Source organism: Enterobacter sp. BNK-13 (assembly GCF_048685015.1).
GTDB classification, from domain to species: Bacteria; Pseudomonadota; Gammaproteobacteria; order Enterobacterales; family Enterobacteriaceae; genus Enterobacter; species Enterobacter quasiroggenkampii.
Genome location: NZ_JBLQTP010000001.1, coordinates 1,985,724 through 2,043,394, shown reverse-complemented (window position 1 = coordinate 2,043,394; position 57,671 = coordinate 1,985,724). Strand labels below are relative to the sequence as shown.

Genomic DNA, 57,671 nt, shown 5'->3' with positions numbered 1-57,671 from the left:
GAACAACCCGGCCCGTCGCCGTGTCAGCTCGGCGCGCACTCGCTGCTTTGCGCCCAGCCGCTGTTCTTCGACGGTGCATTACCGGCCATTATTATCTTCTTCGCGCTGCTGCAGCTGTTGACGCAAGGGCGGGCACTGGCTCCTGCGGAACAGCCCGTTCAGGCACCGCCTCCCCGAATACACCTTAAAAACTGCGTTTTCCGTGAATGAAAAACATCGTCACCACACGATAATTTTTCACTGTTCACGGAGTACAACATGGTTAACCTCTTCAGGGGATTCGTCTTCCTGTGGCTGTCCTGCATCGGCATTGTCCATGCGGCAGACACCGGCTGGCTGGTCTCCCCACAAAACGATCACGCCCGCATCCGCTTTCAGGCGGAGAGGGAACAAACGCATGTTAAAGGCCTGCTCACCGTTGAGCTAAAGCCCGGCTGGAAAACCTACTGGCGATCGCCGGGCGAGGGCGGCGTGGCGCCGAAAATCAGCTGGCCGGAAGGCGTAACGGACAGCTGGTCCTGGCCGGTGCCGTCGCGCTTCGATATCTCCGGCATGACCACGCAGGGCTATCACGATAAGGTGACGATCCCGATTACGCTCGACGGAGCGAAGGGCGACACGCTCGACGGGACGCTGACGCTCTCTACGTGCAGCAACGTCTGCCTGCTGACGGACTACCCGCTGCACCTCGATTTTACCCAGCCGGTGGATGAGGGCTTCCGCAGCGCCTTCGGGCAAGCGATGCGCGCCGTGCCGGGTTCATCAGGCGTGTCGTCTGATCTTTCCGCCTGGCTCTCTTGCGACAAGCTGGTGATTACCGGCACGACGGACGGGAAGTGGGACAATCCGGGGATCTACTTTGACCCGCTGGAGGGTGACATTCTGCCCGGCGAGCCGGTCATTAAACATGACGGCACTGCGCTTCGGGTGACGGTACCCGTGACCGACGAATGGGGTGATAAACCCGCCTCATTGGCAGGCAAAAGACTGTCGTTTGTGCTGACCAACGGCGATCGGGCGCAGCAAACCACCATGACCGTTGGGGCAACGCCCGAAGAGACCTCCGTGCCGGACGGGACGGGAAAAATGGTGCTCTTTGCGCTGCTGGGCGGGCTGATCCTGAACCTGATGCCCTGCGTGCTGCCGGTGATGGGCATGAAGCTTAACAGCATCTTGCTGGCGGGATCGAACAGCCGCGCCATCAGGCTGCGCTTTCTGGCCACCAGCGCCGGGATCCTCACCTCCTTTATGCTGCTGGCCGGGATGGTCACCGCGCTGAAGCTGGCCGGAGCGTCGCTGGGGTGGGGCATTCAGTTCCAGAACCCGTGGTTTATCGGCCTGATGGTCGCCGTGACCTTCCTGTTTGCGCTGAACCTGTTTGGGACGTTTGAAATGCTGCTGCCTTCTTCTGCCGCAGGACGGCTGGCGACGGCAGGGGGATCGGGGATCGGAGGCAGCTTCTGCGAAGGGATGTTCGCCACGCTGCTGGCGACGCCGTGCTCCGCACCGTTCCTCGGTACCGCGGTCGCCTTTGCCCTTGGCGCGCCGCTGCACGCCCTGTGGCTGATCTTCCTGATGCTCGGCGTGGGCATGAGTCTGCCGTGGCTGTTCGTTGCCCTGGTACCGAAAACGGCCATGCTGCTGCCGAAACCCGGCCGCTGGATGAACACGCTCAAGGTCATCCTCGGCATGATGATGCTGGCCTCCAGCCTCTGGCTGGCGACGCTGTTGAGCGTGCATCTGGGCGAGGCGGTCAGCCAGATCGTGATGCTGGCGCTGACTGCCTCTGCGCTGGTGCTGTTCGCGCTGAAGGGGCAAAAATCTTCGCCGCTGTTCTGGCTGGTGGTCATCCCGCTGTCGGCGTTCGGCGGGTATCAAGTGCGCAGTCTGCTTAACGCGCCGCCTGACGCGCCGGCACAAAGCGTTGCGCAAACCGTCCCGTGGCAGCCGCTCAGTGAAGAGGCCATTGAGCAGGCGCTGGCGCAGGGGAAGCGAGTGTTTGTGGATATCTCGGCGGACTGGTGCGTGACCTGCAAAGTTAACGAGCACCGCGTACTCAGTCAGCCGGACGTGATTGCCGCGCTGCGCCAGCCGGACGTGGTGGCCCTGCGCGGAGACTGGAGCCAGCCGTCCGCGTTTATCGCGGATTTTCTGGCGAAGCGAAACCGCTACGCCATTCCGTTTAACGCAGTGTATGGCCCCGGCCTGCCTGATGGCGAGATCCTCTCGCCGCTGCTGGACAAGCGCACCCTGGTCACCACCCTGAACAACGCAAAAGGCTAACGGTATGATGAAAAAATTCCTTATTACGCTGCTGCTCCTGCTGGCCCCGGTTCAGGTGTTTGCTGCCCAGCCGCTGACGCCGGACCAGGAGCAGCGCGCGCAGAAGATGATCGCTGATTTCCTGTTTAACGATCCAAACTCCCCGCGCATCGGCGCGAAAAACCCAAAGCTCACCCTGGTGGTGTTTACCGACTACAACTGCCCGTACTGTAAAAAATTCGATCCGTACCTGGAGAAGATTGTCGAAAAACATCCGGACGTGGCGGTGGTCTTTAAGTTTTTACCTTTCCGCTCGGAAAGTTCGCTGACCGCCGCACGAGACGCGTTAACCGTCTGGCGTGCGCATCCTGAGCAGTTTATGAAGCTGAACCACACCCTGATGGCGAAAAAGGGGTACCACGATGACGCCAGCATTCAGGAGGCGCAAAAGCGGGCGGGCGTGAGCGTGACGACGCCGGACGAGGAGAGTTTTCTGACGATCAGGCGCAGCCTCATTGTGGCGGAAAAAATGGGGATCTAGGGCACGCCCGCCACGCTTATCGGCGAGGGGCTGCTTCCCGGCTGGGTGCCGTTCGAACAATTCGACGAAATGGTCAGTGACGCACTGAAAAGCCGCTAACCTGAAGGGGGCGAAATGCCCCCGACAAACCGGAGAGGGAAATGAAAAAATTACTGTTACTTTCGGCGCTGGCGACGTCAGGGCTGGCACAGGCGGCTGAAGCCATACCGGATGTGGTGAAGCACTTCAGCGAGCAGCAGAACATCAAAATCATCAAGAAGCTGGATGCGCCGGGCGGCGCGCCAGCCTGGCTGGGGCAGTATCAGGATATGGGCGTGACGCTCTTTCTTACGCCGGACGGCAAGCACGTGATCTCAGGTTATCTTTATGATGAAAAAGGGAAGAACCTCAGCGAGGGCTATTTCCAGGAAGAGATCTACGCCCCAATGGGACGTGAAATGTGGAAGAACCTCAATGCGGCGCATCCCCTGAAAGAAGGGGCGGATAACGCCCCGCGTAAGGTCTTTGTCTTTGCCGATCCGTTCTGTCCGTACTGCAAGCAGTTCTGGGCCGAAGCGCAGCCGTGGGTCAAGGCCGGTAAGGTTCAGCTCAATACGCTGCTGGTGGCGTTCCTCAACCCCAACAGCGGACGTAACGCCGCCGCCATTCTGAATGCGAAAGATCCGGTTGCGGCCTGGCGCGAATACGAGCTCTCCGGCGGCAAAAAACTGCCCAAGCCTGAAGGCGAGGCTTCCCGCGAAACGGTTGAGATCCTACAGAAACATCAGGCGCTGATGGACAGCCTCGGCGCTAACGCCACGCCGGCTATTTATTATCTGAATGCGGAAAACGAGCTGCAGCAGGTGGTGGGGATGCCGGATGCGCAGCAGCTCGAGGCGATGTTCGGGCCGAAGCCGTAAAAAAACAGGCAGAAACGGGCGTTTCTGCCTGATCGTTACTTAGCTACCCCAGCGTCCACGGAGGTAGTTTACCGCCTGCTGGGTCTGCGGCTGGTTCAGGTAATCTTCCCGGAACAGGATGGTGCCGTTGACGTTGGGCAGCGAATCGTTGAGATCGAGCTGCTTTTTCAGCTCCGGCACGCCGCCCTGAACCGTCCAGTCCGGCTCGTTTCTCGACGGCTCGCCTACCTTGTAGAACGCAATGCCGATATACAGGCGCGTGTGGGTCGGCTTCACGACGTCGGCCCACCATCTGGTCAGCACGTCGTAGCGCGCGGCATCACGCGCGAAGGGCCAGTAAATCTGCGGCGCGATGTAGTCCAGCAGGCCCTGCTGCACCCACTGACGCGTATCGGCGAAGGATTCATCATAGGCCGCGGCGCCCCGTGTGTCGGAGCCTGCCGGGTCAAAGGAGCGGTTACGCCATACCCCCGCCGGGCTGACGCCAAACTCAACGTCGGGCTTTGTCTGCTTGATCGCGCGGGAGACCTGGACGATCAGCTGCTGCGTGTTGTGCCTTCGCCAGTCGGCTTTTGAGGCAAATCCCTGGCCGTACTGCCGCCAGGTCTGTGAATCATTCAGCGCGGAGCCCGGCGATTCGGCATAGAAGTAATCATCAAACTGCACGCCGTCTACCGGGTAGTTCGCCACCACTTCGGTCACCACTTTGGTTATCCAGTCCCGCACCTCGGGAATGCCCGGGTCGAGCACAAAGCGGTCGCCTGAGATGCGCACCCACTCCGGATGCTGGACATAGACGCTGGACGGGGTCTGATAGGCGGTCCGGTTCAGGGCGGCGATGGTGGACGGTTTGGTGTTGGTCGATACGCGATAGGGGTTAAACCAGGCATGGACCTTCATGCCGCGCTTGTGCGCTTCATCAAGCATAAACTGCAGCGGATCGTACCCCGGATATTCCCCGATGTTGCCGGTCAGCATATCTGACCACGGGAGAATCTTTGATGACCAGAGCGCCGTGCTGTCCGGCTTCACCTGGAAAAAGACCGTGTTGATGCCGAGTTGCTTAAGGTTGTCGAGCTTTGCGATCAGCGCCTGCTTTTGCATCGCGATGCGCTGGTCCGCGCTGCGGCCATTCACCGAGGCCACCGGGGGCCAGTCGAGACGCGAGACGGTCGCCAGCCAGATGCCGCGCATCGGCTGGTTTGCCTGCGGCGTCGGTTTGCTGACGGTGGGGAGAGGGGTAACCAGCGATTTCGGTGGTTTTGAGGAGCAACTCACAAGTAAAAGCGCGCAGGCAGCCAGCGCACCGATCCGTTTTACGTGTCGCGTCATTTGCGTATTAGCTCTTGATAATCCGACTGTTGGCCCAGGGATTAAAGGCGGGCGCCGCCTGCTCTGTATTTCCCTCATCGTTGAGAGAGTCCAGATACAGGGCTTCCACTTCCGCGCGCGCCCATGGGGTACGGCGCAGAAATTTCAGGCTCGATTTAACGCTGGGGTCTTTTCTGAAACAGTTAATTTTGATGCGGTCGCCCAACTCGCTCCAGCCATATTTCGCCACCAGGGCGTTGACCATCATCTCCAGCGTTACGCCATGCAAAGGATCTTTGGAAATATGTGCAGTCATAGGCGTCCGGATGTCTCGAATTTTAGGGGATTGGGGTAAACGCTGAAAGGGTACAAGAAAGCAGGGGAAGCGGCAATTTTCCTTTTCCCCTCGCTCACTTTATGACGGACTCCGTGCGCTGATTTTCGCCGACAATTTTTCCCGCACTGTTTTTTATCGTAAACCGAATCGACACGTCAGCCTGGCCCGCGGGCGTGGCCGTCAGCGTTTTAATCATCGTTTCCGAGTCTGCTGCGATCGTCGTCGTCGTCGTGCCTTTTGCCAGCACCTTATCGCGCTGGGTGATGCGCCAGCTCAGACGGCATTCGCGGCACGGTTTCCAGGTGTCGTTGATGACCCACAGACGCACGGTCGCCGCCGCCCCGGATTGCCACTGCGCGGTGACCGGCTCAATGGACGGCAGAACAGGCTGGTACGCACGTTGTAACGCGTAAAACCCGGCCTTAGGTTTACGCAGGTAGTCCACCACGCCCCAGTTGATGGAGGGCCAGGTTTCCACGAACATGAAGTGGAACAGGGCCGTCACCGGCTGGTAGCGCTGTCGGCGATAGCTTTCTGCCGCCGTGGCCACCAGCTGAGACTGGTACGCCTGAGTATTGCGAATCATCTCCTGAATGTTCTTCCCGCGCGGAATACCGGCAAACTTAAAGGTCTGGAAGGGCTGAAAATTATGGTATTTCCAGACGGTCCAGCCGGGATCGTCAGCGGCGGTCGTTTTTGGCCAGAGCGACGCCGCCGGGATGATGGTTTTTAGCGTCGATAAGCGGGGAAGCGCCTGCGCGCCGAACTCGGTAATGATCCCCGTTTTAGCCGGTGCAAGCAGGTCGCGCACGGTGCCGAAGTACCAGCCCGCCCAGTAATGCTCTTCAACGGCGGAAAAGCGATGCACGATGCGGGAGGTATCTTCGGCAAGCGTATCCGCTACCTGCTGCGTGAGCGCGCGATTCAGATCTTTATTCCAGTCCGGGAAGCGTTTTTCCATCCACGGCGAATTCCACGGCGGTTCGTTATGCCCGCCCCAGACGATGATGGCGGGCGAATTGCCAAACTGTTCGACCATCTCCCGCGTCTGGCGAACCGCGTTTTTCGTAAAGGCGTCTCGGCTGTCGTAACCCCACTGCAGCGGAACATCCTGCCAGATCATCATGCCCATCTCATCGGCCACGTCATACAACGCACGTCCGGCAACGTGTCCGTGCACGCGTATGGCGTTGGCGTTCATGGCCTCCACCAGACGAAGATCGCGACGGTATTTTTCTCGCGTCATGGTGCTGAGCCAGGGGGAACCGATGTAATTACTGCCCTTAATGAAAAGGCGTTTGTCGTTAATGAGCCAGCCCTTATTGTCGGGCTGTTCGACGATCTTACGCAGCCCGGTACGGGTGACCGCCGTATCCATCAGGCCGTTTTCATCCCGCAATGCCACGCGAATGGTATACAGGTGCGGTTTCCCCGTGCCGACGGGCCACCACAGTTTTGCCTTCGGCATGGGCAGCGTCACCTGCACGGAATGGGCGCCGCTTTCGAGGGTAACCGGAAAATCAGCCTGATAGCGCTTGCCGCTGAAATTGGCGGGCGTGGCGGTGAGCCGCAGGGTCGCCGGGCCCGGATCGAGCGCGCGATAGCGAATCTCCGCCTTTAACGCCGGGCGAGTCAGCCCCTGCGTCCAGTCGGGCCGCAGGATGGTCTCATCAAGGGTAGCGCCCCGGCTAAGATGCAGCCTGACCGGTGCCCAGATGCCGCCTGAGTTAGCGTCCTGTCCTTGCGGCGACCAGGCCCCACCGGGACGCGTGTCATGCTGGTTAAGGATCCCCTTCATGAGCGTTTTATGCAGCGGCCAGACTTTAGTGGGATCTTCGTAAGGGCTGTCGACCCTGACCACGAGCTGGTTGTGACGTTGTAACGCCGAACGGGCATCCAGCGAAAAGCGCTGAAAATAGCCTTCATGCTTGCCCAGCGGCTGGCCGTTCAGCGTCACCTCTGCAAGATAATCGACGCCATCAAACACCAGAGTACTCATTACGTCGGGGGGCTGCACGGGCAGGGAAAACGCGTGCTTATACCACAGCGCGCCCTGGTGATCGTACCCGGCGCTGTACCAGTTGGCAGGAACCTGAAGCGGGCGCCAGCCTGATGCAGCAGGATGTGCGCTGTCATTGGCATCCTGAACCTGCCATTCTCCTGCCAGTGACCAGCTGACCGGCACGGAGTTCGCCACCGTGTGAATGCTCAACAGGGCAAAGAGCAGCGCGCAGTTGCGAGTCATCATGCGTTTACCCCGCGTGCGGTGAGCCACGCCATCAGGCGCAGCGATTCCTGGCGAAGGTTGTCATTCAGGGCCGCAAGCTGTTGCCCATCCAGCGCATGCGCGTCGCTTTCCAGCACCTGAAGCTGCTGTGCGAGCGTGCTGAAGTCCAGGGTGACGGCCTCTCCGCGCAGTTTGTGGGCCGCGCGGCGCAGCGCCTCGCGGTCGTTGCTGTCGATCGCCTGGGTAATGGTTTTGATTGCTTCATTTAGCCCTTCGCCAAACAGGGCCAGCAGCTCCTGCACCAGGGCGGGATCGTCAGCGCACTGCTTCAGCAGGCGTGCTTCATCCGGAAAGTCGGAGAAATCTTCATGGCGCTGGAGTACGCGAGCAATCTCCTCAGCGAGACGCTCCTGGCTGATGGGTTTGGCAATGTAGCCGTCGAAACCCATGTTAAGACAGCGCTCTTTGTCCCCTTGCATGGCGTGTGCGGTCATGGCGACGGTGGGCTGAGCCGGGCCGGGGCGGGACCGTTCTTCTTCACGCAGCAGACGAATGGCGGTTTCACCGTCCATCTCTGGCATCTGAAGGTCAATCAGCAAAACGTCCCACGTATCCTCGCGCCAGCGTTCCAGCAGCGCGACGCCATTATCGACGATCTGACAGGTGTGGCCGAGCCGCTCGAGCAGGCGCGCGGCGACCTTCTGGTTGACCAGATTATCTTCAGCCAGCAGGATCCGCAGTCCCGTAGCTCCTGGCGAGGCGACAGGCACGGGGGGGCTTTCACCCACGGGCACCGGCGAACGTTCAAACGCGGCGGCAATCGCCTGATGTAATTCATCCTGGGCGATAGGCTTATGCAGATAGGTCTTGATCCCGATCCGCTTCAGCATATTGATATCAAAATGTCGGCTCATGGAGCTCAGCATAATGATATGGCTCTCAGCAACCTGCGGCAGAACTGAAAGCTCAAGGGCCAGCGACACACCGTCCATATCCGGCATCTGCGCGTCCAGCAGGATCAGCGGCCAAGCCGTTCCCGTTTTAACCCGGTTGATGGTCTCGCTGGCGTTGTTAACGCAGGTGGGTTTCAGCCCCATCTGGCTGAGCATCGCTGCGAGCAGCCGCAGGTTGGTCGCGTTATCATCAACCACCAGCACGGGTTCCCCGTTAAAGCGCTGGCTATGTGGGCGCTCTCCGGGCGCAAGGGTCTGCGCCGCCAGCGGCAGCGAGAACGAAAATTCGCTGCCTTTTCCCGGCTCGCTGGAGACCGTTAATTCGCCCCCCATCGCCGCAACCAGTCTCGCAGAGATGGTTAGCCCGAGCCCCGTACCGCCATAGCGGCGTGTGGTTGAGTTGTCCGCCTGGCTGAAGGCTTCAAAAATAGCCTTCTGCTTATCTGCCGGTATGCCAATGCCGCTGTCGCGCACGCGAAAACGCCATCTGTCCGCGCTATCGTCGGGCTCAACAATCAGGATCACTTCTCCCTGATGGGTAAACTTCAGCGCGTTACCCAGCAGATTGGTCAGGATCTGGCGCAGACGCGCGCCGTCGACCAGCAGCACGTCGGGGACGCCGGGCGCAATATCAACCAGCAGCTCAATGCCTTTTTCGCTCGCCCCCGGCATGTGTGGGCGAATAAGCGACTGAATAAAGGTGCGCACAGGCACGGGGTCCACCTCCAGCTCCACTTTGCCGGCTTCAATTCGGGAAAAATCGAGAATGTCGTTGATGATATGCAGCAGAGACTGGGCAGAGCTCATCACCAGGGTCAGATAATCGCGCTGATCGGCACTGAGAGACGTATCCAGGCACAGCTGGGTCATGCCAATAATGCCGTTCATAGGGGTGCGAATTTCATGGCTCATATTCGCCAGGAACGCGCTTTTCGCCTCATTGGCTTTTTGTGCCTCAATGGCCGAGGCGAACGCCTGAATTTCAGCCTCTTTGCGCCGCGTAATATCCTGCAGCGTGCCAATCACGCGCTCGGCGTTTCCCTCAATGGAGAGGGTGACCACCTGGCCGGAGAGCAGCATCCAGCGCAGTCCTTCGGTAGGGTGATGCACGCGAATTTCACATTCAAAGACCGGACGGTGATCCTACTTCGAAGCGTGCAGCGCCTTGCGTAGCGCTGCGCGATCGTCCTCGTGGACCTGATTGAGGAGAAAACGTACCGGATATCGCCACTGTGTGCGCGACTGGCCCAGCATGGCAAGCAGGGTGTCATTCACCTGGAGCGTGTCGCCAGAAACCTGCCAGTCCCAGATCCCGATATGGATGGATTCCGCCGTCAGCAGAAAGTCGTCATGCAGCTGATGGCGCGCGCGCTGCGCTTCATCCAGCTCCGTGATATCGCTGTGCAGGCTGACAATGCCGCCGTCCGCAAGCCGCTGGTGCTGGACGAAGATCCGCCGCTGGCCCGCCTGCCGCACTTCGCAATGTTTATCCTGCCGACAGTTGCGCACGATCGACTCGCGCAGCGTCTGGCGCAGGCCGGGGTCGACGTTGTAAACGGCATCGATAAAGCGTTCCGCCAGCGCCTCAAGTGTTGTCCCCACCTTCAGCCACGGGGTTATGACCGGATAAAACAGAGCCACGTTGTGATTCCAGGCCTGAAGGCGTTCCTCGCGGTCATAAATCATGACGGCGGCCGGCAGTGCGTTAAGATCGTACGTGAACGAACTCATCGTGATCCTCCCTACGCGCGGTAGTGCAGTTCTGCCTGTCGGCGCAGATATTCCAGCCCGGGCGCGATCGCCATGGCCCAGGCCGTCAGGATCTCATCGTCGCACTGCGGATCGCGCTCACTCACCGCGTTCAACATCGCTTCGCGCCACAGGGCAAAGAATCGCGGGGGGAGGTGGAGGCCGTCGTCGCTTTGCTCCCGCGCCAGGCGCTCGAGAAAATCAGGCACGATTAACGCGCCGTCTACCGCAAGCATGGCGAAGAAACTCTTAAACAGGGTCTGCTGACCCTCCCGATCCGGCAGACGAGAAAAATGCGCTTCCGTTTCGGGTGACATGTGGACGAAGGCGTCATAGAACGTCTGAAAAAACGCGGTTTTTTCATTATTCGGAAAGACGCGGTTCAGGCTGGATTCAAACAGATCGCGATAAAACTTCACGGCGTCCTCCTTATGGTGCTTTCGCCTGGCAGACAGTGCCCGACAGGCGTGTACTCCTCTGCCAGACGGCGTGAAAAATAGCTCTCTTTCTTCGACCGACGAACGTCAAACAGTGGCCCGGCGTTGTGTTTAAAGAAAAGGGCTTCCAGAACCGTGGCATTGGTTGAGAGGGTTAAGGCAGCGTTGGTATCGCCCGTGGCTTCCTGACGGCCTTCGTACCAGCCTTTCTGCGGATCGTTAAGGTGTTTTGTGACCGTCATCAGCACGTCGGTGTACGGAGTGTCCCACAGGGCCCACAGGGCAAAAACCGCCTTGGTCGATACCTGCGCGAAACGGGTGTAGTCCCGGCCATCGTCTCCGACCGAGTTCCAGGCATAGCCATTTCCCCAGACCGTATCCTGGATATGCCAGGGCGCCTGAGAGAGCGAGAAATCTGCTCTGGCCGTCAGGATCTTATCGGTCTCCCAGCGGCTCTTCTGGCTCAGCCAGACGTTTTCGGCCTGCTTGCGCAGGTGCTTTTGCCGATCGGCCGCAACGCCTTCGGGCTCCCAGCCAAACTCCAGACCCGGCAGCATATAGGGAAGGGTGGTAATCAGGGAGGGCTGCCACGTGGTGCGCGGATCCCGGGCATCAACGGCCAGACGCCGCTGGGCGATGATGACGTGGTGCGCCGGGGGCGTAAACGCTTTCTCCGGGGAAAACCCCCATAGCTGAAACGCCGTTGCGGCATATTCGCTCTCGCCCAGGCGCAGCTCCTCGCGCACCACCGGCTGGCCGTTTTGCAGGGAAGATGACCACAGTTCGCCTTCGCCGTCGATGACCGGGCAGAAATTCCAGCGCAGGATGATTTTATCGAGGTATTCGCTGTACTGCGGTTCCCGCTCTGCGGTAAGGCGCAGGGCGAGCATCAGACGCGCCATATCGCGCGCAGACCAGCCATTTTTGCTGGGCTTGCCGCTAAAGTCGACGGGCGTCGCCGTCTGGCTGGAATAGAGTCGGCCCGGCGTCCGGGCATCGGTCAGCATCAGACGGTTAAGGGTGCCCATGATACGGGTTAAGCGAGCGTCATACTCGGCATCATCAATTAGCCCCAGCTCTTTTGCCGCCAGCAGGGCAATAAGCGTATCGCCCATTTGCCAGAGCGTGACGCGAGGCTGTTTGTCGCTCCCGTTGACCAGGCCCGTTTGCGGCTGGGTATTATTGACGAAATAGCGCCAGGCGATCGCCGCCCACGTCTGCTCCTCCGGCGTCAGGGCGGCAATACGCGCGCTGGAGTGCCAGCCACCGTGGATGAGCCAGCGCCAGCCTGCGCCCTGATGGCCAAACAGGGTAAAGATGATCGCGCCTGCGAGGAGTAATCCCGCGAGCCCTCTGGCTAAGGTTTTAAGCATTGCGCAGTCACCGGAGGCAGTTTAACGGGCTCGTCCGCGCTGCATGACGCGCACTGACAGGCCTGACAGGCGGGTTTGGTACGCTGCGTGACGCCGGTCCGGTCGCACCAGCTTTTTACGGCCGGTGTGCTGGTCAGGAACGGGCGACTGCGCAGCGCGTTGTTCTCTTCAAACTGATCGAGCAGCTTTTGATCCCACAGCGACGGCGCAAAATCCTTGCTCTTCGGGTTGTCGGTGTTGAAGGCCAGCAGTTTTCCCTCTTTTTTGAACAACAGGGCCTCCAGCATGATGCCGTTATTGTTCGCGGTGAACTCTTTGATCGGGCCGTCACCGTTTTCATACAGCCCTTCGTAGTAGCCTTTTCCCTCTTCGTTGGCATTCTCAATGGTGTTGAGCAGGCGGTCGGTATAAGGGGAGTTCCACAGCACCCACATGCCCAGCGCCGCCTTCAGCGATATCGCGGCAGCGTTAGGGACGAACTGGCCCTTATCGGTAATGGTGTTCCAGTTGTATCCGTCGCTGAAGACGGTGTCATAGACGAAGTAAGGCGCCTTATCGAGCTGGTGCTCGGAGCGCGCGGTCAGGACGCCGGTAATGGTATAGCGGTTCTCCTGAGCCTGATAAACGCGGTCAGCAAAGTTTTTCATCCACGTCAGGGAGTAGTCGCGCGGGGCGTTATCCCGGTCGGTCGGTTTATCAAAGCCGAACTCCAGCCCGTAGAGCAGGTAGGATTCCGTCACCACGTAGTTATGCTGCGACGTGTTGCGCGGGTCGCGCGTATCGTACGGGACCAGCACGCAGTAGATTTCGGCCAGCTCGTAAGGCTGCGGACGGCTGGCTTTACAGGTATTAAACCCCCACAGCTGGAACCCGGCCGCGCCGTACTCTTCATAGCCCAGCCGACCTTCCTGAACATATTTCGGCTGGCCGTTCTCCAGATAGGCCCCATACAGCGTGCCGCAGGGGTCGATCGCGTGGCTGAAATCCCAGCCGAGTACCACGTTATCAATGCTGTTGCCGTATTCCGGATAACGCTCTTTGATGATTTTCAGCCAGACCAGCATTCGCCCGATATCCAGCGCCGAGAAGCCAATTTCGCCGGGCTTGTTGGTGTAGTCCACCTTCTGACCGCTGATGGTGTTATAGGCTTTGTTGGGCAGCTCGTTGCGGAACAGTACCAGGGTGTTTAACGTGGCGAGGAATTTCAGCATCCGGCGGTCAAATTCCGCTTTATCAATGATCCCCAGCTCGCGCGCCGCCGTCAGGGCGGCCAGATAGGAGGCGCTGTCCCACATGGTGGTGGAGGGATATTTGTTGACCGCATTCACCAGGCCCGTCGTGGGCTGATAGTTGGAGACGAAATACTGCCAGGCGTTTTTCGCGATGGTCATCTCCCGGGCGGTCAGCTCGCCGCTGCGCGGGGAGTAACCTGATGCAGGGAGCTCGGTATCCGCACGCACGGTCGATAAGGCCAGCCAGCAGATCGTTATTCCCGTGAGCAGGTGGAAAAGGATCGGGGATCGTGGCTTCATGGCGTTGCTCCTGCTGAGGGGGAAGTGTAGAGGCAGGCCAGACAGAGCATCTGACCATGCGCGATGTAAGACAGACTTTCCAGCACAATGGCATTGGTATCGGCGTCCACGACGGCATTGACGCTGTTGTTGAGATTTAACCCGCGCTGCCAGCCTTTACCCGGCACCTGAAGGGCCAGAACCTGCTGGCGCAGCGCTTCGCTCCAGCTGTTGCGGAACAGGGCGTACCAGGCAAACGCGGTGCGGGTGGAGGTAATCGCCACTTTCTCTGGCACCTCGTCGCGCAGGTTGCGCGCCTGAACCGGCTGCCTGTCCGGCAGATCGTTGACGTAATCCGGCGCCGGTTCGGCATAATCCGTGCTGACCGGCGGTTTTGGGCTGCGCAGGCTATGGCGCCGCTGCTGGATCTGCATAATCCGCCACGCGATTTCAGCGCTCTGCGCATCAAAGCCCAGCTCAAGACCGGTTAACAGATAGGGGAGACTGATCAGGGAGGTTTGCTTGCCCCATGGCGTGCGTAGCCCTTCATCCGGCACCATCACGCCATCGAGATCGATCATCTTTTGCCCTTCAGGCGGGTTGGTCACCGCGAGGCCTGCCGCGCTGTCAATCAGGCGCAGCGTATTGCTGGCATAGAGACGGTAGCCAAAGCTGTTCCGCTGTTCGTCATCAGTCAGCGTCCAGTGATGGAGCGGAACGGCCGCCTGACTTTGAACGTTATTTTCAATCAGTGCTCCGGTGTTCCAGAGGCTAAACAGATCGTGGATAGCCGCCGCGTGCTGAGGATAGCGCCACAGGAGGGTCTGAAGCGCCGTCAGCAGGCGGCTCAGCCCAATTGCCGAGGCGTCGGGTTTGCCGAGGATCTTCAGGGTGTCCGCATGGTAATACGCGGCAGGGAGGCCTTGCCTGTTGAGCGGTAACTGCCCCAGCGTGAACAGGGCCGTGCCGACCCTCTCGTCGAATTCATCGGCGGAAATAATATTGAGCTGCTCTGCGGCAGCGGTCGCAAACAGGTAGCTCCCTACGCTCCAGAGGCTCAGCCACGGCTCACCGTCGCTGGCGTTCGCCAGCCCGTTTGGCTGGGTATTATTCACGTAGTATTGCCAGGCGACCCGCGCCCAGATGGCTTCGTCATAGGTCAGCGCGCGTTTCGCAGGCAGCGGCGGGAAGTCTTTACTGAGCGCGATGCCGCCGCTGCTTTCCACGCGCGTGGGCATCTGTTTCTCCACCCAGACCACAATGGCAAAGCCGAGCAGGAAGCCGAGCAAAATGGTGAGGTAGCTGCGCGCGGGCAGCAGGGCATCACGTATCCTCATTGGGTGACCTCATCATCTTCAGCGGGCGTCCACATGGCCGCGAAAATCAGCGGCAGCATGGCGGCGATGTTCACCCCTCCCCAGAAAATATTGATGACGTAGCCGGAGGGGTCGTCCACCTGTCCACGCGCCACCTGGATACCGCCCCAGATAAGCCCTGCGAGGGTCAGCACTACGATGGCAATCTGCGGCTTCACCAGGTAGAGAAAACGGCCCGTCTCAGGTAGAGAAAACGGCCCGTCTGCCGCTCTTTTGGCGTGACGTGAAATTTAATCTGCTCGCCGCGCAGCACCGTATTGAGCGCGCGCAGGTTCATGGAAAAGAAGGAGAGGTAAGAGGCCCTGCCGTCCCAGGCCGAGATCCCCCACGTACCGAACATAAAGGCCAGTTCGGAGAAAATAAAAAACGGAAGAAAATGCAGATAGAACGGCGTCGACCAGGCGGACACCGGCGGAATGCCGGTAAACAGATAGATAATGGGCGAAATCAAAAACACCGTGTTCCACACGCAGGCCATGTACGACCAGAAGGTGGTGGCATACATCAGCGTCTGGGGGAGGGAAAGCCTGAAGCGGCGACGGCTGAAGATGTTGTCATGAAACAAAATATCCAGCGAACCGGCGGCGTACTTAAAACGCTGGATCATCCAGGTCAGCATATCCTGCGGAGAGAGCATCTTCGACTCCACCCGCGGATGCATAACCGAGCGCCAGCGTCGTGCGGCGTCACCGTGCAGCAGCACCGAGGTGTAAATATCTTCCGAGACGTGGAATTTGTAGGGGGTAAGCTCGGTGTCAAACGCCACGTGCGGACGCATTGCATTCTGCAGCGCGTCCCGCGTTTCGTCATCGCGGATGTCGCGGGTATGTCGATGGATCTCCTCTTCGACGGACCAGACATAGCTTCTCAGCGCGGCCTGCATGACCGCCTCGCGACGGTGAATGGACGCCGCGCCGCAGCAGAAAGCCGCGTTCGCCCAGTTGCGCCGCCGCAGGATCACGTCATAGAACATGCGCGGATCGTTAAAAAACGGGTCGCGGCCTATCGTGACCGGGCCAACACACTTTTGAATCAGCCAGCCCAGACCGTAGCCCACTTTTCCGGCTTTTCGCTGGCCCCAGCGAGACAGGTTTTCTCCTTCCGGAAGATCGAAGAACCACTGCGGCGTCTGTACCCAGGCCACGTCCGGATCGCGAAAATAACCCAGCGTATGGCTGAGCAGGGTGGGAAATACGCGGGTATCGGCATCGCAGATAACAATAAAATCGCCGTCGGTTTGCTCAAGGCCGTTGCGCAGGTTGCCGGCCTTAAAGCCGATGTTGGTCTGGCGAGTAATATAGTTAACGCCTTCCTCTTCACAGACAGCTTTCATCTCCGGGCGGCGGCCGTCATCAAGCACGTGGATGCGGTAGTCAATCGGGAACGGGTACGCCATCTTCAGGGCATCGCGAATGGATAGCCTGACCAGCTCGGTATCTTCCGAGTAGGTGGCAATGAACAAATCCACTTTTACAGGACGAGGTTCTACGGCCTCCTCAGGGGACAGACATTCGTTAATTTCGCCGGGCGGCGGACTCTGAGGAGGATCCTGTTCTTTCCACAAATTGATGGTAAACAGCACGGTGCCAATCCACGCCAGGGTTTCGGCGAGGACCAGCGGAATGGCATACCATAGTGCGTCAGTATTCAGGGAGGCGGTCCAGCGCCAGTAAATATAATTGGCACCCAGAATAAGCGCCGCGACCGCTAACACCTGCCAGGTCATCATTACCCAACGCGGTGTTGTTAACGGCTCCGGAGGACGACGATGTTCAAAACGGGAAAAATAAAAATCCATAGTTCCGGCGTTCCTGATTCCGTGAAAATGCAGACCCATTCTGCTGCGCAGACAGTTGCCCAAAAGCGAAAGAAAATAGCGATTAAACAAGATTTAAGATAAGTGTAGAACGCCGAATAAAAGTGTCCAGCCACGTTTTTATTAATATTTAGCGGTGGTTAATTCAGCTTAAATTCTGCTTAATGATGTTTCATCGGCCGTCGATATATTGCGGTTACTATTCCTTTAGACTATCTACTTTATTTAGACCTTAATTTTCGTTTTCAGGCAAAGGACACCCTATGAGCCATGTTGCGCCGTCGGTAGCGCAAGAAGATGATGCTAAATCAACAGCATGGCGTTATGCCGTAGCAGGTGCACGGGACCTGAGAATTGACTTTATGCGCGGCATAGCCCTCGTCATGATGGTCGTGGCGCATACGGAGGTCATGTCGGTATTTAATATATTCTCCTGGGAGCGTTTTGGGCTAACAACCGGTGCAGAAGGCTTTGTCATTCTCTCGGGGTTTATGCTTGGCATGCTGAATCGCGCGCGTCTGCAAAAAGTGGTTTTACTCACGGTTTCCTGGGGGCTTTATCTCAGGGCGTGGAAAATATATCGCGTAAATATCATTATCATAGTGTCATTTATTCTCCTGGCCTATATCCCACATATTAATGTGTTCGAGGTCACCCATTTTACCGACCGTTTTTCGGGTCAAAGCTGGTCGCTTTATCCTGTTACGCCGCAAATTAAAGAGACCTGGTTCAACATTATTCTCTATTTGCAGATCGGCCCCCATCAGACGCAGATTCTTGGGCTGTATATCTTTTTGCTGCTCTTTAGCCCCCTTTTTTTAGGGATGTTGCAGAAAGGGAAAGTCTGGTGGCTGCTGGGGCTGTCGCTGCTGGTGTACAACCTGTGGCAGCGGTGGCCGCTTCGACTGACGCCATCGGAGTTCGAATTTGCCTTCCCGCTGCTGGCCTGGCAGTTCATCTTTGTGCTGGGCATGGCCAGCGGCTGGTATAAAGCCGAACTGCTCTCTTTCGCCCGGACGCCTCCGGGGAAAGGGGTGGTAGTGGCGCTGGTCATGGTGTCGCTGGTGCTGGGGTTTGTTGCCCAGAACCATACCAACCCGTTTATGCCGCCCGCGCTACTTATGCACGTCATCCCGCCTGACAGCTTCAATACGTTTTATCACACCTGGGCGGCGAAGAACGGGCTGGGCCCGGTGAGGGTGCTAAACGATATCGCCCTGATGGTTACCGTCTACCTGGTGCTGACGTTTTGCTGGACGCCGCTCAACCGCCTGCTGGGATGGTTCCTGATCCCGCTAGGCCAGCACTCGCTCTATACCTTTATTTTGCATGTGTACGTGGTGCTGCTGGTGAGCCAGTTCATTACCTTCGATTTATGGCGTCACGCCTGGATAGAGAACACGTTAGTGCATGCGGCGGCACTGGGTATTTTGTGGCTGATGGCAAAATACGACGTCGGCGCACGCTGGATACCTAACTAAGGATGGCGGTTATGCGCGAAAAATGGCTTCTGGCGGGCGTGCTGCTCGCCACGATCCCCGCCGCAGAGGCGGCACAAAGTAGTGATAAAGAAACCCTGCGCGATAAGAACGGTGAACCCGTTCAGGCAGGCGTTTTTACCAGCCGGTGGGGGCGTTTGTTCTCGGGAAATGACAAGAAGTTTTCTGGGGCTCTGAGCTTCAGTTCGGGGCTGAAAGAGCAGCTGGTGAGCGTGCCTAATAGCTCTGACAGCGCCGCGCAGGAGAAAAAAATTAACCAGACGCTCAACCTTAGTCTGCAGTATTCCCCGTACAGCTTCTGGTTTGCCAACATTACCTCCCGATTGCCGGTCAGAGATACCACCCGCTATACCGCCGATTTTCGCTACAGCTTCGGCTATGACGACTGGCATGCCAATACGTTCAGCCTGGTATACGGCAACTACGGCGATAACCACTTCTGGACGTCTGGCAGCCGGAGACATACCTATTTCGAACAGGGCGCCTTTACGCTTGCCTATAAGTTTTCACTACCGAAACCGGTTGAAAACACGCTCCTGATTAATAAAGGGGATTCCATCATTTGCCAGGTCGGGTACAGCTGGGTGCCGCGCTACTACGACCTCAGCAGCGATGACATCCGTAAAAATAAAAACGTCATGCTTGGCGGCTGCGGCTACACCTTTAAACAACATTTCTTCGTTCGTGCGACAGCATTCTGGTTCCCGGACAGCAGCCAGCAGCAGCCCTGGAACGGCGATTACAGCTACAGCTTTGGCTACGCGGGCTATACGCCGGGATCGTTCTCTGTTCAGTATGCTAACTATGCGGGGACGCGCTATCCGGGGCACGGCAACGGTAACGCAAAATTCAGGGAAGGGACCGTGAGCCTCATCTGGTTCTTACCGCTATAGGAGGGATACATGTCGGCGCTGCACGTGTTAATCGTTGAAGATTCGCTGATTTATCGTCGGTTACTCTCCCGGATGCTCACCCAGTGGGGGTATGTCGTGAGCGAGGCGGAAAATGGTGTTGCCGCGCTGGAAATCTTGTCCAGTCAGCCGATCAGCATGGTGATAAGCGACTGGGAAATGCCGGAAATGGACGGGCTGACGCTGTGTCAGACCATCCGAAACCGTCAGTTTGGCCGCTACGTGTATATCATCCTGTTGACGGCCCGCGAGAATGCCGGGGACGTGACGCAGGGTTTTGATGCCGGGGCGGATGATTTTTTGAGTAAGCCCGTTGAACAGGCTGAACTCCGGGCGCGGCTTCACGCCGGGGTTCGTATTTTGACGCTGGAAGCGACCCTCGCGGCGCACAACAAACGCCTGAGTGAAGCCTTGCATCAGATTGAAAAAGATCTTGAACTGGCGGCACGCGTTCAGCACTCGGTGCTGCCTTCACACCGCTTACGCTACGGCGACTACTTCTCCGACTGGCTTTTCTTGCCGTCAGCCTGGGTCTCGGGCGATGTGTTCAATATCTTTCCGCTGGATTCCCATCTGGGATTCTATTGCGTTGATGTCTCGGGTCACGGCGTGGGGGCCGCGATGATGTCCCTCGCGGTGGCTCGCCAGTTTTTACATGGCCGGGTGGTGGACCGCTTCCTGTTTACCGATGAGGGCGGCATTCAGTCACCCGCGGAGGTCGTCAGGATGTTGAACAGCCGCTTTTGCAGTGAAGAGAGCGACATCACAAGTTATTTCACGCTCATTTACGGCGTGATCGATCCAGTAAGCGGGCAGGGATTGTTGTGCCAGGCAGGGCATCCTACTCCCGTCATTGTGAACGCAGACAGCGCCGTCACGTCCGTGGGCGATGGCGGCCCGCCGGTCGGCCTGATCCCAGACCTGAGCTGGGAGGATGTCGCGTTTACCCTCAATACGGGGGATCGCTTATGCTTATTCAGTGACGGTATTACGGAGTGCGAGAACGTCAGCGGCGAGCAGTTTGGCCCGCAGCGTCTCGAACGCTGGCTTCATGAGCATGCCCGGCTCCCGGTTGACCAGCTCCTGCCGCGGTTTGGTGACCACCTGACTGGCTGGCGCAATGCAAATCGTGATGAACCGATCGCCTTAACCGACGACGTGTCACTGCTCGTGATTGAACGTCAGGGAGAACAGAATGATTATTAACACCGAGCGACTACCGCATGCCAACATTCTCACGCCTGCGGTCCGGCGGCTGGATGCCTCCGTTGCCGCGACGTTTAAAGCGTCCGTGACGGAGGAAATTGGCAGCGATCGTAAAGCCTTAATCGTCGACTTTAGCAAAGTGGATTTTATCGACAGCAGCGGGCTGGGGATGCTGGTGTCGTTGTTCAAGCTGATGAACGGAAAAGGCGAAATGGCGCTGTGCGCCCTGAACCCCGGGATCATGAACATGTTCACCCTGACCCGAATGGATCGCATATTCCGCATCTATCCGGATAAACATAGCGCGCTTGCGCAGCTGGGGCAGTAGATGCAGAGGCCGGAGCAGGCTGAGTTTCCGGCGGTGATCGCGTCCCTGACGCCGCTGTCCGGCTGGCTTGGCGACAGGTTGAGCGCGCTTCCCGTCGATGATGAGTGGCGTTTCGCCTTCGATCTCGCCGCCTGTGAAGTGGCGACGAATATCATCCGCTACGCGCTTCACGAGGATAACTCGCGCGTCTTTCGCGTCCAGTTCGATGTCCGCGGCAATGACGTCTGCGTTGTTTTTAACGACGCGGGTGACGCGTTCCCGCAGGAGCGGCTTGAGGCCGCCAGGCGAGACCGCTTCTGCGAAATGTCGCCGCTGCTGGAGAGCGGCAGGGGGCTGATGCTCATTTTGCTGAGCGTCGATCGTTTCACTGTGGAACGCGTGGCGGGTGAAAATATCGCCACGCTTGAAAAGAAAATCAGCGTATGACCCGCAGGTCATACGCGCGTGATTTTATTTCGTGTTGTCAGCAAACAGCGTCGGCGCCCATGGACGCGGATCCACCTCCATAAACGGCGCGCGCTCGAAGCGGTCCTTCAGCGCCCACGGCACCGTGCAGTCGAAGATCGTCTTGCAGGAGATGCCGTTGCCGCGAATCGAGGTGCTGTAATCCGGCGACTGGGACGGATCCAGCTGGTGGCCGCGGATCCCAGGAATATTGGTGATGCTGACATCACCCTGCATGCGCGTCGTCATCGCCCACAGGATGTCGTCGCTGTCGAAAATATCCACGTCTTCGTCGACCAGAATAATGTTCTTCAGCTCCGAATAGGTGGCCAGGGCGATAAGCGCCGCCTGGCCCTGGCGTCCTTCGTCTGACGGCTGGCGTTTTTTCACCTGCAATATCCCGAGGAACTTACCGCCGCCCGCAGTATGGGCATAGACGTTTTGCAGGAAGCCCGGAATTGCCTCCTCAACGGCATTGCGGATGCTGGCCTCGGTCGGCAGTCCGGCCAGCGTGGTATGTTCTTCCCCCGGTCCCACCAGTGTCTGCAGGATCGCGTGGTTTCGCATGGTCACGGCTTTCACTTTGATCACCGGCAGGGAGGGATTCGCCTCGCCGCAGTAGCCCGGGAACTCTGGCATCGCGTGGCCGGTGTTGGTGTGCTGATCCTCTCTCACGCGCACTCCCGGAAGCAGTTCACCTTCGATGATGATTTCCGCCCGCGCGATGGCTTTCTCTTTGACCGCCACGCCCTGCACCAGCTCAACCGGCTGCTGGCGTAGCGCCCCGGCGACGCCCAGCTCGTTATAGCCAAACGGCGTGGTTGGGGCCTCAAAGCACGCGCCGATATAGATGGCGGGATCGAGACCCATGTTGATCGTCACCGGCAACGGTTTTCCGGCATCTTCCGCCTTTTTGCGGAACACTTCGATATGGCGCCCGGCGGCAAGGAACATTGAAAGCTCGTCGCGCTCCTGCACGCAGAGGCGGTGGATGGTGACATCCGTCAGCGAGCTGTCTTCCGGATCGCTTGCCAGCACCAGCCCCAGACAGAAGAACGGACCCGCATCAATCGGCGTGTTGGTTGGGGCCGGAAGCAGCTTGCGAAGGTCGAAGTCAGGATCGTCAGCGTAGAAGACCTGCTCCTGACAGGGGGCCTGCGAGGCCGGGACGACAACCGGCGCAACCGGTTTTTTGACTGCGTGGCCGACGTGTTTTGCCAGTTCAGAGGGCTCGCAGCCCAGAAGGAGCGCCGCGCGCTCGCGGCTGGCGTGCATGCCCACCAGGATGCGGGAGTGCGGATAGCCCTTAATGCTGTTGAACATCATGGCCGGGCCCGTACGGGTTGGACGTTTGACCGTGCCGCCTGCGCCGATATGGCGATAGACGCCCGCCAGCTCCGCATTGGGATCGACCGGATGATCGGTTTCGATATACTGCCCTTCGTGGCGCTGCAGTAAGGCGATGGCGCTGCGGAGATCGTTAATCTTGTGTTCCATATTTTCCTCCCTCGGTTGAATACCTCCATTTTTATGGCAATGACCAATAGCATCAATTGCATCATTAGTGTTAAATTGATAAGTAAATTCATATCAATTCAGGAAGTCGTCTCGTGCAGTTTCGTCAGATGCGCCACTTCATCGTCGTGGCCGAAGAGCTCCATATGCACCGGGCCGCCGAGCGTCTGAACATGGCGCAACCGGCGCTGAGCCAGCAGATAAAGGCGCTGGAAGAACGTTTAGGCGTCACGCTTTTCAGCCGTGCGAATCGCCGCTTAACCCTGACGCCCGCGGGCGAAGCGTTCCTGGTAAAAGCCAGGCTTGCCATCTCGTTAACCGAGCAGGCGGTGCTGGACGCCAGACAGACGGCAAGGGGCGAGCAGGGCGTGTTAAACCTCGGGTGCGTGTCGAGCGCGATGTTCGACGGCAGGCTACCCGCCGCGCTTCGCCAGATGCATAGCCGCTGGCCGGCCATTACCATGTCGCTGATGACGGGAAACGTGCAGACGCTCTATGCCGCCGTGCAGAGCAACCAGCTGGATGTGGCCATCATCCGCGCGCCGCTGCCGTCACTACCGGACGATCTGCAAAGCCGGCCGTTCGCCTCGGAGAAAACGGTGCTGGCGCTGTATCGTCAGCATCCGCTGGCCGGGTCCGCCGCGCTGACGCTTTCTTCGGTGAAAGACGAAAAATGGATCTCCCTGCGCGACCCGGAGGGTATGGGGCTGGAACAGTATTTCTATGACGCCTGCAGCGGGGCGGGCTTTCAGCCGGACGTGGTGCAAAACGCGACTGACGTGCCCACGGTGATAAGCCTGGTATCGGCAGGGTTTGGTCTGGCGCTGCTGCCCGCGTCGGCAAAGGCGGTGAGCGTCGAGAACGTCGTCTACGTGGACATCCTCGACCGGTTGCGGGAGAGCGAACTCACCCTGGTTTGCCACCGGATTATACGCTCAGAAGTGCTTAAAAAGTTTCTGGTTACCCTCGATCACACCTGACGTCCGGCGGCCCGCAGCAGCTGCTCGCGTAGCCAGGCATTCGCCGGATCCTGGCTGTTTTTCGGGTGCCAGTACATGTTGATGATAATCGGCTGGAGCGGCAGCGGTGGTGGAAAAATATCCAGCGTGCTGGCGAACCGTCGCAGCATCCGTTCCGGCAGGGTACAGACCAGGTCGGTACCGGCAACCAGCGGCGGCGCCATGGCGTAGCTTTGGGTGGACATGGCGACGTGTCGCTGATAGCCCAGCCCGGCAAGAGTTTGGTCGACAAAGCCGGTAAACGGATCTCCCACTGACGACACCACCAGATGGGAAAGCGCGCAGTAGCTTTCCAGATCTAACGGACCTGTTCCGCGCGCATGGCCTTTACGCTGAGCGGTGGCAAACGCGTCGTCGAGGAGTTTGCGCCTCACCCAGCCGTCATGGGCGCCCGCGCTCACGCCGATGTAGATGTCCACATCCCCGTTTTCCAGCTGCTGCGGCAGGTCAGCCATTGCTGGCAGGGCGAAGCGCAGGCGGATGCCGGGGGCGTCGGTTCCCACCTGGTTAAGTAGTTCGGTGCCGAGCATCAGCGCCGGGTTCTCATGCAGCGCGATAACAAAGGTCCGGCTGCTGGTTTGCGCATCAAATGCCGTGGGGGCAAACATCGCGCTGATGCCGCGCAGTACGTTCGCCACCTGCGGCCTGAGCGCTTCCGCTCGCGGCGTGGGTAATACCCCGCGTCCATGCGGGGAGGGAATGAACAGCGGTTCGCCAAACAGCGTGCGCAGACGGGCGAGACGGGCAGACAGCGCGGGCTGGCTGATGCCCAGCCGAGCGGCCGCATGGGTGATGTTCCTGTCCTGAAGCAGGGCGTCCAGCGTCAGGAGCAGGGCTATGTCCATGTCAGATATCCGCGTCATCGCTCTATTTCGCGCCGCTGGCGTCCCGGTTGGTATAGGTGACAGGGACCCAGGCATAACCGCTTTTCTCGCCTTTCGTCACATAGCCGATGCCCGGGAAAGGCAGGTGCGGGGCGGCAACCAGGTCCTTGTTTTTCACAAAGTCAGCGAACGCATGCTCGCGTACGCTTGCCGCTTTGTTCTGATCTTCATCATAGGTGATGGTCACCGCAGGCTGCGGGAACTGAACCGCCGCGGCATGAATGATGTCGCCGACAAAGGTGATCTTCTCGCCTTTACTCGTTAGCGTGTAGAAGGCTGAACCCGGCGTATGGCCGGGATGAACCGTGCCGGTCAGACCCGGGAGAATTTCCGATGTGCCGCTAAACGGCACCACTTTCCCCGCGTCAAGATAGGGCTTCAAGGTCTTCTGCGCGACGTCAAAGTAGTTCTTGCCGTAGCCGGTTTTCTTCTGATTGTCGTCGTTAAAGAAAAAGTCGATATCCGGTTTGCCAACGAAAACGCGCGCGTTGCTGAACACCACCTTGCCATCTTTCACCAGACCACCGGCATGATCGGAGTGAGCGTGAGTCAGCAGGACTTCAGTGATGTCCTCGGGTTTTATCCCCTGCGTTGCGAGGCTTTCAACCAGACGTCCGCCGGTATCAGGACCAAAGAGTTGGCCAGAGCCGGTATCCACCAGGATTTTATGTCCGGGTATCGCAATCAGGAACGCGTTGATGGAGACCTCAGCCGGGTTGGTCTGGAAATTTTTCGCGAGCAGCGCATCAATGTTTTGCGGCGTTGTCCGGCGCAGTAGCTTGTGCAGATCCTGCGCGACGGTCCCGTCGGTAAACGAGGTGACCAGAACGTCCCCAACCTGAACGCTATATCCGCCCGCCGGTTGTTTAACGACGTGCTGGGGCGTCTCTGCCGAGGCCTGGAGCGCAGGGTAGAAAAGCAGTGAACTGGAAATCAGCGTGGAAAGAGCAAGTTTTTTCACGGTAAGCATACGAGTCTCCTTTGAAAGTGCTCATCTTACTGCTCCGTAAAATTATAAGAACCTGCCCAGAAATGATAGGACCTATAAACGGGATGGATAGTCAACCGAAAGGCCGGGAAGGCGTGTAATGCTTTTCCGGCCCGTAAGACCTTATTTTTTCAGCGGTGCGTTCCAGCTCTCGAGCGTGGCTTTGGACCAGGCGCCATAAGCGGCATTAGGCAGCACAATCCAGTCGTTGCCGAAGTGTTCGGCGCTGGCTTCAACCAGCTCACGCTGCTGCTCGCTCGGCTTTTTGTTTTTAAACTGCACGGCGAAGTCCGGCAGGCTGTCGCCGAACAGCATCACGATCTGCTGCTTTTTGAGGATGCTCTGGCGGCGCTCTTCCTTGCTGACCGTATCCAGCAGCACGCTTTCGTCAGACACCTGCGGCAGGCCGAGAGCGTTTAACGTTTTCAGCGTGTCGGCTTTATTTTCCTGCATACGATCCGAGACATAGTAGATCCGGACCTTGCTCTGATTCACGTGGTCAAGAAACGCTTTTGCACCCGGGATTAAGCCGGGTTTTCCCTGCTTCTCCCAGTCGCTCCAGGTGTCCCATTGTGTATAGTCGTGACACTGCTCCGCGTCGCGCACCAGCAGAGGGGTGTTATCCAGCACCGTTTCGTCGAGGTCCATCACCACGGCGTAGTTTTCGGGCGTTTTCAGATCTTTTAACTTCTCGTTGAAACGCTCGGTGGCAAACCGATAGGTTTGCAGCTGAAGGGCCATAATCTCTGCCGATTTCTGCTGATAGCGCAGCGCCATTTCGTACGCTTTCGGTTCACACAGGTCGCGCCCGGCAGCCGTCGCGGTTGCCGCTGCACTCATAACAGGTAATGCCAGCAGTAATGCCTTAGCCATTGAATTCACGCTTTTTTCCTCAACACCCTGGTTAAAATCCCGAAAGCGTAATGAAATTCAGTGACAGAAATATGACCGCGATGTGGCAATGTGTTTCCGCTAGACCAGCATGTAATACCAGAACAGGGCGACCTCGTCTTTTTCCGGCAAGGCGTTGTAGAGATAACGGTCGTACCCGCCCAGAGTAAATCCGTAGTGACGGTAAAACAGGCAGGCGGAGACGTTCACATTTTGTGTTTCAAGCCGTAATCCGGGCGCGTTTACGCTGCGGGCCCAGACGTGGGCGGCGGCCATTAATTTTTGCGCGGCGCCGGTTCTGCGTCTGGTGCGATCAACGGCAATATAATCCACTGAAATAAACTTATTCCAGCCGATTGACGCGGTAATAAATCCGGCTAATTCACCATCATCCGTTTCCGCCACAAGAAATATGGCGTCCGGATTAACGCAATGGTTTTCAAGCGTTTGAATGTCAAGTTCGTAGGTTTTTATCCACGGCTCGGCGACGGCTTCAATATGCAAATCACAATGGATAAAGGGCTCTCGCGCAATGTGGCTAATAGTGAAAGAAAAGTCACAACATTCAAGACGGACGAGGTCCGTATTTAATCCTTTTCGAATCTGCATAGTATTCCCGATAGTGAGTTATTTCATAAAGAATAGACGAAGCGGTTAAATCCGCTGAGCTCACGCACTTTTAATCCTGAACTAAGCTTGTACTTCGTTCCGCGTAAAATGTGGGTCATTCGAGGACAATGAATGGAATTCAGGACATTTCAAAAGCAGTGGGGTGCTGAGTTTATTTCCGATGACGTTGTACGTTTTCGCGTCTGGGCAGAAGGACAGAAAGAACTTACGCTACGTCTTGCCGCCACCGATGTGCCGATGACGGCAACAGGCGGCGGCTGGTTCCAGGCAGACGTCCCTGGCGTCACGCACGGTGCAGAATATCAGTTTGTTCTTCAGGACGGCATGGCGGTGCCTGATCCCGCCTCGCGGGCGCAAAAGGGCGACGTTAACGGCCCCTCGGTAGTGATCGATCCCCGACGTTACCAGCCGGTCAACCGCGACTGGGCAGGGCGGCCGTGGGAAGAGACGATCATTTACGAACTGCACATCGGCACCTTTACCCCGGAGGGCACCTTCCGGGCGGCCATCGACAAGCTGCCGTATCTGGCGGAGCTCGGGATTACCCAGCTTGAAGTGATGCCCGTCTCTCAGTTTGGCGGTTCCCGCGGCTGGGGGTACGACGGCGTGCTGCTGTATGCCCCTCACTCTGCCTACGGTACGCCGGAGGATTTCCACGCGTTTATTGATGCCGCGCACGGGCTGGGGCTTTCCGTGGTGCTGGATATCGTGCTTAACCACTTCGGCCCGGAGGGGAACTATCTGCCTTTGCTGTCGCCCGCGTTTTTCGATGCTCAGCGGATGACGCCGTGGGGTAACGGCATCGCCTACGAGCGCGAGCCGGTGAGACAGTACATGACCGACGCGCCGCTCTTCTGGCTGACGGAATACCGGCTGGACGGCCTGCGGTTTGATGCCATCGACCAGATTAAAGACGGCTCGGATACGCATATTCTCGAGGAGATTGCCGCAAAAATTCGCGAGGCCATTCCGCACCGTCACGTTCACCTGACCACGGAAGACAGCCGCAACGTGATTTTCCTGCATCCGCGCGATGAACAGGGCAACGCGCCGTTGTTTACCGGCGAGTGGAACGATGACTTCCACAACGCCGCCCACGTATTTGCCACCGGTGAGACGCACGCCTACTACCAGGATTTTGCCTTTGAGCCGGAGAAAAAGTTCGCCCGGGCGCTGGCGGAAGGGTTTGTCTACCAGGGCGAGGTGTCTCTGCAAACCGGAGAATCTCGCGGGGTGGAGTGTCGCACGCAGCCGCCGCAGTTCTTCGTCGATTTTATTCAAAACCACGATCAGACCGGCAATCGCGCCCAGGGCGAGCGGCTTATCTCCCTCGCGGGTGCCGACAAGACGCGGGTGCTGCTTGCCGCGCTGCTGCTCTCCCCCCATATCCCGCTGCTGTTTATGGGCGAGGAGTTTGGGGAAACGCATCCGTTCCTGTTCTTCACCGACTTTCACGGCGAACTGGCAAAGGCGGTGCGGGAAGGGCGCGCGAAAGAGTTTACTGGCCATGCCGGGCACGATGAAACCGTCCCGGACCCGAACGACGTGAACACGTTTATCCGCTCAAAGCTCGACTGGCATAAAGTCGCCACCGACGAGGGCAAGACGTGGCTGCGCTATACGCGCCATCTGCTGACGCTGCGCCATCGCTATATCGTTCCGCTTCTGCATCCGGGCGGCGCCGTTGAGGGCCATGTGCTCAAGACCGCGCCCGGCATGGTGGCGGTATGCTGGCGCTTTCCGTCGGGGACGCTCTCACTGGCGCTTAATATCGGCATTAAGCCTGTCGCGCTGCCCGCTCTGGCGGGGGAGACGCGTTTTGCCTCGCCGGAGGTCACTGACGTTTTACCCCCGAACGGTATTGTCGTTCGCTTTGCTGATGGAGAAGCATCGTTATGATCCCTTCCGCCACGTACCGAATTCAGTTCCGTAACGGCATGACCTTCGACCGCGTTGTGGCGCTGGTGCCGTATATGAAGGATCTCGGCATCAGCCACCTTTACGCGTCGCCCGTGTTCACTGCCACGACGGAGTCTACCCACGGCTATGACGTGACCAACCCGAATGAAATCGACCCCGCCATCGGCGGGCGAGACGGGTTTGACCGTATGGCCGCCGCGCTTAAGCAGGCCGGTATGGGGTTGATTCTGGACATTGTCCCGAACCACATGTCGACCTCGCTGGAAAACCTCTGGTGGCGGGACGTGATTGAATATGGCCAGCAGAGCCGCTATTTCCGCTACTTCGATATCGACGGGTCGCGACCACTTACGCTGCCGTTTCTTGGCGACACCTTTGAGGCGGAGCTGGAGAAGGGAGCTATCACGCTAAAACGTGACCCTGTCACGAAAAAGGCCGCGCTGGTCTACTACGACGCGGAGTATCCGCTCAACCCCGGCACGTACAGCGAGGAGAAGAGCATTGCCGAGCTGCACAACGCGCAAAGCTGGCGGCTGATGTCCTGGCGGGAGGCGCCGAAGCAGCTCTCGTGGCGGCGCTTCTTTGAGATCACCGGGCTGGTCGGCGTTCGGGTTGAAGATGATGCGGTCTTCGACGACACGCACCGGCTGATCCTTGAGCTGGTCCACGCGGGCGTGGTGGATGGTCTGCGCATTGACCATGTCGACGGCCTGGCGGATCCGCTGGGCTATCTGCAGCGCCTGCGGCAGGCCACCGGGCCCGACTGCTACATTACGGTCGAAAAGATTCTCGCCAAAGGGGAACAGCTCCCCGCTGACTGGCCGGTATCCGGTACCACCGGCTACGAGTTTATCGCCTCGCTGGCGGAAGTGCTGGTCGACGACGATAGCCTGGGGCGTCTTGAGAAAATCCACGACGAGACGCTGGGCATCACGGTCGATCGCCACGCGGAACTGCGGGATGCCAAAGGCCTGATGACCGATCGTAATTTTGAGGGTGAATTCACCACGCTGCTAAACCTTGCTGCCGATCTGGCACGCCGCAATGAGGTTGCGCTGCCACGCGAGGAAATCCGCCACGCGCTGCGCGAACTGCTTATTGCGTTTCCGGTCTACCGCACCTATGGCACCCGGGAAGGATTAACCCCGCCGGACGTGGTGCTGCTCAACCGCGTGGTTGCCAGCGTGGAGACGTCGGAAGCCGCGCTCAGCCTGATCGTGCGCATTCTTACCGGCGACCTGCCGGAAGATTGCCGCGAGAGCGCCGCGCTGTTCAGGACCCGCTTCCAGCAGCTTACCGGGCCGCTGATGGCGAAATCCGTTGAAGACACGCTTTTCTTTCGCCACAACCTCGAGCTTGCGCTCAATGAAGTCGGTGCCGACCCGACCCCGCGCGCGTTTTCCTTATCCCGCTTTCACCAGGAGATGCGCATTCGTCTGGCACGTCAGCCCGACGCGCTGCTGGGCACCTCCACGCACGATACCAAGCGCGGGGAAGATGCCCGGGCGCGCCTTTACACCCTGACGGAAGCCCCGGAACGCTGGGGGGAAAATCTGGCCCGCTGGCGGCAGATGAACCAGACCCAGGTGCGTTTTCTCAATGACGGTACCGCGCCGAACGCCGCCGATACGTGGATGATCTACCAGGCGCTGGCGGGCGTCTGGCCCGCCACGCTGACACCGGACGACGCTGACGGGCTGGCATCACTGGAAGCACGTTTTCTCGGCTTCCTCGAAAAAGCGCTGCGCGAGGCGAAACAGCGCACCGACTGGATTGACAGTAACGAGAGCTATGAGAGCGTGGTGTTGAGCTACGCGCGGCATCTGCTTTCACCGGACAACAGCCTGTTTCTGCACGATTTCAGCGAGGCGATGCAGCCCTTTATCCGCGCCGGGCTGATGAACAGCCTCAGCCAGACGGTGATCAAGCTGACGGCGCCCGGCGTGCCGGATATCTATCAGGGCAGCGAGGCGCTTAACTTCAGCCTTGTCGACCCGGATAACCGACGCGAGCCGGACTTTCCGGCCCTGGTGCAGAGCCTCAGCGCGGCGGATGCCGGGGTGTTTGACAACCCGGCATGCTGGCGGGACGGCAGGGTGAAGCAGTTTGTTACCGCCACGCTGCTGCGGCTTCGACCGCACTACGACGCGCTTTTCCGCTACGGCGACTGGCTGCCGCTTAAGGTCAGCGGCGATCGCGAGGAGAACCTGATTGTCTATGCGCGTGTTAAGGACGACGAGGCGCTGATTGTCGCCGTGCCGCGTCTGGTTTTTGACGTCACCGATAATCATCAGTTGTGGGTCAATACCACGGTCGCGTTACCCGACGAACTGGCCGGGAAGCGCTATCGGGATCTGTTCAGCGGCGAAAGCCGCATGCTGCAAGAAACGCTGGCGTTAACGCCAGAAAAGGGATGTGTACTGGTTCTGCTTACCTGCGAATAATCGTGGAGAACGAAAATGGCAAAGGATACAACGTTTGAAATTCGGGCCGGTCATGGTCAGCAGTTGGGGGCGAATTATGACGGGAAGGGCGTTAACTTCGCGCTGTTCTCCGCTCACGCTGAACGGGTGGAGCTCTGTCTGTTTGACCCGTCCGGGAAAACGGAAATCGCCCGGCTGGAGCTGCCCGAGTATACCCATGAGGTCTGGCACGGCTATGTGCCTGACCTGAAGCCGGGGACACTGTATGGCTATCGCGTCTACGGCCCCTACGACCCGGAAAACGGTCATCGCTTTAACCCGCATAAGCTGCTTATCGACCCCTACGCCCGCGAACTGGTGGGTGACATCGACTGGAACGATGCCCATTTCGGCTATGAGCTGGGGCATGACGAGCTGGATTTGAGCTTTGACACGCGGGACAGCGCGCCGTTTACGCCGAAAGGCAGGGTCATCGACCCGAACGCCTTTGACTGGCAGGACAACAACCGGCCGAACGTGCCCTGGCCGCATACCGTTGTCTATGAGAGCCACGTGAAAGGCTTTACCCAGATGAACCCGGCCATACCACCCGAGCTACGCGGCACGTTTGAAGGCATGGGGCATAAAGCCTCGGTCGACTATATCAAAAGCCTGGGCATTACCTCGGTGGAGCTGCTGCCGGTTCACTGGTTCCCGGATGACCAGCACCTGCTCGACCGGGGCCTGAAGAACTTCTGGGGCTATAACACGCTGGGCTTTTTTGCTCCGGCGTCGCGCTACTACGGCCCGGCAGGGATCCAGGGCTTTCGCGATATGGTGCGCGCCTATCATGACGCGGGCATCGAGGTCATTCTTGACGTGGTGTACAACCACACGGCGGAAGGGAACGAGCTTGGCCCGACGCTCTCGTTTAAGGGGATTGATAACTACAGCTATTACCGCACGCTCCCGGACCAGCACCGGTACTACATCAACGACACCGGGACGGGAAACACGGTCAACACCTCGCATCCGCGCGTGCTGCAGATGGTGATGGATTCCCTGCGCTACTGGGCGGAATCGATGCACATTGACGGTTTTCGTTTCGACCTCGGGACGATCCTGGGCCGCGAGCCCGAAGGGTTTGACCCGCGCGGCGGTTTTTTTGACGCCATGACTCAGGATCCGGTCTTATCCCGACTGAAGCTGATTGGTGAACCCTGGGATATCGGTCCCGGCGGCTATCAGGTGGGCGGATTCCCGCCAGGCTGGGGGGAGTGGAACGACAAATACCGCGACACCGTTCGCGAGTACTGGAAGGGGGACAACGTCTCCACGGACTTTGCCGCGCGTCTGCTCGGTTCCGGCGATCTGTACGATCTGCGCGGACGCCGGCCGTGGGCCAGCGTCAATTTCATCACCGCCCATGACGGCTTTACGCTGAATGACCTGGTATCGTACAACGAAAAGCACAATGCCGACAACGGTGAGGACAATAACGACGGGCATAACGATAACCGCTCGTACAACTACGGCGAGGAAGGGCCAACCGAGAATCCGGATATTATTGCTACCCGCGAACGGCAGAAACGTAATTTCCTGACCACGCTGCTCTTCTCCCACGGCACGCCGATGCTGCTGGCGGGGGACGAGTTTGGCCGTACGCAGAAGGGGAATAACAACGGGTACTGCCAGGACAGTGAGATCTCGTGGATCGACTGGAAGGGGCTGTCAGAAAATGACGCTGCGCTGCGCGAGTTTACCCGTCGTCTCATTGCCCTTCGCGCGCAACAGCCGCTGCTGCGCCGTGAAAGCTGGCGCGACGGGCTGGAGATCCGCTGGTTCAATGCCGGAGGTGGTCCACAGCAGGCCGAGCAGTGGGATGAAGGCTCAACGCTCGGGGTCTCCATCAGCAGGCCGGATCTTCAGCATGAGGACGGCATCTGGCACGACGTGCTGATGCTGTTCAACCCGTTTGAAGGCACCGTGCCGTTCCAGATCCCGCAATTTGGCGAAGGGGGATGGGTGCTGGAGCTGTCTACGGCGGATGACGCTGCCACCGGGACAGCGATCACCGAAACCATTGAGTACGCACTGGCCGGGCGCAGCATTACGCTGTTCCGGCGTCCTTAGTTACAGTGACGCCGCCGCCCTTGCGGCGGTGTCATACAGGGAGGAGATCGTGCGTAACAGCTGCGCGGTCTCGCCAATCGACTTCCCGGCAATGCCGCTCTCCGCGTGGATCGCAATCAGACACGCTTCCCGCACGTCCCGGTATTTCATGCACAGCGCTTTCCCTTCCTCCGTGGTAGAGAAAAAAAGCTCTTTACCCGCTTTCTCGCTCGTCACGTAGCCTGCTTTGACCAGCTTTTTCAGGGCATAGGTCACCACGTGGGTATCTTCCACGTTGAGGACGAAGCAGATATCGGCCAGCTTTTTCTTGCGGTCGCGGTGGTTCACGTGATGCAGCAGCGAAACGTCAAAGGCGCCCATATCGGGCTCGCCGGCAGCCGTCATGCAGCGCACCATCCATTTGTTGAACGCGTTGCTGGTCATGATCAGCGCATATTCCAGCTCTGATAACTCCGCGCAGCGCTCGGATACCAGGTGGCGGGAAGAGACGATCCGGCCATCGTTGATATCGTCGCGATCGGGTGAAGCACTCTTTTCTGAGGTCATAACGTTCCTTAGCCAGAAATGTAAACTCATCGATAAAATAAGAACATTTTATTGATAATTTGTTTACATGTTTTTGAGGTTCAGATATAGCTTTTTAGCGCAGGTTTTGCGAAGCCTGCCAACAAAACACAACATCGCTCGCCGCAAATTAAAAAAATAGCCGTCGGCGCGCAACGCTCACTTTCGATAGGGTAAACGTTATGGACGGTACTACGCTGTTGCCGCTGATCGGGATACCGATCGTGGTTATTGGTTTTGCACTGCGCTTCAACCCGCTGCTGGTGGTCGTGGTGGCGGGGCTGGCGACGGGTCTGCTGGTCGGTATGGATTTCGGCATGCTGCTGGAGACCTTTGGCGAGAAGTTCGTCAATAGCCGATCGCTGGCCACCTTCATCCTGATCCTGCCGGTGATTGGTCTGCTGGAATATTACGGGCTTAAAGAGCGCGCCCAGGCCTGGGTGGCGAAGATCGCCAGCGCCACCTCAGCGCGTATTCTGATGCTCTATTTTGTCGCGCGGGAAGGCACCGCCGCGCTGGGCCTGATGTCGCTGGGCGGTCACGCGCAGACGGTGCGCCCGCTGCTGGCGCCGATGGCCGAAGGGGCGGCGCTGAACGAATATGGCGAGCTGCCGCAGCACATTCGCGACAAAATCAAAGCCCATGCCGCCGCGTGTGACAACATCGCGGTTTTCTTTGGGGAAGATATCTTTATTGCCTTTGGGGCGGTGCTGCTGATCGACGCGTTCCTGAAAGAGAATGGTATTCAGGGCATTGAACCGCTGCATATCGGCCTGTGGGCCATTCCCACCGCCATTGCGGCATTGATTATTCATATGACGCGCCTGCTGCGCCTCGATGCAAGTATCCGTCGCGACGTGATGGCCTGGCGTGCAGAGCAGGATACGCAGGAGGCCGCGCAATGATGACGCTTATCACCATTAACCGCGTGTACTACCTGATTGGCTTTGTCGTGATGCTGCTGGTTGTGATGACCCTGCGCGATCGCGCCAATCCGAAGCGCTTTACCACCGCGCTGTTCTGGTTCTTGTTTGGCGGGATCTTCCTGTTTGGCGATCTGATGGTTCAGGAACTCGGCAAATCGCTGGCGTACCGGATTATCGGCGGCGGCGTTATCGCCATCGCGCTGCTGGCGGGGTTTGGCCTCGTCGGGAAAGGGCACTATAAAATGTCCACCGAGGAGGAGCGCGTCGCGTCGTCAAACCGGCTTAAAAACTGGCTGTTCCTGCCCGCGCTGATGATCCCGGTGGTGACGGTGCTGGGCACGTTATTCCTGAAGGGCGTTTCGATCGGCGGCGTGTTTCTGCTCGATCAGAAGCAGCTCACCCTGGCGGCGCTGTGCGTGGCCTGCGTCGCGGCGATCCTCACCGGCTGGTGGCTGACCAAAGGCACACCGCTGCATGCCGTTCGTCAGTCCCGTCGTCTTGTTGATACCATCGGCTGGGCGGTGATCCTGCCGCAGATGCTGGCCATGCTCGGCGGCGTGTTCGTGGTGGCCAACACGGGCGACTCGGTACAGAAGGTGGTGAGCCTGTTTGTGAACCCGGACAGCCGCTTTATGCTGGTGGTGATTTACTGCGTGGGTATGGCGCTGTTTACCATGATTATGGGTAATGCCTTTGCGGCCTTCCCGGTGTTAAGTGCCGGTATCGCCTTGCCGTTTCTGATCAACGTGCATCACGGCAACCCTGCGCCGCTGCTGGCGATTGGCATGTATGCAGGCTACTGCGGCACGCTGATGACGCCGATGGCCGCGAACTTCAATATCGTTCCCGCCGCGCTGCTGGAGCTGAAAGACAAATATCAGGTGATCAAGATCCAGATCCCGACCGCGTTAACCCTGCTGGTGGTGAACGTGTTCTTAATGTATTTCCTCGTGTTTCGCTAAGGAGCTGTCATGGAATTAACGCAACATCAGGCCGACGCGTTTGCCCGCATGCCTTTGACCTATTTGCGCCAGGAATACCCGAACCACATCATGCACCTGCTTAATGATGATGGTGACGTTCTGCCGCCTCGTGAACTGCATCCCATTTTCTACGGCTGTTTTGACTGGCACTCGGCGGTGCACGGTTACTGGCTGCTGCTGCGCTGCGTGCGCCTCTATCCAGAATTACCGTGCCGGGACGCGATCGTCGCGCTTTTTGACGAGCACATGACCGAAGAGAACGTGGCGAAGGAGCTGGCCTATTTTACCGCGCCGTTCCGCGCCTCGTTTGAGCGACCGTATGGCTACGGCTGGCTGCTGGCGCTGGCCCAGGAGCTGAAGCAGTCGACGCTGCCGCAGGCCGCGGGCTGGTACCAGACGCTGGCGCCGCTCACCCAGGATATTCGCAACCGGCTGGTGGATTACCTCGGTAAGCTCACCTATCCGATCCGCGTTGGGACGCACTACAACACCGCGTTTGCCCTCGCGCTGGCGCTCGATTACGGTCGCGCAGCCGGAGACAAGGCGCTTGAACAGGCGATTGTGGCAGCGGCGGAGCGGTTTTATCTCGCCGACACGCGCTATCCGGCTCATTATGAGCCCGGCGGAGACGAGTATATTTCCGGCGCGCTGACGGAGGCGCTGCTGATGAGCAAGGTAACTGAAGACTTCCCGGCCTGGTTTGACGCGTTTCTGCCGGAGGTGGGCGCCGTTACGGCACTGATGAACCCGGCGGAAGTGAGCGATCGTACCGACCCGAAAATTGCCCATCTGGACGGATTAAACCTCAGCCGCGCGTGGTGTATGAAGCACATTGCGAAAGCGCTTCCTGCCAGCCACCCGGCGCAACCGGCATTGCGCGAGGCGGTGACGAAACATCTTGCCGCAAGTGTCGGGCATGTGGTCGGCAGCCACTATAGCGGCGGGCACTGGCTGGCGAGCTTTGCGCTACTGGCGCTGGAGTAAACAAACGCGCCGTCTTTCTTGCCGGGTGGCGCTGCGCTTACCCGGCCTACATTGTGCAACGCTTGCCTGTAGGCCTAGCCGGGCGCAGCCTACATTTCTTTGATTTTTAATGCGATTAATACCTTAGTCGGATATTTTCCCGTCATTTCTCTGGAAACAGATATCTTTTTTACCATCGCAAAAGTGTACGATACGCGGCCACATACCCAATACCCACAGTGGATGGATGGTTAATATGGCTGTTATACCTTTGTTGCCTAAAGAAGGAATCGCACTTGTGTTGGCAAACATGAGGATTGCAAGGGCGCATGGTATGAGTAGAAACATGGCTATCCCTACGACCTATCTTTGGTTTTATCAAAAAGTAAGAAATAAGGGGCCGTGGGATTACAAGCAAGGACACCCGGAGTTAGCAAATTTTGGGAACTTCAATTATGGTTCGGCTGGCTATGCTGCCGGGATACCATCAGAAACGCTATTGATGGGTGCTGGATGGGCGCAGGAAAGAGCTAAAACCTCCAAAAAGAAATGGGGGCACTGGTATCAAAAACCGCCTTATGGGGATGATCCTCACGATCAGTTTTGGATAAGGCAAGGTATAGAATATGCAAAGAAATACGGTTATTAAACGGCTTCATTGCTTACTCACAACGATTCTATTGCTCGTTGTTTGTGGGTTTCTGACATATCAATACTATTTTAACGCACCTTCTCACGATAGTTTTGTCAGCAAACAGAAACTCTCTGATTCCGTCACACTGTACATAACTAAGTATGATGATGGAGGCGCTACGGTGTCGGATGTTTACCGCTTCTATTTAGATAAAGACAACAGCGGGAACATTATGAAAGCCCTTGAAGATCGATCACCATTCCTTGAAGCCAATACAAGAAATGTTACTGCTTCAGCTTATGGGAACACGGTAAATGTAAAAATCACCGGCAAGGTTTATTCATTCACTAATTCTGATCTGTTCTATGCAGATGGTGTAGCGATCATGCCTGTAATTAACCTCATAGCCAATGGAATAAGAGATTAAGTAACATAAGGAGTTATAGAAATGGCTGTACCAGTACACCTCTTTTTGAAAGATGATGGCGGAGCAATGATCTGTGGCGGTTCTGATGTTGCAGACCGTGAAGGAAGTATAGAGCTCAGAGATCTGATTCATAACCTGAGCATTCCAACAGATGATGCAACGGGTAAACTCACAGGTACAAGGCAACACTCTGCTTTCAGTCTAACAAAAGCAATTGATTCATCTTCACCCTATCTATACAAAGCTGTGGCTACAGGTCAAACGCTTCATAGTGCTGAATTAAAGTTTTACCACATCAATGATGCTGGTCAGGAAGTGGAATACTTCAATATCCTTATGGAAGGGGTGAAGGTCATTTCAATAACTCCAATAATGCATGATACAAGAGATTGTCCCGGTACTGGTCACATGGAAAATGTATCTTTGCGATATGCAAAAATCACATGGAAAATTCTGGACGGAAATATTCAGTTCACTGATGCGTGGAACGAACGCCCTGCAGCGTAGGCGTAAAAACGAGTAGCGCCGAGAGGCGCTGCAACAATTTACGCGGATGCCCGAACCGCAGGGCGCAGCCTGCTCAGGCTAAATATCACCGAACCCGTCGAGGCGATGACGGCTAGCCACAGTGCAACCTGGATAGCATGTTGATGGTCCCATCCTGCCGCTGCCCCCAGCAGAACCCCCACCACGGCGGCGCCGAGACACTGGCCGAATGTCCTCACAATCGACAACACGCCGGAAGCATAGCTGGCATATTCCCGCGCTACGTTAGCGAGCATTTCCCGGTTATTGGGGCTCTGGAAGCAGCCAAATCCAATACCGCATACCAGACTGCGCAGACAGATATTCCACACGGAAGGATTTTCCGGCAACGTGGCCAGCAGGAGCAACCCACCGACAAAGACGATAAGCCCGAGGGTCGAGATCAGCGGCGCGGAGATCGTATCCGCCCAGCGACCCGCGTGCGGCGCGATCAGCACGATGCCAATCGGCCACGGGGTAAACAGCAGCGCCGACACCACCGGGCTGTAGCCATACACGCTCTGAAACAGGAACGGCAGCGCGACAAACGTGATCCCCTGGCTCACAAACGAGGCCAGCGAGGTCAGCGCGGCGAGGGTGAAGCGCCCGTTTTTGAACATCACCGGCGGCAGTAACGGATGTTGCGCGCGCCGGATACGCCAGGTAAAGGCGAAGGCGCTGACCAGCGCGAGAACGCCCCAGCAGACGGCCTGCCGGTTAATGTGCTCCGTCACGTGCTGAAGGCTGTCGGCCATCATGATCGCCGAACCTAACAGGACGGCGGAGAGCATGGCGCCCGGCGCGTCAAAGGGAGTGCGGTCAACGGCCGATTCCCGCGGCAAGGCCCGCCATGCCAGCAGCAGGGCGATGCTGCCCGGAATAAGGTTAATGGCGAACAGCCATTGCCAGCTCAGAGCGTCCAGTATTGTTCCGCCGAGCACCGGGGCTATCGCCGTGCTGGAGGCGATAAGCAGGGCGTGCAGCCCCAGAATACGGCCCAGCAGTCGGCCCGGAAAAACGGACCGCAGGATCGCCGGGGCGATGCTCAGGGTCGCCGCGCCGCCGATGCCCTGCAGAATTCGCATCCCGGTTAACATTTCCGGCGTTGTTGCCAGCGCGCAGCCCAGCGAAGTGAGCGTAAAGGTGGCAAGCCCGGCCAGAAAGATTGGGCGATAGCCCACGCGGGCCGCCAGCGCCGCGAAGATGGCCAACGTCATCGCCGCTGACAGCAGATAACCGTTGGCGAACCAGACCGCAACGTTCGCGGGGACCTGCATCGCGCTTGCCATGGAGGGGAGCGCGATGTTGATCATGGTACCGTCAAAAACACCCATCAGCGTGGTGGTCATAACGGCGGCCATCACCCTGGCGCGTTCATGTCCGGGTAAACCTTCATCGCCGGGCTGGTTTGAAAAGAGCGTCATCGTCGTTACTCCGAATAAGAATCGTGATGACGAAACTATAATCATGCGGTATACAGGGCGGAAGACGCAGCATTTGCACTTAATCATTGCACGTAACGCCATATCTGAGGAGCCATCGTGTCCGATCCTGATTTTAACCTTCTGGTTGCGCTCGACGTTTTGCTGGCAGAAGCCAGCGTGGCGGGCGCGGCGCGACGTTTGAACCTGAGCACCTCCGCCATGAGCCGCACCCTGAGCCGGCTGCGGGAGGTGACCGGCGATCCGATCCTGGTGCGGGCCGGTCGTCACATGGTGCTGACGCCCTGGGCCGAAGCCACCCGGGACCGCGCCAGAAGCGCCGTGCACGAGGCGAGGGCGGTGCTGCAGCCCTCCACCGACGCGCTGAAGGTGGAAAACCTCGAACGGCTGTTCACCATCCGGGCCAACGACGGTTTTGTGGTGGCGTTTGGGCCTCTGCTTATTGCTGCGGTGGCGAGCGTCGCGCCCGGGGTGTGCATCCGCTTCTCACCGAAACCGGAAAAAACGTCGCGCTACTTGCGAGAGGGGCTTGTCGATCTGGAGATCGGCGTGCAGGGCAACATGGGGCCTGAAATACGGCTGCAAAGGCTTTTCCAGGATCGGTTTGTTGGCACGGTGCGCAAGGGGCATCCGCTGTCAGAGCAGCCGGAGGTCAGCCTGAGTGACTATGTCGCCTGGGGGCATGTGGTGGCCTCGCCGGACGGATCGCTGCACGGGTTTGTCGATGAGGCGCTGGCGGAGCGCGGGATGAAGCGCAAGGTCGCCAGCGTGGTGCCCGGTTTTCCGACGGCGTTATCCGTGGCGCTGGCCTCCGATCTGATTGCCATGGTGCCGGCGTTATACCTGCTCAATCAGGCGATGACCGAGCGCGTGCACGTTTTTGAACTGCCCTTTAAGACCCGCACTATTACGGTATCCCAGATGTGGCATCCGCGCATGGAACGGGACCCGGTGCATCGCTGGCTCAGGGAAAAGGTCCTTGAAGTGTGCCGCGCGGTTTGCTGACGTTCAGAGCACTTTCCCCGGCACGGTGAGGATGAAGCGCGTCGACACCGCATCCGATTCCACGCGGACTTTTCCGTGGTGTGCGGTGACGATGGACTTCACGATGGCAAGCCCAATGCCGCTGCCTTCGCCTTTACGCTGCCTGGACGGATCGACGCGATAAAAACGGTCAAACAGCTTCGGCAGATGCGCCTGCGGGATCGGCGTGCCGGGGTTTTCTGTCACCAGCTCAACGTCGTTATCCTGTTTTCGCAGTGAGACCGTCACCGTTTTGCCCGCTGGCGTATAGCGCAGGGCGTTAGATAACAGATTATTGATGGCCCTTCTGAACATCTGCGGATCGCCTTCTATCAGGCAGGGCATCCCGTTGAATGTCAGCGCGATGTGGCGTTCTTCCGCCCAGGCTTCGAAGAAATCAAACACCTTCATGACCTCGGCGCTTAAATCAAACATCACCCGATCCGGGATGAGCTGATTATTATCGGCCTGTGCCAGAAACAGCATGTCGCTGACCATGCGGGTCATCCGGTTGTACTCTTCAAGGCTGGAGTACAACACATCCTCCAGCTCCTTCGGAGAACGGTTCTGACTCAGCGCGATTTCGGTTTGCGTCACCAGGTTGGTGATAGGGGTTCTGATTTCGTGCGCGATATCGGCGGAAAAGTTAGCCTGACGGGTAAAGACATCTTCGATCTTCTCGATCATCTGGTTGAAGGAGATGACCAGCTGTTCCAGCTCAACGGGGACGCGGGACGGCTCCAGTCGGGCATCCAGGTTTTCGGAGGTGATGTTTTTAATGGCGTTGCTGACGTTACGCAGGGGCAAATGTCCCTGACGAACCGCGATGCGGATGACAAGAATAATCAGCAGACTGATAACCGCGGCAATCGCCAGAAGGTTTTTTTTCAGCGCCTCAAGATAGTGGAGATGAAAATTAATGGAGAGCCCGATCAGCATGACGTAGTCCTGGGTTTTGCCCTGCAGCGTCGCCGTGCCTGAGGAGGCGATAATCCGGTACGTTTCCATTTTCATGTCGGACCCGGCATGCATGGGGTTGGCCGGGTCTTCTACCGTCCAGAGAAACACATCCTGTGCACGACGGTGTTCGCTAAAGTCCGCCGTCTTCATTGCCGGGCGCAATGCCGCCCCTTGCGTCGAGCTGAACAGGGTATTGCCCTGTGGATCCAGAAGCAGGACGGCCACGTTGCGGTAACTGGCGATCGACTCTTTGATCTTACTGATTTTCTTTTGGTCGGGATCTACCGGTGAGTGCAGTATGCGGTGCATCGCGGTGCTGATCTGCTGAAGGTCGCTGATATCCTGCTCGGCAAAGTGCTTCTCAACGGAGTGCAGCATGAACCAGGTAAAGGCGAAGAAGGCCAGTATGGTGGAGAGGCTGATAAAAAAGGTCAGCCGCAGCGCAAGAGAGAACGGGCGTCGGAGGGGCTTAACGCGCATCCGGTACCTCCAGCATATAGCCCACGCCGCGCACCGTCTGGATCAACTTCGGTTCAAAGTCGTTATCGATCTTTGCGCGCAGCCGCTTTACCGCCACGTCAATCGCGTTCGTGTCGCTGTCAAAGTTCATGTCCCATACCTGGGAGGCAATCAGAGAGCGGGGCAGCACTTCCCCCTGATGGCGCATGAAAAACTCCAGCAGGCTGAACTCCTTGCTGGTGAGCACAATCCGACTTCCGGCCCGGCTGACCTTTCTCGACACGAGGTCAACCGTCAGGTCTGCTACCTGAAGCTGGCTTTCTGCGATCACCGTATTTCCGCGTCTTAACAGCGTCCTTACCCGGGCGAGCAGCTCGGCAAAGGCGAACGGCTTGATCAGATAATCATCTGCGCCCAGCTCAAGCCCTTTAACACGGTGTTCAATCGTACCGAGAGCCGTCAGAAGCAGTATGGGCATCCCTTTGCCGGCAGAGCGGAGCATGCGGACAATATCCCAGCCGTTCACATCGGGCAGCATGATGTCGAGAATCAGCAGATCGTATTCAGCGGTCATGGCGAGATGGTAACCGTTCAGGCCATTATCAGCGTGGTCCACGACAAACCCCGCTTCAGTGAGTCCCTTGCTGAGGTACTCACCGGTTTTCATTTCGTCTTCAACGATCAGTATTTTCATCTTGCTCCCCTGACTGGCTGCTGATGACATTCTATGGCGCCCGCCACCGTTCACAATGACTTACGTTAAAAATGACAACATTGTCATTATCCCGTCACCCGTCAAACAGGAAGCATTCAGTAGAGTAGCCCTAAAAATACTCTGGACTTCATTTGAACCGTTATGTTCCTGATAAAACGACTTAGCATCAGTACGGTATTTATCCTGGCAGGCTGCGTCTCGCTGGCTCCCGACTATCAGCGCCCGGCGTCACCGGTCCCCCAGCAGTTTTCGCTTTCACGCAACGGCCTGACGCCCGCGGTGGCGGGGTATCAGGACACCGGCTGGCGCACCTTTTTTGTCGATCCGCAGGTAGCCGGGTTGATTACGGAAGCCCTGAACAATAATCGCGATATAAAAATGGCCGTCCTGAAGGTTGAAGAGGCGCGGGCGCAGTTCAACGTGACGGAGGCGGGGCGTTATCCGCAGCTGAATGGATCCGCGGGTATCACGTACAGTGGAGGACTGAAAAGTGACAAACCGACTTCGCAGCAGTACGACGCGGGTCTTGCGCTCAGTTACGAACTCGACTTTTTCGGCAGGCTGAAGAACATGAGTGAGGCTGATCGACAGAACTATTATGCCCAGGAAGAGGCCCGTCGCGCCGTGCATATCCTGCTCGTCTCTAACGTGTCGCAGAGCTATTTCAACCAGCAGCTGGCGTATAAACAGCTGCGTATCGCGCGGGAAACGCTGGAAAATTACCGGCAGTCTTATGCATTCGTTGAGCAACAGCTGGTGACGGGCAGTACGAACGTACTCGCGCTGGAACAGGCCCGGGGACAGATCGAAAGCACACAGGCAGAGATTGCCAAACGTGAGGGGGAGCTGGCGCAGGCCAATCATGCCCTGCAGCTGCTCCTCGGGACGTACCGTGCGCTGCCGGGCGACAGTGGAATGAACGCCAGCGATATTGCGCCGGTAAAACTCCCGCCTCATCTTTCCTCAGAGATACTGCTGCAGCGCCCGGATATTATGGAGGCGGAGTATCAGCTTAACGCGGCCGATGCGAATATCGGCGCCGCGCGTGCCGCCTTTTTCCCGTCGATTTCCCTGACCAGCGGGCTTTCCACAGGCAGCACGGAATTATCCAGCCTCTTCACCGCGGGCAGTGGGATGTGGAATTTTATCCCTAAAATCGAAATTCCCATTTTCAATGCGGGCAGGAATAAGGCCAACCTGAAACTGGCTGAAATTCGTCAGCAGCAGTCGGTCGTGAATTACGAACAAAAAATACAGGCCGCCTTCAAACAGGTCGCCGATGCGCTCGCGCTGCGGGACAGCATTAACCAGCAAATTGACGCTCAGCGTCGTTATCTTGATTCGCTCCAGATTACGCTCCAGCGTGCCAGAGGATTATATGCCAGTGGTGCGGTCAGTTATATCAACGTGCTGGACGCGGAACGTTCTCTTTTCTCAACCCGCCAGACCCTTCTCGGCCTTATTTATGCCCGACAGGTTAATGAAATAACGCTCTTCACCGCCCTGGGCGGCGGTTGGGTCGAATAACTGTACTTAAAGAGGAAACTAAAATGCGTAATTCACTTAAAGCCGTGGTATTCGGTGCAATCGCCGTGACGTTTTCTGCCGGCCTTCAGGCTGAGGTTCATCAGCACGAGGCGATGAGCGCCGCCCGTGAAGGGGCCGCTGAGCAGGTTATTACGGGGACCGGTATCGTGAAAGACATTGATCTCACAAATAAAAAAGTCACGATTTCTCATGAGGCCATCCCGGCGATTGGCTGGCCCGCGATGACTATGCGTTTCACCTTTATTGAGGCCGATGAGAGCATCAACGCCTTAAAGGTCGGCAGTCACGTTGATTTTTCATTTGTTCAGCAGGGCAATATCTCTTTACTAAAGAGCATTAAATAGCGAGAAACGGCATGGCCTCATTAAAAATAAAATACGCTGCCATGATAGTCAGCAGCCTTATTGCCGGAGGGCTGATATCCGTGACGGCATGGCAGACACTCTATTCATCTGAAAAAACAGCAAATAGCGTTGCGGAAAGAAAGGTCCTTTTCTGGTATGACCCGATGAAGCCTGACGTGAAATTCGACAAGCCCGGTAAATCACCGTTTATGGATATGGATCTGGTCCCGAAATATGCGGACGAAAATGACGATAAAAGCGGTGGCGGTATCCGTATCGATCCGACGCAGGTCCAGAATTTAGGATTAAAAACGCAAAAAGTGACGCGCGGAACGCTGAATTATGCCCAGACGATCCCGGCCAACGTCAGCTATAACGACTATCAGTTTGTCATTGTGCAGGCGCGCGCGGAAGGGTTCGTTGAGAAAGTCTACCCGCTGACGATCGGCGATAAGGTGAAGAAAGGCACGCCGCTGATTGATATTACCATTCCGGACTGGGTCGAAGCGCAGAGCGAGTTCCTGCTGCTCTCCGGCACCGGTGGAACGCCCACGCAGATTAAAGGGGTTCTGGAACGGCTTAGGCTGGCGGGTATGCCGGATGAGGATATTCAGCGGCTGCGTGCGACCCGCACTATCCAGACCCGGTTTACCATCAGGGCGCCCATCGACGGGGTGATTACGGGATTTGACCTGCGCACCGGGATGAATATTTCGAAAGATAAGGTCGTGGCGCAAATTCAGGGGATGGATCCGGTCTGGATCGGCGCGGCGGTCCCAGAATCGATTGCGTATCTGCTGAAAGATACCTCGCAGTTTGCTATTTCGGTACCGGCCTGGCCGGATAAATCCTTCCCGGTTGAAAAGTGGAGTCTTCTGCCGAGTGTGGATCAAACCACCCGTACGCTGCAGGTGCGCCTGCAGGTCTCCAACAAGGATGAGCTGCTGAAACCGGGCATGAATGCCTACCTGAAGCTGAATACCCAAAGTCAGGAAATGCTGCTGATTCCGTCTCAGGCCGTTATCGATACCGGCAAAGAGCAGCGCGTTATTACCGTTGACGCTAACGGGAATTTTGTACCGAAAAGGATCCACGTTCTGCATGAATCTCAGCAGCAGTCCGGCATTGGTAGCGGGCTGGAAGAGGGGGAGTCAGTCGTCGTCAGCGGTCTGTTCCTGATTGACTCGGAGGCCAATATTACCGGTGCGCTGGAGCGCATGCGCCACGCTGAAACCCCTGACGACGCCCATTCTGGCCATTAAGGAGACGATGATGATTGAATGGATTATCCGGCGGTCAGTGGCTAATCGTTTCCTGGTTATGATGGGGGCGCTGTTTCTCAGCGTCTGGGGGACATGGACCATCATCAACACCCCGGTTGATGCCTTGCCCGATCTGTCTGACGTTCAGGTGATTATCAAAACCAGCTATCCCGGCCAGGCCCCGCAGATTGTTGAAAACCAGGTGACCTATCCACTCACCACCACCATGCTGTCGGTTCCCGGCGCGAAGACCGTGCGCGGCTTTTCGCAGTTTGGTGATTCGTATGTCTATGTCATTTTTGAAGATGGCACTGATTTGTACTGGGCCCGTTCGCGCGTGCTGGAGTACCTGAACCAGGTTCAGGGCAAACTCCCTGCTGGCGTGAGTTCCGAGATCGGCCCGGATGCCACCGGCGTGGGCTGGATATTTGAATATGCGCTGGTGGATCGCAGCGGAAAACACGATCTCGCCGAGCTGCGCTCATTGCAGGACTGGTTCCTGAAGTTTGAGCTGAAAACGATCCCGAACGTGGCCGAGGTGGCCTCCGTCGGCGGTGTGGTCAAGCAGTATCAGATTCAGGTTGATCCGTTAAAGCTGGCACAGTATGGCGTTAGCCTGCCGGAGGTTAAGCAGGCCCTTGAGTCGTCTAATCAGGAAGCAGGGGGATCGTCCGTAGAAATCGCGGAAGCGGAATATATGGTTCGGGCCAGCGGCTATCTGCAGACCATCGATGATTTCAATCACATCGTCCTGAAAACCGGCGAGAACGGCGTACCGATCTATCTGCGTGACGTTGCCCGCGTACAAACAGGGCCGGAAATGCGCCGCGGTATTGCCGAGCTGAACGGGCAGGGGGAAGTGGCGGGCGGCGTGGTGATCCTGCGTTCGGGTAAAAACGCGCGCGAGGTCATCACGGCGGTGAAAGATAAGCTGGAGACGCTGAAGGCCAGCCTGCCGGAAGGCGTTGAGATTGTGACCACCTACGATCGCAGCCAGCTCATCGACCGGGCCATTGATAACCTGAGCGGCAAGCTTCTCGAAGAGTTTATCGTGGTGGCCATCGTCTGTGCACTGTTCCTCTGGCACATTCGCTCAGCGCTGGTGGCGATTATCTCTCTGCCGCTTGGCCTGTGTATTGCCTTCATCGTTATGCATTTCCAGGGGCTGAACGCCAATATTATGTCGCTCGGAGGCATTGCCATTGCCGTCGGCGCAATGGTGGATGCCGCCATCGTGATGATTGAAAATGCGCATAAACGGCTGGAAGAGTGGGATCACCAGCATCCGGGGGAACAGATTGACAACGCCACCCGTTGGCAGGTGATCACCAGTGCCTCCGTTGAGGTGGGGCCAGCCCTGTTTATCAGCCTGCTGATCATCACCTTGTCGTTCATTCCCATCTTTACCCTCGAGGGTCAGGAAGGGCGGCTGTTTGGTCCACTGGCCTTCACGAAAACGTACGCCATGGCGGGGGCGGCCGCGCTGGCCATCATCGTGATCCCCATTCTGATGGGATTCTGGATCCGGGGTAAAATCCCTGCCGAGACCCGTAACCCGCTGAACAGACTGTTGATTAACGCCTATCATCCGCTTCTGATTCGGGTGCTCCACTGGCCTAAAACAACCCTGCTGGTTGCGACATTATCCATCTTCACGGTGATCTGGCCCCTGAGCCAGGTGGGTGGCGAGTTTTTACCGAAGATCAACGAAGGCGATCTGCTGTATATGCCCTCGACATTGCCAGGCGTGTCTCCGGCAGAAGCGGCGGCGCTCCTGCAGACCACGGACAAACTCATCAAAACCGTGCCTGAGGTAGCATCGGTGTTTGGTAAAACCGGTAAAGCCGAAACGGCCACGGATTCCGCGCCGCTCGAAATGGTCGAAACCACCATTCAGCTTAAGCCTGAGGATCAGTGGCGACCCGGCATGACGATTGACAAGATCGTTGACGAGCTCGATAAGACCGTTCGTTTGCCTGGCCTGGCGAATCTCTGGGTTCCGCCCATCCGCAACCGCATCGATATGCTTTCAACCGGGATTAAAAGCCCCATTGGTATCAAGGTTTCAGGTACCGTTCTGGCTGATATCGACGCCACGGCGCAGCGCATAGAGGCCGTCGCCAAAACGGTGCCAGGCGTGGTGTCTGCCCTCGCTGAACGTCTGGAAGGCGGGCGCTACATCGATGTTGATATCAACCGGGAGAAAGCCTCCCGCTACGGAATGACGGTGGGCGACGTGCAGCTGTTCGTCTCCTCGGCCATCGGCGGCGCGACGGTGGGGGAAACGGTGGAAGGCGTGGCCCGCTACCCGATTAATATTCGTTATCCTCAGGACTACCGGAACAGCCCGAACGCGTTGAGGCAGATGCCGATCCTGACGCCGATTAAACAGCAGATCACGCTGGGTGATGTGGCGGATATCAACGTGGTTTCCGGCCCCACGATGCTAAAAACGGAGAATGCCCGACCTGCAAGCTGGATTTATATCGATGCCCGCGGCAGGGATATGGTGTCCGTAGTGAACGACATTAAAACGGCCATCAGCCAGAACGTGAAGCTGAGGCCGGGTACCAGCGTGTCATTCTCCGGACAGTTTGAACTGCTTGAACACGCCAACAAGAAACTGAAGCTGATGGTACCGATGACGGTGATGATCATTTTCATTCTGCTCTATCTGGCGTTCAGTCGCGTGGATGAAGCGTTGCTGATCCTGATGAGCCTGCCGTTCGCGCTGGTCGGCGGGATATGGTTCCTCTACTGGCAGGGTTTTCATATGTCAGTTGCAACCGGCACCGGGTTTATCGCCCTGGCCGGGGTGGCGGCAGAATTTGGGGTGGTCATGCTGATGTATTTGCGTCATGCCGTTGAAGAACATCCGGCGTTGTCCCGCCAGGAAACGTTCACTGAACGAGGGCTTGATGAGGCGCTCTATCATGGTGCCGTGTTGCGCGTGCGGCCAAAGGCTATGACCGTCGCGGTGATCATCGCGGGTCTGCTGCCCATTCTCTGGGGGACCGGCGCAGGGTCAGAAGTTATGAGCCGGATAGCGGCCCCCATGATCGGCGGGATGATTACAGCACCGCTGCTATCGCTGTTTATTATTCCTGCGGCGTATAAGTTAATTTGGTTGCGCAGACATAAAAAGCCATAAAAAAACCCGCCGGTAGCGGCGGGTTTTTACGGGATGAATGCTTAGCGCGCCTTGCTGATCAGTTTGCGCCAGGCTCTGTTATGCAGAGTAAATAGCAGCATCTTATAAAAAGCGGTAGAGAGGATACAGCTGCCGCTAAGCCCCAGCATGACAGTACTCACCATCGCAGCGGTCAGACTGACGCCCGGAGCAGCGCTACCGCTCAGCGCGGCCAGCAGATAGGCTGCCGTTAATACCAGACTCATCACCGCCAGCGTAAGATGTAACCGCACGGCGCGCATGCTGCCTTTGCCAATCATAAACATCGTCACGCCGTTGATGCTTGCGAACAGGAGGGCGATCAGCACAACCCACACGAATACGCGTTCGGCTGGCTGGCCGAGTGCGGCGAGTACGCCATAGCCCAACCACAGCTGAGGAATCGCGAAGCTGACAATTACCCCGAGAGTGCTGATTGCCGCCGGAATACCCATGGTGTGTAGACCCACAGGTTTGCCCATTTCTTCAGCCAACTGAGTCTTTAGCTGTTGCAGCTGTGTCGGGGAGGTATTGCTTATGCTGGTAGCCACCTCGTTACAGTGTTGCAGGCGACGGGATGCTCTTCTAATTATTTGAATAATCAAAGTTTTGCCCCTCTCACTCCTTGAGTCCTGGATCAGGGTAGGGATTAAGCCCCTGGAGTGACAGAAATGTCACTCGCCAGTCATGCGATAAACAGCGGCCGGTTTTTATAATTCATTATAAAGAAGGCCACCAACTGTTGAGCACTTTAATTTCGGAGATACAACCATGAAAAAGTTCCTTTTATCTGTTATTGCCATCCTGGCGGTTTCTGCATCCAGCTGGGCTGCAGAGACAAACAACAACGAACAGGCAGCAATGTCTCATGACATGATGCAAAACAACACAGAAGCTGCACACCAGAGCATGGCTGACATGCATAAGGAGATGATCAAAAACGGTCCATGCAGTACTAACGAAACTGCGACGTCGTTTTCTGCGGTGAATGAACACGAGAAAGCGGCGATTGCACACGAGACGGCGAATAACGGCCAGTCTTCGGCTAGCCATCAGCAGCAGGCTGAACAGCATCGTCGCCAGATGACTGAGAATTAATCGGCTGCGAAGCCTCTCAGTGATTATTGACGTTACTCATACGCTCCTTAAAAAAAGGGGCGTTTGTTAGTGGGAAGGCCGGGTTATCACGTAGAGAATGGTTATTGGCATATCGTATTTAACTATTCTGGGTTTGAGGAATATACATAATTTACGACAGCACCAGAAACAGTATAACAAACTGTTTTAAATGCATATTAATCTAATGGCGATTCAAACTCACAGTTATGAACTCAGTTTTGGTTCATAACTGTGTTAAACGCTGTCCATAAATCACTCGATGTCACGCCTGTTGGTTCATGAACTGTTCGTTCTAATTTTGTGATGTGCGTCAGGTTTTAGTGTTCAGTAATATTACCTTTTACTCGATGATCGATTGTTTAGCACCTCTCCGACAACCGGAGCAGCAGTAAATGCGTTTGGCCAGCCAGCGTAGAACGCGGCCTGGGTAACGATCTCACCAGCTTCCTCAACAGAAAGTCCATTATCCATTGCTCTATTGAGGTGATAGCCAATCTGCGCGCTCTGTCCGGATGCGATTAACGCGCTGACCGTAATCATACTTCTGTCGCGGGGTTTCAGCGCGGGTCTTTGCCAGAGATCCAGGAACAGTGGATCTGTAGTGAATTTAACCAGGCCCGGAGATATTGGGCCAACATTTTTCTCCACTGTCTCTGAACGCTGCTTTTCTGCTTCCTGATTGAGAGGAAGCAGGTCCGGAGAAGCTTCAGGAAGTACATCTGCCGTGACGCCACGAGTTTCAAATACTGTTTTGGTCACGCTGACGGCTGACATGGCATTTGACCAACCTGAGTAGAACGCCAGATGGGTAATGATTTCTGACAACTCCGCTGGCGTAACGCCATTATCAAGGGCAATGTCTATATAGTGCTTAAGGTCGCCAGGCTGGTTTCTGGCAATTAGCATGGCGACGGTCACCATACTACGATCCCTGGGCGAGAGGGCATCGCGTGTCCACAGATCTTCAGTAATCGCTTCTCGACCAAAGCGCGCAAGAGCCGGTGAGACGGAACGAATATCAGCTTCCGAAATTGTTGAAGGTTCAATTTTCATCATCGCTTTACCTTTTGTTTCCTCAGCAGTAGCAAAATCAGAAATAACAAGCGACATGGCCGCCGCTGCAATTACGCTTTTCATGTTAATCCTCACTGGTCAACGGTGCGGATCCTGTTTGATTCCGCCTTTGTTACGAAGAAATACCGGTTTTACCGGGATAGCGTCCTTACTGGTGCTCATATGCGCCGTTTGCCTGAGATAGTCACGGAAGTGTGGCGTTTGTCGGTGCAGTTGATACGCTTCCTCACTGGCGTAAATCTCATAGAAATACCAGCGGTTCGGAGTCTGTGAATCTGTAGCGGCATACATCGCTAATACGCCTTTCTCTACTTTGAGCGATTCCGCCATTTCGGGCAGGACGATGTTTTTAAACTCGGTCTGAAATTCAGGCTTTACCTCGACGATCACCAGATTATTAATGGTTCGCTCATCCGGTATGATGTGTTTGTCCCCCAGAAATTGGGGCTCCAGGGTGATTTTATTTTTCCGATCGATAATGTCAGGTGCCCGGGCAGCGAATGCCTTATATGGTTCGGCATTCAGATGTTTGCGGTAAGCACTTTCGTTTTCATAAAGTTCGACCATGAATGCCTGACGTGGATTGTCGCTGCGGTGCAGGGCGTACATCGCCAGCGTACCTGCTTCATGATCAACCGAAGCGGAAATCGTCTGTCTGGCTACGTCTGCAAAATCTTTGTCCCGATCGTGCCTGACGCCGAGCTCAAAGATATTCATCACTCGCTTATCCGGCGCGTCCAGTTTTGTTGCAAAGACAGGGCTGCTTATGAGCATACAAATTAAAAGCATAAGGGGCTTTTTCACGATGATCCTTTTACTGAAATTACTGTTTGCTACCGCGTCCAGACCTGATTAACGTCTTTCGTTTGCGGCGTGTTTTGCGCCATGATCCCCGTCAGAACGTGCGGCTGGTAGGTTTCTTCCAGAAACCGGATTTCCTCCGGGCTCAGTTGAAGATTTACGGCGTTTACCGCGCCATCGACGTGATCTTTTTTTGTGGCCCCTACGACAGGTGACGTGACTTTTGTCAGCAGCCAGGCGAGTGAGATTTCCGTCATGGACACCTGATGTCGTTCAGCAAGCTCGGCGACGCGCTCGATAATGCTCCGATCCTGTTCAGCCGTGCTGTCATATTTTCCGCGGGCATAGGCATCCTCGGAGGCTCGCCGCGTGTGGCCTTCTTTCCGGGAGAGACGACCGCTGGCCAGCGCGCTATAGGGGGTCATGGCGATATCATCTTCAGCGCACAGACCGAAGAGCTCTCGTTCATCTTCACGCATAATCAGGTTGTAGTGGCTTTGCATGGAAACAAAGGCCGTCAGCCCTTCGCGTTCGGCAAGGGCGTTCGCTTTCGCAAGCTGCCAGGCATAGCAATTGGAAATACCAATAGCGCGCACTTTGCCCTCAGTAACGGCGGCATGAAGCGCTTCAAGCACCTCAATAACTGGCGTGTTGTAATCCCAGATGTGGTAAATGTAGAGGTCGATGTAGTCCATCCCCAGATTCTGCAGGCTCTGGTCGAGTGATCGGGCTATTGCCTCTTTTCCGCCGATCCCGGCTGCAATTTGCGCGGCGGTTCGTGGCAGAAACTTGGTGGCCAGCACCACGTCCTCGCGTTTTGCCATCTCCCGCAGCGCCCGGCCAACGTATCGCTCGCTGGAGCCGTTCTGATAGGCGATGCCGGTATCGTAAAAATTGATACCCTTTTCGAGACCGTAGCGGATGATGTCCCGGCTTGCTGTTTCGTCCAGCGTCCAGCGATGCTGGCCCGTTAACGGGTCGCCAAATCCCATACATCCCATACAGATGCGGGAGACCAGTAAGTCACTTTTACCGAGCCGGGTATACTGCATCGTTATTCTCCCTCTGGATTATTCACGACGGAATTGAGCAGCTCGACAAGCCTTGAAGCGTGTTCCCGGGCAAGCGTTTTTTGCTGCGCGATTTTGTCGGCATCCCGGTCGGCATAGCTGATACCGCAGGTATAAACCGGCGCCAGCAGCTCAAGATTGCACAGCCTTGCCGTGGTCTCGAATGGAATAAGATACTCTTCTATGGCATGGCCAAAGAAACCGTCAGCGGTATAGAGCACCTGCGGCGCCCCTGTAGTGAAGGAGAGGATCAGCTTTTTACCGCCCAGTTTCGCCGTTGAGCCATGCGCGAAGCCGTGGACAAAGACCTCGTCCAGCCATTGTTTCATTAACCCGGGCAGCCCATACCATGAAAAAGGAAACTGCCAGACAATCACATCGGCCCTGAGCAGGCTTTCCTGCTCCGCAGCGATATTGAATTTGCCGTCCGGATAGAGCCAGTCCAGACGACGAATTTCAGCCTCGGGAAGGGCGGTCGCCACTTCATCAAGGATCGTGGCATTGGCGACGGAATGGGTAAGCTCAGGATGGCCTGAAACAATAAGGATATTTTTCATTTCAATGAGTTAAATATATTTGATGAATGTTTAACCCAGTATAGAGTGACACCATTATTTTTTTTAGAGCAGTAAAGACTCATTCACTTTTAGACAAAAACTAATAATGGTCGACTGTTCTCATTGTACCGGTCATCACGAACCCGTGAACTACGCCGTGATGCCCAGTAAACGTTCTGCATTGCGAAATGCGATGGCCTCTTTTTCAGCCTTGTTGACGGGCAGACTGTCGATAAAGGTTTTTACACCGTCCAGGGTCTGATAGGGATAATCGACGGAGAACAGGATCCTTTCTGCCCCCATTAACGCGTAGATAAACTGGAAGTGCGGCAGCGACAGCATACCTGACGGGGTAACGTAAACGTGCTCCTGGAAGGTTCTCGTTAGCGTGCGTGACAGACCCGTTGCAGCCAGTGGAAGGCTGTCATCAAGACGCTGCAGCCAGAAGGGCAGCATCTCCCCCCAGTGGCCACTGATTACCTGCAAGTGGGGATATTTATCAAATACGCCCGATAACATCAGCCGTAACAAATGGATCCCGGCTTCGTGATGCCAGCCCCAGCCAAACATAGAGAGCCGGGCGTTGACCTCTGCGCTGAAGCCCGTGAAGTAGGCCTGTTGCACGCTGTTAAACGGTAATCCGGGATGAAGATAGAGTGGCACATTCAGTTTATTAAAGCGGGAAAGCAGGGAGTCATAGTCAGGATTATCGAGAAAGCATGAAGAGGGTCGGCCATTCAGAAGTGCCCCCTTAAACCCTAGTTCTTCAACTGCGCGGACAAGCTCTTTTTCAGCCTCTTCCGGCTGTGCCCAGGGAAGAGTGGCAAATGCCGCGAAGCGATCCGGATGATTTCTTACCGCCCCGGCAAGGCGGTCGTTTGCCGCCGTATTTAATGTTACCGCTTCATCCTTAGGTGCCAGCTGGGGGAATCCGCCCACAGAAAGGATCTGAAGGGTAATTCCAGCCTCATCCATATCCCTGAGGCGGCGGCTTCCCAAATCAGCGCCTTTCGCGTTTATCAGCGCATTCTTTTCTATCTGCGGCCGGCTTCGGTCAGGATTATGACCATCAGCGACGGTTTTCCCCCAGTCGCCAAGGAAAGGCGCCTGCTCAAGCGCAACAGGCATACACGCTCGGCCTAACTCGCTGTCGAGATAATGTTCTTCAAGGCAAATGATTTTCATATTCTCACCCTTCATACAAAGCAGTAAAAGTGATACAGATTAGGATCGCCCGGAACTGTCCATACGTGAATGTGATTCATGACAGTCTGTCTCGGATGGGGTTTACACCATCGGTTTTTCCCAGGCGCCTCGTGTATCCACTCTGGTCTCTGCGGCGAGTTGTTCCAGCATGATGATTTCCTCATCGCGTAACTGGATGTCTGAAGCGCAGGCGGCGTCCAGAACGTGATGGACTTTAGTCGCACCAACGAGGGGAAGGGTACCTTTTGCAATAGCCCATGCGATGGCTATCTGTGCAACGCTGGCATTCCTTTCGGCTCCCATTTTTTTCATGGCGGCGGTCAATCTTTCTATCTGCGGCAGTACCGCGTTATAACTTTCGGCCCGGCCACTCCCGGCAGGCATGGGATGATTTGAATCATAACGACCACTGAGCGCGCCTTGCTCCAGGACCATGTAAGCAAAGAACGTGATGATATTTTGTCGGCAATAATCAAGGATTCCGGCCTCTTCAGAAGCGCGATAGAGCAGGCTGTAGTGATTTTGTACTGCACTGAGGGAATAACCGGAAGCGTTAAGGATTTCGTTGGCGCGTCTGATTTGTGCCAGATTATGGTTGGAAACTCCTACGCGTTTTACCTTACCGCTTTGTAAAAGTGGGATTAGTCCTGGCGTCCATTTCTCAACGTCGAGGGGATTATGGATCCAGTAGATATCAATCGCGTCCACGCCCAGGCGTCCGAGGCTGGCCTCAAGCATATCGCTGACAGGCTGCGCTGACTGTTCGTTCGCAATCTGCGGCGTGAATTTGGTGGATAAAGTCATATCCTCGCGGGGGAACTGACGGACTAATGCTCCCAGCGCTGCCTCGGAACTCCCCATGCCATATACTGCTGCGGTATCCCAGAGATTGAGGCCCTTACTCATGGCCGTGGTGAACACGTCTGCCATCTGAGTATCAGAAAGATGATTGCCGAAGACGGAGTCGCCACCGGCGAAACCTGTGCCCCAGGACCATGTGCCCAGCGCGACGGGAGGTAGTGTTTTCATATTCAGCTCCTGTAAAAAGGCCGGAACGTTGCTGACGGAAACCGGCCAAAGAGGGTGAGTAACGGTGAAAAAGAGATGAATGGATTAAGCTGACTGACGGAGGGCATTTAACAGCGCCACACCGACACCGTGCGCTGAAGCGGGATTCTGCCCCGTGATAAGGCGACCGTCGGTAACCACGTTTTCAGACCAGTTCGGGGCTTCATGATGAAGCGCGCCATGCTCGCGAAGTGCAGTCTCAAGCAGGAAGGGAACCACATCTGTAGTGTGAACTTCTTCCTCTTCCTTGTTGGTAAAGGCCGCCACGTTTTTGCCATTCACCAGGTATTCGCCGCTACTGAGCTTTGCGTCAACCAGTGCCGCAGGTCCGTGGCAGACGGCTGAGACAATGCCATCACTTTCATATACTTCGCGGATAATACGCTGGGCATCCTGGCTGTCGCGGAAATCCCACATGGTTCCATGGCCGCCTGCAAAGAAAACGGCGCTGTAATCGGTACCGTTTAGCTCGGATAACGCTGGTGTTGTTGCCAGGCGCTGCTGAAAATCGGTTTCGTTCCAGTACCAGGCGTTGACAGGATCACTGAGGTCAAATCCATCCACCGGCGGCTGTCCCCCGCGAATGCTGGCGATCATCGTTTTTAGTCCGGCATCTTCCAGTACTTTCAGCGGATGGGTCAGCTCGGCCAGGAAAAAACCGGTTGGTACACCGGATGCGCCTTTAATCGGATGGCTGGAAACGACACACAGCACGGGTTTATCTGCAGGTTTCATATCGGGCCTCACTCTTTATTTTTAAATTCAGCGGCAAAGAGATTTTCCCAGTTAATAAAGGAGCCAAGCGGAATGCACTCAAAGCTTAATAAGCCAGCTTTTGCCAGCGGGAATTCGGCCATTACGTTCATCGCTTCATCGACAGAGTCACATTCAAGAAAAATAGCGACGCCAGGTCTGTCCTGACGGAAGTAGATGTCGCGGATGAAGCCGGATTTATACAATCCCCAGGCGTGCAGCGCTTCAGCGTTAAGGTGTGGAGCATATTTTTCCAGCGATGCTCCAGGTGCGGGGATATCCAGACATAAAATTCGCATCATAGTCTCCTGAACTCAGGTCGTTGTAGAAAGAGATAAAAGTATAAGAGGCGAATTTCACGAAGATTAGAGGAGCATTGACTTAAGCATCTTTAGACTGTACTTAATAATCAGGCGGAGATTGCTTTAGGAAAACATTATGAATAACGCCCTGTATAACCAGATACGGATCTTTCAGAGCATTGCACGTGAGGGCAATATTTCGGCAGCCGCAAGAA

The 57,671-nt window shown here is 56.8% G+C and carries 50 protein-coding genes and 3 pseudogenes (2 of these 53 cut by a window edge); 26 read left to right on the top strand and 27 right to left on the bottom strand.

Annotation, left to right across the window (positions count from 1 at the left end):
* From ACMGGQ_RS09915 to dsbG, 4 genes and pseudogenes are all read left to right on the top strand, one after another.
* Positions 1–210: the 3' portion of a hypothetical protein gene (locus tag ACMGGQ_RS09915; RefSeq protein ID WP_045910602.1), read on the top strand. It extends 162 nt beyond the left edge of the window; only the last 210 of its 372 coding nucleotides appear in the window; its start codon lies beyond the left edge, outside the window; the stop codon is at positions 208–210.
* A gap of 48 nt (positions 211–258) precedes the next feature.
* Positions 259–2,283, top strand: a complete 2,025-nt coding sequence (locus ACMGGQ_RS09910) for a protein-disulfide reductase DsbD family protein (protein WP_420289951.1) — start codon at positions 259–261, stop codon at positions 2,281–2,283.
* A gap of 7 nt (positions 2,284–2,290) precedes the next feature.
* Positions 2,291–2,902 (top strand): annotated as a pseudogene (locus ACMGGQ_RS09905) (DsbA family protein).
* Positions 2,903–2,943: 41 nt separating this feature from the next.
* The gene (dsbG, locus tag ACMGGQ_RS09900) at positions 2,944–3,702 is read left to right on the top strand and encodes a thiol:disulfide interchange protein DsbG (protein WP_420289950.1); all 759 of its coding nucleotides are present in this window, start codon (positions 2,944–2,946) and stop codon (positions 3,700–3,702) included.
* Positions 3,703–3,741: 39 nt separating this feature from the next.
* Here the strand turns inward: dsbG and ACMGGQ_RS09895 are convergent, their stop codons facing one another.
* From ACMGGQ_RS09895 to ACMGGQ_RS09855, 9 genes and pseudogenes are all read right to left on the bottom strand, one after another.
* Positions 3,742–5,034: a glycoside hydrolase family 10 protein gene (locus ACMGGQ_RS09895; RefSeq protein WP_196364540.1), complete on the bottom strand. Its 1,293-nt coding sequence runs from the start codon at positions 5,032–5,034 to the stop codon at positions 3,742–3,744.
* A 7-nt stretch (positions 5,035–5,041) separates the two neighbouring features.
* Positions 5,042–5,329 carry a VF530 family DNA-binding protein gene (locus tag ACMGGQ_RS09890; protein ID WP_032647326.1) on the bottom strand — a complete coding sequence of 96 codons (288 nt, stop codon included), beginning with the start codon at positions 5,327–5,329 and terminating at the stop codon, positions 5,042–5,044.
* Positions 5,330–5,423: 94 nt separating this feature from the next.
* Complete coding sequence (locus tag ACMGGQ_RS09885) at positions 5,424–7,595, bottom strand: glycosyl hydrolase 2 galactose-binding domain-containing protein (protein WP_420290562.1); 2,172 nt, start codon at positions 7,593–7,595, stop codon at positions 5,424–5,426.
* A pseudogene (locus ACMGGQ_RS09880) lies at positions 7,595–10,261 on the bottom strand (response regulator). Before ACMGGQ_RS09880 ends, ACMGGQ_RS09885 begins: the two are co-directional and overlap by 1 nt.
* Before the next feature lie 11 nt (positions 10,262–10,272).
* Entirely contained in the window at positions 10,273–10,698 is a 426-nt protein-coding gene (locus ACMGGQ_RS09875) for a globin (protein WP_024909518.1), read from the bottom strand.
* A complete protein-coding gene (locus tag ACMGGQ_RS09870) occupies positions 10,695–12,089 on the bottom strand; it encodes a DUF3131 domain-containing protein (protein ID WP_420289949.1) in 1,395 nt (464 codons plus the stop codon). The genes ACMGGQ_RS09875 and ACMGGQ_RS09870 overlap by 4 nt, the downstream gene beginning before the upstream one ends.
* Positions 12,074–13,621 carry a DUF3131 domain-containing protein gene (locus ACMGGQ_RS09865; RefSeq protein ID WP_024909516.1) on the bottom strand — a complete coding sequence of 516 codons (1,548 nt, stop codon included), beginning with the start codon at positions 13,619–13,621 and terminating at the stop codon, positions 12,074–12,076. The genes ACMGGQ_RS09870 and ACMGGQ_RS09865 overlap by 16 nt, the downstream gene beginning before the upstream one ends.
* Positions 13,618–14,937 (bottom strand): DUF3131 domain-containing protein, encoded by a 1,320-nt coding sequence (locus ACMGGQ_RS09860; RefSeq protein WP_420289948.1) that lies wholly within the window; start codon positions 14,935–14,937, stop codon positions 13,618–13,620. The genes ACMGGQ_RS09865 and ACMGGQ_RS09860 overlap by 4 nt, the downstream gene beginning before the upstream one ends.
* Positions 14,934–16,774 (bottom strand): annotated as a pseudogene (locus ACMGGQ_RS09855) (glycosyltransferase). Before ACMGGQ_RS09855 ends, ACMGGQ_RS09860 begins: the two are co-directional and overlap by 4 nt.
* A gap of 281 nt (positions 16,775–17,055) precedes the next feature.
* On the opposite strand from ACMGGQ_RS09855, the gene opgC reads away from it, so the two are divergent.
* The 5 genes from opgC to ACMGGQ_RS09830 are packed head-to-tail and all read left to right on the top strand — an operon-like array spanning position 17,056 to position 21,162.
* Positions 17,056–18,273 carry an OpgC domain-containing protein gene (gene opgC, locus ACMGGQ_RS09850; RefSeq protein ID WP_420289947.1) on the top strand — a complete coding sequence of 406 codons (1,218 nt, stop codon included), beginning with the start codon at positions 17,056–17,058 and terminating at the stop codon, positions 18,271–18,273.
* An 11-nt stretch (positions 18,274–18,284) separates the two neighbouring features.
* Positions 18,285–19,184, top strand: coding sequence for a hypothetical protein (locus ACMGGQ_RS09845; RefSeq protein WP_420289946.1), 900 nt, complete (start codon positions 18,285–18,287; stop codon positions 19,182–19,184).
* Between the two features lie 9 nt (positions 19,185–19,193).
* Entirely contained in the window at positions 19,194–20,408 is a 1,215-nt protein-coding gene (locus ACMGGQ_RS09840; protein ID WP_420289945.1) for a PP2C family protein-serine/threonine phosphatase, read from the top strand.
* Positions 20,398–20,736, top strand: coding sequence for an STAS domain-containing protein (locus ACMGGQ_RS09835; protein ID WP_048223277.1), 339 nt, complete (start codon positions 20,398–20,400; stop codon positions 20,734–20,736). Before ACMGGQ_RS09840 ends, ACMGGQ_RS09835 begins: the two co-directional genes overlap by 11 nt.
* The gene (locus ACMGGQ_RS09830; protein WP_334755920.1) at positions 20,737–21,162 is read left to right on the top strand and encodes an ATP-binding protein; all 426 of its coding nucleotides are present in this window, start codon (positions 20,737–20,739) and stop codon (positions 21,160–21,162) included.
* Positions 21,163–21,186: 24 nt separating this feature from the next.
* Here the strand turns inward: ACMGGQ_RS09830 and ACMGGQ_RS09825 are convergent, their stop codons facing one another.
* A complete protein-coding gene (locus ACMGGQ_RS09825; RefSeq protein WP_420289944.1) occupies positions 21,187–22,677 on the bottom strand; it encodes a UbiD family decarboxylase in 1,491 nt (496 codons plus the stop codon).
* A gap of 113 nt (positions 22,678–22,790) precedes the next feature.
* Here ACMGGQ_RS09825 and ACMGGQ_RS09820 point away from each other — a divergent pair, with 113 nt between their 5' ends.
* Positions 22,791–23,675 (top strand): LysR substrate-binding domain-containing protein, encoded by an 885-nt coding sequence (locus ACMGGQ_RS09820; RefSeq protein ID WP_008501665.1) that lies wholly within the window; start codon positions 22,791–22,793, stop codon positions 23,673–23,675.
* Here the strand turns inward: ACMGGQ_RS09820 and ACMGGQ_RS09815 are convergent.
* The 4 genes from ACMGGQ_RS09815 to ACMGGQ_RS09800 all read right to left on the bottom strand — a co-directional run bounded on the left by ACMGGQ_RS09815 (position 23,666) and on the right by ACMGGQ_RS09800 (position 27,086).
* Positions 23,666–24,577: a LysR family transcriptional regulator gene (locus ACMGGQ_RS09815; protein WP_262801670.1), complete on the bottom strand. Its 912-nt coding sequence runs from the start codon at positions 24,575–24,577 to the stop codon at positions 23,666–23,668. The genes ACMGGQ_RS09820 and ACMGGQ_RS09815 overlap by 10 nt on opposite strands.
* Positions 24,578–24,581: 4 nt before the next feature.
* Positions 24,582–25,568, bottom strand: coding sequence for an MBL fold metallo-hydrolase (locus tag ACMGGQ_RS09810; protein ID WP_395299297.1), 987 nt, complete (start codon positions 25,566–25,568; stop codon positions 24,582–24,584).
* Positions 25,569–25,709: 141 nt separating this feature from the next.
* Positions 25,710–26,459 (bottom strand): 5'-nucleotidase, lipoprotein e(P4) family, encoded by a 750-nt coding sequence (locus ACMGGQ_RS09805; RefSeq protein ID WP_249432684.1) that lies wholly within the window; start codon positions 26,457–26,459, stop codon positions 25,710–25,712.
* Between the two features lie 99 nt (positions 26,460–26,558).
* Positions 26,559–27,086 carry a GNAT family N-acetyltransferase gene (locus ACMGGQ_RS09800; protein WP_045910584.1) on the bottom strand — a complete coding sequence of 176 codons (528 nt, stop codon included), beginning with the start codon at positions 27,084–27,086 and terminating at the stop codon, positions 26,559–26,561.
* Between the two features lie 132 nt (positions 27,087–27,218).
* On the opposite strand from ACMGGQ_RS09800, the gene treZ reads away from it, so the two are divergent.
* Genes treZ through glgX form a run of 3 tightly spaced genes read left to right on the top strand, consistent with a single transcriptional unit; the run spans position 27,219 to position 33,562 of the window.
* Positions 27,219–29,006, top strand: coding sequence for a malto-oligosyltrehalose trehalohydrolase (gene treZ, locus ACMGGQ_RS09795; RefSeq protein ID WP_420289943.1), 1,788 nt, complete (start codon positions 27,219–27,221; stop codon positions 29,004–29,006).
* Positions 29,003–31,471 (top strand): malto-oligosyltrehalose synthase, encoded by a 2,469-nt coding sequence (gene treY, locus ACMGGQ_RS09790; protein ID WP_420289942.1) that lies wholly within the window; start codon positions 29,003–29,005, stop codon positions 31,469–31,471. The genes treZ and treY overlap by 4 nt, the downstream gene beginning before the upstream one ends.
* A gap of 15 nt (positions 31,472–31,486) precedes the next feature.
* A complete protein-coding gene (gene glgX, locus ACMGGQ_RS09785; RefSeq protein ID WP_420289941.1) occupies positions 31,487–33,562 on the top strand; it encodes a glycogen debranching protein GlgX in 2,076 nt (691 codons plus the stop codon).
* Here the strand turns inward: glgX and ACMGGQ_RS09780 are convergent, their stop codons facing one another.
* Positions 33,563–34,108, bottom strand: coding sequence for a winged helix DNA-binding protein (locus ACMGGQ_RS09780; RefSeq protein WP_024908533.1), 546 nt, complete (start codon positions 34,106–34,108; stop codon positions 33,563–33,565). It lies immediately after the preceding gene.
* A 200-nt stretch (positions 34,109–34,308) separates the two neighbouring features.
* Between ACMGGQ_RS09780 and ACMGGQ_RS09775 the strand changes: the two genes are divergently transcribed.
* The 6 genes from ACMGGQ_RS09775 (at position 34,309) to ACMGGQ_RS09750 (ending at position 38,566) form a co-directional block, all read left to right on the top strand.
* On the top strand, positions 34,309–35,031 hold the full coding sequence (locus ACMGGQ_RS09775; RefSeq protein ID WP_048030431.1) for a DUF969 domain-containing protein: 723 nt from the start codon (positions 34,309–34,311) through the stop codon (positions 35,029–35,031).
* A complete protein-coding gene (locus ACMGGQ_RS09770) occupies positions 35,028–36,014 on the top strand; it encodes a DUF979 domain-containing protein (protein WP_048030433.1) in 987 nt (328 codons plus the stop codon). Before ACMGGQ_RS09775 ends, ACMGGQ_RS09770 begins: the two co-directional genes overlap by 4 nt.
* Before the next feature lie 9 nt (positions 36,015–36,023).
* Positions 36,024–37,019, top strand: a complete 996-nt coding sequence (locus tag ACMGGQ_RS09765; RefSeq protein WP_420289940.1) for a DUF2891 domain-containing protein — start codon at positions 36,024–36,026, stop codon at positions 37,017–37,019.
* 235 nt (positions 37,020–37,254) lie between these two features.
* On the top strand, positions 37,255–37,647 hold the full coding sequence (locus tag ACMGGQ_RS09760) for a polymorphic toxin type 44 domain-containing protein (RefSeq protein ID WP_032623152.1): 393 nt from the start codon (positions 37,255–37,257) through the stop codon (positions 37,645–37,647).
* Entirely contained in the window at positions 37,625–38,059 is a 435-nt protein-coding gene (locus ACMGGQ_RS09755) for a hypothetical protein (protein ID WP_420289939.1), read from the top strand. The genes ACMGGQ_RS09760 and ACMGGQ_RS09755 overlap by 23 nt, the downstream gene beginning before the upstream one ends.
* A 21-nt stretch (positions 38,060–38,080) precedes the next feature.
* Entirely contained in the window at positions 38,081–38,566 is a 486-nt protein-coding gene (locus ACMGGQ_RS09750; RefSeq protein ID WP_420289938.1) for an Hcp family type VI secretion system effector, read from the top strand.
* Between the two features lie 38 nt (positions 38,567–38,604).
* Here the strand turns inward: ACMGGQ_RS09750 and ACMGGQ_RS09745 are convergent, their stop codons facing one another.
* Complete coding sequence (locus ACMGGQ_RS09745; protein WP_420289937.1) at positions 38,605–40,008, bottom strand: MFS transporter; 1,404 nt, start codon at positions 40,006–40,008, stop codon at positions 38,605–38,607.
* A 117-nt stretch (positions 40,009–40,125) separates the two neighbouring features.
* Between ACMGGQ_RS09745 and ACMGGQ_RS09740 the strand changes: the two genes are divergently transcribed.
* Positions 40,126–41,031, top strand: a complete 906-nt coding sequence (locus ACMGGQ_RS09740) for a LysR family transcriptional regulator (RefSeq protein ID WP_420289936.1) — start codon at positions 40,126–40,128, stop codon at positions 41,029–41,031.
* Positions 41,032–41,034: 3 nt separating this feature from the next.
* Here the strand turns inward: ACMGGQ_RS09740 and ACMGGQ_RS09735 are convergent, their stop codons facing one another.
* Together ACMGGQ_RS09735 and ACMGGQ_RS09730 are read right to left on the bottom strand one after the other, a co-directional pair.
* Positions 41,035–42,489: a Cu(+)/Ag(+) sensor histidine kinase gene (locus ACMGGQ_RS09735; RefSeq protein WP_235401730.1), complete on the bottom strand. Its 1,455-nt coding sequence runs from the start codon at positions 42,487–42,489 to the stop codon at positions 41,035–41,037.
* Positions 42,479–43,162: a copper/silver response regulator transcription factor gene (locus ACMGGQ_RS09730; RefSeq protein ID WP_045910575.1), complete on the bottom strand. Its 684-nt coding sequence runs from the start codon at positions 43,160–43,162 to the stop codon at positions 42,479–42,481. Before ACMGGQ_RS09730 ends, ACMGGQ_RS09735 begins: the two co-directional genes overlap by 11 nt.
* Positions 43,163–43,324: 162 nt before the next feature.
* Between ACMGGQ_RS09730 and ACMGGQ_RS09725 the strand changes: the two genes are divergently transcribed.
* The 4 genes from ACMGGQ_RS09725 to silA are packed head-to-tail and all read left to right on the top strand — an operon-like array spanning position 43,325 to position 49,488.
* Positions 43,325–44,710, top strand: coding sequence for an efflux transporter outer membrane subunit (locus tag ACMGGQ_RS09725; protein WP_334761565.1), 1,386 nt, complete (start codon positions 43,325–43,327; stop codon positions 44,708–44,710).
* 23 nt (positions 44,711–44,733) lie between these two features.
* Positions 44,734–45,075, top strand: coding sequence for a cation efflux system protein CusF (gene cusF / locus ACMGGQ_RS09720; RefSeq protein ID WP_045910573.1), 342 nt, complete (start codon positions 44,734–44,736; stop codon positions 45,073–45,075).
* Between the two features lie 11 nt (positions 45,076–45,086).
* The gene (locus tag ACMGGQ_RS09715; protein WP_420289935.1) at positions 45,087–46,337 is read left to right on the top strand and encodes an efflux RND transporter periplasmic adaptor subunit; all 1,251 of its coding nucleotides are present in this window, start codon (positions 45,087–45,089) and stop codon (positions 46,335–46,337) included.
* A gap of 10 nt (positions 46,338–46,347) precedes the next feature.
* Positions 46,348–49,488, top strand: a complete 3,141-nt coding sequence (gene silA, locus ACMGGQ_RS09710) for a Cu(+)/Ag(+) efflux RND transporter permease subunit SilA (RefSeq protein ID WP_420289934.1) — start codon at positions 46,348–46,350, stop codon at positions 49,486–49,488.
* Positions 49,489–49,529: 41 nt separating this feature from the next.
* On the opposite strand, the gene ACMGGQ_RS09705 is transcribed toward silA, so the two are convergent.
* On the bottom strand, positions 49,530–49,976 hold the full coding sequence (locus ACMGGQ_RS09705) for a hypothetical protein (protein WP_229225883.1): 447 nt from the start codon (positions 49,974–49,976) through the stop codon (positions 49,530–49,532).
* A gap of 301 nt (positions 49,977–50,277) precedes the next feature.
* Here ACMGGQ_RS09705 and ACMGGQ_RS09700 point away from each other — a divergent pair, with 301 nt between their 5' ends.
* The gene (locus ACMGGQ_RS09700) at positions 50,278–50,604 is read left to right on the top strand and encodes a Silver-binding protein (protein ID WP_229225882.1); all 327 of its coding nucleotides are present in this window, start codon (positions 50,278–50,280) and stop codon (positions 50,602–50,604) included.
* A gap of 354 nt (positions 50,605–50,958) precedes the next feature.
* Here the strand turns inward: ACMGGQ_RS09700 and ACMGGQ_RS09695 are convergent, their stop codons facing one another.
* From ACMGGQ_RS09695 to ACMGGQ_RS09660, 8 genes are all read right to left on the bottom strand, one after another.
* A complete protein-coding gene (locus tag ACMGGQ_RS09695) occupies positions 50,959–51,762 on the bottom strand; it encodes a carboxymuconolactone decarboxylase family protein (RefSeq protein WP_420289933.1) in 804 nt (267 codons plus the stop codon).
* A gap of 15 nt (positions 51,763–51,777) precedes the next feature.
* A complete protein-coding gene (locus ACMGGQ_RS09690) occupies positions 51,778–52,473 on the bottom strand; it encodes a putative quinol monooxygenase (protein ID WP_252077522.1) in 696 nt (231 codons plus the stop codon).
* A 59-nt stretch (positions 52,474–52,532) separates the two neighbouring features.
* A complete protein-coding gene (locus ACMGGQ_RS09685) occupies positions 52,533–53,552 on the bottom strand; it encodes an aldo/keto reductase (protein ID WP_420289932.1) in 1,020 nt (339 codons plus the stop codon).
* A gap of 2 nt (positions 53,553–53,554) precedes the next feature.
* Positions 53,555–54,127: an NAD(P)H-dependent oxidoreductase gene (locus tag ACMGGQ_RS09680; RefSeq protein WP_420289931.1), complete on the bottom strand. Its 573-nt coding sequence runs from the start codon at positions 54,125–54,127 to the stop codon at positions 53,555–53,557.
* Between the two features lie 150 nt (positions 54,128–54,277).
* Positions 54,278–55,312 carry an amidohydrolase family protein gene (locus ACMGGQ_RS09675; RefSeq protein WP_196364563.1) on the bottom strand — a complete coding sequence of 345 codons (1,035 nt, stop codon included), beginning with the start codon at positions 55,310–55,312 and terminating at the stop codon, positions 54,278–54,280.
* Between the two features lie 102 nt (positions 55,313–55,414).
* Positions 55,415–56,362, bottom strand: coding sequence for an aldo/keto reductase (locus ACMGGQ_RS09670; protein ID WP_262780709.1), 948 nt, complete (start codon positions 56,360–56,362; stop codon positions 55,415–55,417).
* An 84-nt stretch (positions 56,363–56,446) separates the two neighbouring features.
* A complete protein-coding gene (locus tag ACMGGQ_RS09665; protein ID WP_063621635.1) occupies positions 56,447–57,136 on the bottom strand; it encodes a type 1 glutamine amidotransferase domain-containing protein in 690 nt (229 codons plus the stop codon).
* Between the two features lie 8 nt (positions 57,137–57,144).
* Complete coding sequence (locus tag ACMGGQ_RS09660) at positions 57,145–57,453, bottom strand: hypothetical protein (protein WP_014831950.1); 309 nt, start codon at positions 57,451–57,453, stop codon at positions 57,145–57,147.
* A gap of 139 nt (positions 57,454–57,592) precedes the next feature.
* Here ACMGGQ_RS09660 and ACMGGQ_RS09655 point away from each other — a divergent pair, with 139 nt between their 5' ends.
* Positions 57,593–57,671, top strand: partial view of a LysR family transcriptional regulator gene (locus ACMGGQ_RS09655; protein WP_196352252.1) — the start only. The gene runs 821 nt beyond the window's last position; 79 of the gene's 900 nt are visible here — the first part of the coding sequence; its start codon is at positions 57,593–57,595; the stop codon falls past the right edge of the window.

Coding starts and splice junctions, on each gene's coding strand:
- ACMGGQ_RS09910 (WP_420289951.1), top strand. CDS start 259: ATGGTTAACCTCTTCAGGGGATTCGTCTTCCTGTGGCTGTCCTGCATC.
- dsbG (WP_420289950.1), top strand. CDS start 2,944: ATGAAAAAATTACTGTTACTTTCGGCGCTGGCGACGTCAGGGCTGGCA.
- ACMGGQ_RS09895 (WP_196364540.1), bottom strand. CDS start 5,034: ATGACGCGACACGTAAAACGGATCGGTGCGCTGGCTGCCTGCGCGCTT.
- ACMGGQ_RS09890 (WP_032647326.1), bottom strand. CDS start 5,329: ATGACTGCACATATTTCCAAAGATCCTTTGCATGGCGTAACGCTGGAG.
- ACMGGQ_RS09885 (WP_420290562.1), bottom strand. CDS start 7,595: ATGACTCGCAACTGCGCGCTGCTCTTTGCCCTGTTGAGCATTCACACG.
- ACMGGQ_RS09870 (WP_420289949.1), bottom strand. CDS start 12,089: ATGCTTAAAACCTTAGCCAGAGGGCTCGCGGGATTACTCCTCGCAGGC.
- ACMGGQ_RS09865 (WP_024909516.1), bottom strand. CDS start 13,621: ATGAAGCCACGATCCCCGATCCTTTTCCACCTGCTCACGGGAATAACG.
- ACMGGQ_RS09860 (WP_420289948.1), bottom strand. CDS start 14,937: ATGAGGATACGTGATGCCCTGCTGCCCGCGCGCAGCTACCTCACCATT.
- opgC (WP_420289947.1), top strand. CDS start 17,056: ATGAGCCATGTTGCGCCGTCGGTAGCGCAAGAAGATGATGCTAAATCA.
- ACMGGQ_RS09845 (WP_420289946.1), top strand. CDS start 18,285: ATGCGCGAAAAATGGCTTCTGGCGGGCGTGCTGCTCGCCACGATCCCC.
- ACMGGQ_RS09840 (WP_420289945.1), top strand. CDS start 19,194: ATGTCGGCGCTGCACGTGTTAATCGTTGAAGATTCGCTGATTTATCGT.
- ACMGGQ_RS09835 (WP_048223277.1), top strand. CDS start 20,398: ATGATTATTAACACCGAGCGACTACCGCATGCCAACATTCTCACGCCT.
- ACMGGQ_RS09830 (WP_334755920.1), top strand. CDS start 20,737: ATGCAGAGGCCGGAGCAGGCTGAGTTTCCGGCGGTGATCGCGTCCCTG.
- ACMGGQ_RS09825 (WP_420289944.1), bottom strand. CDS start 22,677: ATGGAACACAAGATTAACGATCTCCGCAGCGCCATCGCCTTACTGCAG.
- ACMGGQ_RS09815 (WP_262801670.1), bottom strand. CDS start 24,577: ATGACGCGGATATCTGACATGGACATAGCCCTGCTCCTGACGCTGGAC.
- ACMGGQ_RS09810 (WP_395299297.1), bottom strand. CDS start 25,568: ATGCTTACCGTGAAAAAACTTGCTCTTTCCACGCTGATTTCCAGTTCA.
- ACMGGQ_RS09805 (WP_249432684.1), bottom strand. CDS start 26,459: ATGGCTAAGGCATTACTGCTGGCATTACCTGTTATGAGTGCAGCGGCA.
- ACMGGQ_RS09800 (WP_045910584.1), bottom strand. CDS start 27,086: ATGCAGATTCGAAAAGGATTAAATACGGACCTCGTCCGTCTTGAATGT.
- treZ (WP_420289943.1), top strand. CDS start 27,219: ATGGAATTCAGGACATTTCAAAAGCAGTGGGGTGCTGAGTTTATTTCC.
- treY (WP_420289942.1), top strand. CDS start 29,003: ATGATCCCTTCCGCCACGTACCGAATTCAGTTCCGTAACGGCATGACC.
- glgX (WP_420289941.1), top strand. CDS start 31,487: ATGGCAAAGGATACAACGTTTGAAATTCGGGCCGGTCATGGTCAGCAG.
- ACMGGQ_RS09780 (WP_024908533.1), bottom strand. CDS start 34,108: ATGACCTCAGAAAAGAGTGCTTCACCCGATCGCGACGATATCAACGAT.
- ACMGGQ_RS09775 (WP_048030431.1), top strand. CDS start 34,309: ATGGACGGTACTACGCTGTTGCCGCTGATCGGGATACCGATCGTGGTT.
- ACMGGQ_RS09770 (WP_048030433.1), top strand. CDS start 35,028: ATGATGACGCTTATCACCATTAACCGCGTGTACTACCTGATTGGCTTT.
- ACMGGQ_RS09765 (WP_420289940.1), top strand. CDS start 36,024: ATGGAATTAACGCAACATCAGGCCGACGCGTTTGCCCGCATGCCTTTG.
- ACMGGQ_RS09760 (WP_032623152.1), top strand. CDS start 37,255: ATGGCTGTTATACCTTTGTTGCCTAAAGAAGGAATCGCACTTGTGTTG.
- ACMGGQ_RS09755 (WP_420289939.1), top strand. CDS start 37,625: ATGCAAAGAAATACGGTTATTAAACGGCTTCATTGCTTACTCACAACG.
- ACMGGQ_RS09750 (WP_420289938.1), top strand. CDS start 38,081: ATGGCTGTACCAGTACACCTCTTTTTGAAAGATGATGGCGGAGCAATG.
- ACMGGQ_RS09745 (WP_420289937.1), bottom strand. CDS start 40,008: ATGACGCTCTTTTCAAACCAGCCCGGCGATGAAGGTTTACCCGGACAT.
- ACMGGQ_RS09735 (WP_235401730.1), bottom strand. CDS start 42,489: ATGCGCGTTAAGCCCCTCCGACGCCCGTTCTCTCTTGCGCTGCGGCTG.
- ACMGGQ_RS09730 (WP_045910575.1), bottom strand. CDS start 43,162: ATGAAAATACTGATCGTTGAAGACGAAATGAAAACCGGTGAGTACCTC.
- ACMGGQ_RS09725 (WP_334761565.1), top strand. CDS start 43,325: ATGTTCCTGATAAAACGACTTAGCATCAGTACGGTATTTATCCTGGCA.
- cusF (WP_045910573.1), top strand. CDS start 44,734: ATGCGTAATTCACTTAAAGCCGTGGTATTCGGTGCAATCGCCGTGACG.
- ACMGGQ_RS09715 (WP_420289935.1), top strand. CDS start 45,087: ATGGCCTCATTAAAAATAAAATACGCTGCCATGATAGTCAGCAGCCTT.
- silA (WP_420289934.1), top strand. CDS start 46,348: ATGATTGAATGGATTATCCGGCGGTCAGTGGCTAATCGTTTCCTGGTT.
- ACMGGQ_RS09700 (WP_229225882.1), top strand. CDS start 50,278: ATGAAAAAGTTCCTTTTATCTGTTATTGCCATCCTGGCGGTTTCTGCA.
- ACMGGQ_RS09695 (WP_420289933.1), bottom strand. CDS start 51,762: ATGAAAAGCGTAATTGCAGCGGCGGCCATGTCGCTTGTTATTTCTGAT.
- ACMGGQ_RS09690 (WP_252077522.1), bottom strand. CDS start 52,473: ATGCTCATAAGCAGCCCTGTCTTTGCAACAAAACTGGACGCGCCGGAT.
- ACMGGQ_RS09685 (WP_420289932.1), bottom strand. CDS start 53,552: ATGCAGTATACCCGGCTCGGTAAAAGTGACTTACTGGTCTCCCGCATC.
- ACMGGQ_RS09680 (WP_420289931.1), bottom strand. CDS start 54,127: ATGAAAAATATCCTTATTGTTTCAGGCCATCCTGAGCTTACCCATTCC.
- ACMGGQ_RS09675 (WP_196364563.1), bottom strand. CDS start 55,312: ATGAAAATCATTTGCCTTGAAGAACATTATCTCGACAGCGAGTTAGGC.
- ACMGGQ_RS09670 (WP_262780709.1), bottom strand. CDS start 56,362: ATGAAAACACTACCTCCCGTCGCGCTGGGCACATGGTCCTGGGGCACA.
- ACMGGQ_RS09665 (WP_063621635.1), bottom strand. CDS start 57,136: ATGAAACCTGCAGATAAACCCGTGCTGTGTGTCGTTTCCAGCCATCCG.
- ACMGGQ_RS09660 (WP_014831950.1), bottom strand. CDS start 57,453: ATGCGAATTTTATGTCTGGATATCCCCGCACCTGGAGCATCGCTGGAA.